This is a genomic window from Bradyrhizobium sp. WYCCWR 13022, from assembly GCF_030435535.1.
Taxonomy (GTDB): Bacteria; Pseudomonadota; Alphaproteobacteria; order Rhizobiales; family Xanthobacteraceae; genus Bradyrhizobium.
The window spans coordinates 113,044-164,027 of the sequence record NZ_JAUIZJ010000019.1; the positions used below are offsets into that span (position 1 = coordinate 113,044).

Here is a 50,984-nt window from a genome sequence, read left to right on the forward strand (position 1 = left end):
TTTTCGTCGCGAGTGCCGGCCTAACATGGCTGCCGGAACCCCGAACCAGAACGCGTCGAGTGAGACCGTGACCGCCGAATTATTCCCCTCGCGAGCGGCCTCTGCGTCGCGGTCAATTGTCGCGATAATGCCGAATCTCCAAGCGGTTGACGCCCCCGTTCGCCGGTTTGATAATGCACTTTGCGTAAGTTAAGGTCGCCGCGGCGCAAGCTGGGAACGGCGCCTTTTTGGCTGGACCGCGCTGATTATGAAAATTCGCTTCCTTTTTCTTCTGCCGTTGCTTGTCGCGTTTATCCCGGCCGCCCCGTCGCATGCGGCCGGTGACCGCTTCGCGCTGGTGATCGGCAACGCCAAATATCCCGATGCCGACAGCCCGCTGAAGGAGCCGATCAACGACGCCCGCGACGTCGCCGACGAGCTCAAGCGCGACGGCTTCACGGTGGAGACCGGCGAGAACCTGACCGGCGACGGCATGCGCCGCGCCTTCGACAAGCTCTATGGCAAGATCAAGCCGGGCTCGGTGGCGCTGATATTCTACAGCGGGTTCGGCATCCAGTCGGCACGGCAGAGCTACATGATCCCGGTCGATGCGCAGATCTGGACCGAGTCCGACGTCCGCCGCGACGGTTTCAGCATCGAGGCCATCCTCGGCGAGCTCAACACGCGCGGTGCCGGCGTCAAGATCGCGCTGATCGATGCCAGCAGACGCAACCCGTTCGAGCGCCGGTTCCGCAGCTTCTCGGCAGGCCTGACGCCGGTCATTGCGCCGAACGGCACGCTGGTGATGTATTCGGCCGCCCTGGCGTCAGTGGTGTCGGATGCCGGCGGCGACCACAGCCTGTTCGTGCAGGAATTGCTCAAGGAAATCCGCGTCCCCGACCTGATGGCGGAGGAAACGCTGAACCGCACCAAGATGGGCGTCACCCGCGCCTCGCGCGGCGAGCAGGTGCCGTGGATCTCGTCCTCGCTCGCCGAGGATTTCTCGTTCATCCCGGGTGCGACCGGATCGCGCCCGACGGCGATGACGCCGCCGCCGGCGTCCCCCGCACCACCGCCTCCCGTTGCCAACAATCCGCCTCCGGCTCCGCCAGCCCCGCCGCCCGCACCCGTGGCTGCGAACAATCCGCCGGCGCCGCCCGCACCCCCGTCACCACCGCCGCCGTCACCGAAGCCGCAGGTGGACGCCGCACTGCCTCCGCCGCCACCGCCGGTGAAGCCGGCCGAGACGGCTCCGGCGCCGAACGCCGATGGCGGTCCGAGCGCGGCCGCGCTGGCGGAAGATCCCACCATCAAGGGCCTCACGGCCAAGATCGCCGCCAACCCTGACGACGTGAATGCGCTGTACCGGCGCGGCCAGGTCTATGCCAGCAAGGGGGCCTACCGCCTCGCCATCAAGGATTTCGACGACACGCTGCGGATCAATTCGAAGGACGTCGAAGCGCTGAACAACCGCTGCTGGACCCGTACCGTGGTCGGCGACCTCCAGGGCGCATTGAAAGACTGCAACGAGGCGCTGCGGCTGCGCCCGAATTTCGTCGATGCACTGGACAGCCGTGGGCTGGTGAACCTCAAATCCGGGGCGGTGAAGAACGCCATCGCCGATTTCGACGCCGCGCTGAAGATCAACCCCCGCCTGACCTCCTCCCTCTATGGACGGGGCGTGGCCAAGCAGCGCAACGGCTCCGCCCAGGAGGGCGCACTCGACATCGCAAACGCCAAGGCGATGGACCCGAACATCGTACAGGAATTCGCAAGTTACGGAGTGCGTTGATATTTTTTGATTTGAGGCGGGCGGCGCCTCGAACCCCAGGCCTCCCCGCCAAGACTAACTGAACGGATGCCGCAGACGGCCCTGTCGTGGGCCTGTTGCAGGAAATTTGGAACCGCGCGGGCTTGCGCAGGAGGGACAGATGATGAGACTGGCTGCAAAAGGACTGACCGCGATCCTGTCCGTCGTCACCCTCGGTGCCGCGCTGTCGCTGACACTCTCACCCGCCCTGGCCGGCGACGACGGCAACAGCAAGAACGTCACCGAGGACGAGATCGTCCGCGCCCTGGCGCCGCCGCCGAAAAAGCCGCTGACCCGCGGCCTCTCGATCGGCCCGCAGGCGGATCCCGTCCCGAACGCGGCGGAAACCAAGTTGATCCAGTCGGTCCGCGGCCGCGCCACGCGCTCGCTGTCGTCGACCGAGCGCGAGGAGATCGCCACCGCCGCCAAGGACAAGCCGAACATCGATCTGGAAATCACCTTCGACTACAACTCGGCCGACATCAGCGCCAAGTCGCTGCCTTCGGTGCAGGCGCTCGGCCGCGCGCTGACCAACCCCGACCTGAAGGGCTCGACCTTCGTGGTCGCGGGCCACACCGATGCCGCCGGCGGCGAGAGCTACAATCAGGAACTGTCGGAACGTCGCGCGGATTCGATCAAGCGCTACCTCGTCGAGAAGTACAGCATCGCCGCGGCCGACCTCGTCACCGTCGGCTACGGCAAGAGCAAGCTGAAGGATCCGAGCCAGCCGATGGCGGAGGTGAACCGCCGCGTGCAGGTCGTGAACATGGAAAACAAGACCACCGCATCGAAATGACCACGACGTAATCCTTTGCAGTGACCAGTCGTGATGTGGTGTAAAGTCTCAAGCCCGGCGCGCGTCCTGCAGCCCTGCGGGACGCCGCTTCGTTTCAGGGAAACCTTTCCGATAACCACACGCCAGGCCAGGATGATCCGGCGATGAACATCTCCGAATATCTCAAGCCTGCGGGTACCGTGGCGTTCATCATCGCGCTCGGCGTCGGCTATTACTGGTTCGAGCATCGGCATCGTCCCGAGGCGAAGGACACGCCGGGCGAGGCGCTCGTCATCGTGGCGAAGTCGACCAATGCCTGCTTCTCCGACCTGGTGCGGGTGACCGGCTTCTTCGTGCCGCGGCGCGAGGCCGTGGTCATGGCCGACCAGGAAGGATCGAGGGTCACCGACGTCTTCGTCACCGAAGGCGCTGTCGTCACCGACAACCAGGAGTTGGCGCGGCTGACGCCGCCGCCACAGATCCCGGGGCAGCCGCAACGGCCGGGCAACCAGGGCCCGATCTCGCTGAAGGCATCCGCACCGGGCCTCATCACGGAAGTCCGCACCATCGTCGGCGCACCCGCATCGCCGCAGGCGGGGCCGATGTTCCGCATTGCCGTCAACGGCGAGATCGAGCTGGATGCGCAGGTCCCGGCCGTGCATATGCCGAAGCTCAGCCCCGGCGCGACGGTGCGGATCAGCCGCGACGACGCCGCCGATTTGATCGGCAGGGTCCGGCTCGTCGCCCCCGAGATCGACCGCGCCACTCAGCTCGGGCACGTCCGCATCAGCGTGACCAACAATCCCTCACTTAAGGTCGGCATGTTCGCCCGCGCCTCCATCGACGCCAAGCGAAGCTGCGGCGTCGCGGTGCCGAAGACCGCGATCGACCACCTCACCGTCCAGGTGGTCAAGAGCAACACCATCGAGACACGAAGGGTACGCGTCGGGCTGACATCCGACAGCCAAACGGAAATCCTCGAGGGCGTCGACGTCGGAGAAATCGTCGTCGCCGACGCCGGATCATCGCTGCATGACGGCGACCAGATCAAGACCATGTTCGCCGATGAACTCGATCGCACGCGGGTACGCTGATGGCTCTCAATATCTCGGCATGGTCGATCCGCAATCCGCTGCCATCGGTGGTCTTTTCGATCATCCTGTTGATCCTCGGCTGGACCTCATTCACCAAGCTCGCGATCACGCGATTGCCCTCGGCCGATATTCCGGTGATCTCGGTCGCGGTCTCGCAGTTCGGCGCCGCACCGGCCGAGCTCGAATCGCAGGTCACCAAGACGGTTGAAGACGCCGTCTCCGGCGTCGAGGGCGTGCGGCACATCACCTCCTCGATCACCGACGGCGTGTCGGTCACCACCATCCAGTTCGCGCTGGAGACCAATACCGACCGCGCCCTCAACGACGTCAAGGACGCAGTGACACGCGTGCGCTCGAACCTGCCGCAGAACGTCACCGAGCCGCTGATCCAGCGCGTCGACGTGATCGGCCTGCCGATCGTCACCTATGCCGCAATCTCGCCCGGCAAGACGCCGGAGCAACTCTCTTATTTCGTCGACGACGTGGTCAAGCGCGCGCTGCAGGGCGTGCGCGGCGTCGCCCAGGTCGAGCGCATCGGCGGCGTCGAGCGCGAGATCCTGGTCTCGCTCGATCCCGATCGCCTGCAGGCGATGGGGCTGACCGCCGTCAATGTCAGCCAGAGCCTGCGCGGCACCAACGTCGACGTCGCCGGCGGACGCGCCGAAATCGGCAAGAACGACCAGGCGATCCGGACGCTGGCCGGCGCCAAGACGCTGAGCGACCTCGCCGGCACCATGGTCCCGCTGTTCGGCGGCGGCGAGGTCAGGCTCGACGATCTCGGCACCGTGACCGACACCATCGCCGACCGCCGCACCTTCGCCCGCTTCAACGGCGAGCCGGTGGTCGCGCTCGGCATCAAGCGATCCAAGGGCGCCAGCGACGTGAAGGTCGCCGAAGCCGTGCAGAAGCGCATCGACGCGCTCAAGGCCGCCTATCCCGACGTCGATCTCAAGCTGATCGACACCTCCGTCGAATACACCAACGGCAACTACGAAGCGGCGATCTCGACCCTGTTCGAGGGCGCCATCCTCGCCGTCGTCATCGTGCTGCTGTTCCTGCGCGACCTGCGCGCCACGATCATCGCCGCAGTCTCGCTGCCGCTGTCGATCTTCCCGGCCTTCTGGGCGATGGACATCCTCGGCTTCTCGCTCAACCTCGTCAGCTTCCTCGCCATCACGCTGTCGACGGGTATCCTGGTCGACGACGCCATCGTCGAGATCGAGAACATCGTGCGGCACATGAACATGGGCAAATCGCCTTATCGTGCCGCGCTGGAAGCCGCCGACGAAATCGGCCTCGCCGTGATCGCGATCTCGCTGACGATCATCGCGATCTTCGCGCCCGCGAGCTTCATGTCGGGCATCGCCGGGCAGTTCTTCAAGCAGTTCGGCATCACCGTCTCGGTGCAGGTGTTCTTCTCGCTGCTCGCGGCCCGCTTCGTGACGCCGATGCTGGCGGCCTACTTCCTCAAGCATCACGCCCACGAAGAGCCGCCTCCCGGACGCATCCTGCGGACCTATCACGGCCTCGTCTCGTGGTCGGTGAAGCACTATTTCATCACCGTGCTGATCGGCTTCGGCATCTTCGCGGCCTCGATCTGGAGCATCACGCTGCTGCCGCAGGGCTTCCTGCCGGCGCAGGACAGCGCCCGCTCGCTGCTCGCCCTCGAACTGCCGCCGGGCACGCAGCTCGCCTACACCGAGAAGGTCACCGAGGACATCGTCGCACGCCTGCGCAAGCGGCCCGAGGTGAAGAGCATCTTCGTCGACGGCGGGCGCGTTCCGCCGGGCACCCAGGAAGTCCGGCGCGCCGCCCTGATCATCAACTACACGCCCAAGAACGACCGCAAGATCACCCAGCGCGAGCTCGAATTCTCGATCAGCCAGGAGCTGGAGAACGTTCCCGACATCCGCTTCTGGTTCCTCGACGAGAACGGCCTGCGCGCGATCTCCCTGGTGGTGACCGGCGTCGATGCCAACATCGTCAACAACGTCGCCAGCGAGCTCGCGACGCAGATGAAGCGGATTTCGACGATCTCCAACGTGATCTCGGAAACCTCGCTGGAACGTCCCGAACTGCGCATCGAGCCGCGCGCCGATCTCGCCGCACGACTCGGCGTCTCGACCGAAAGCCTGTCGCAGACCATCCGCGTCGCCACCATCGGCGACGTCGGTCCGGCGCTCGCCAAGTTCGACGTCGGCGACCGCCTCGTGCCGATCCGGGTGCAGCTCGAGGATGCCGCGCGCGGCAATCTCAAGACACTCGAGCAGTTGCGCCTGCCGCTCGGCGAGCACGGCGAGAAGGGCGGCGTGCCGCTCTCCGTCATCGCCGACGTCAAGCTCGACCAGGGCCCGACCAGCATCAACCGCTACGACCGCGAGCGGCAGGCCACCGTCGCCGCCGACCTCGTCGGCTCCGCCGCGCTCGGTGACGCCACCAAGAAGATCTACGACCTGCCCGTCATGAAGAGCCTGCCGAAGGGCGTGAAGGTCTCCCCCTCCGGCGACGCCGAGAGCCTCAACGAGCTCTCCGACGGCTTTGCCACGGCGATCACGGCCGGCCTGATGATGGTCTATGCGGTGCTGGTGCTGCTGTTCGGCACCTTCCTGCAGCCGATCACCATCCTGTTCTCGCTGCCGCTCTCGATCGGCGGTGCGATCGCGGCGCTGCTCGTCACCGGCAAGCAGCTCACCACGCCGGTGTGGATCGGCATCCTGATGCTGATGGGCATCGTCACCAAGAACGCGATCATGCTGGTTGAGTTCGCCATCGAATCCATCAACTCCGGCAAGCCGCGCGACGAGGCGATGATCGACGCCGGCATGAAACGCGCCCGTCCGATCGTCATGACCACGATCGCGATGGCGGCCGGCATGATGCCGAGCGCCCTTGCCGTCGGCGCGGGCGGCGAGTTCCGCTCGCCGATGGCGCTCGCGGTGATCGGCGGCCTGATCTTCTCGACCATCCTGTCGCTGGTGTTCGTGCCCGCGATGTTCATGGTGATGGACGATCTCGGCGCCCTGATCTGGCGCTTCGGCAAGCGGCTGATCGTGCACAGTGCGGATGCAGAGACGGACGGTCGTCACGACGCCGCGGATGCTGCGCCGGCACCGAAGAGCATCGTGCACCCTGCGGCGGAGTAGATTTCCTCCGCCTTGTCTCAAACAAGTGCACGAGCAGCGATAGTCGCGGCAAAGCGAACCTCCTTGCCGCGATCCGCCACCCCTACTCGTTCCGCGCGATCGCCGTCAGCTTGGTCATGTTCCGCAGCAAAATCCGGCCGCGCTGCAGATCGAGGATCGCTTCCTTGCGCCAGGCCTGAAGCTGGCGGTTGACGCTCTCGCGGGCGGCGCCGACGAAGACGCCGAGCTGTTCCTGCGAGATATGCACCTCGGAGCCGAAGTCGGCGGCGAGCGCGCAGAGCCGCCGCGCCAGCCGCACCGGCAGCGGCTGCAACATGGATTCCTCCATGCGCTCGCTCTGCCAGCGGATGCGCTGGCACAACAGCGCGATGATCTTGATCGCGACCTTGGGCTCGCGCTCGAGGAAGGCGAGGAAGTCTTCGCGCCGCAACACGAACAATTCGCTGGTTTCGCCGGCCGTCGCATCGGCAGTGCGGCTCTGGCCGTCGAGCACGGCGACCTCGCCGAACAGATCGCCCGGCCCCATGAAGTTCAGCGTCAACCGGCTGCCGTCGGAGGCGCCGGTCTCGATACGAACCTGGCCGCGGCGCACGCCGAACAGCGCGTCGCCCGGGTCGCCCTTCTGGAACAGCACCTCGCCATTCGCCAGATGCTGGGTGTGGCAGAGGGTGGACAGCCGCTGGAGTTCGTCCGCTCCGAGATCGGCGAACATGGCATTCATTTTCAGAATGACCGCAAATTCGGCCTGCTTGCTCATTTCAACGTCCTTGTGAATTTCTTGGTTAGTTTCTTTGGCAAATCGCTTGGAAGCATCAACGTCAGAATCGCGTAAAACCGCGCCGGAGAAGTGTGTCATAAGTCACATAACTTTGCAGCACCTCCCGACTATTTTTAGCGGCTTGGAGCGGCTTCCCGTCCCGGGATAAACTCTGGCGCAAAAGGACGGGTCGTCCGCCGGATTCGACGCCGCTCGTCCGTCGTTGGAAAGTCGACATGAGAGCCGTGAAATTCGCCGGCGCAGCCTTGGCCGCCGTCATCGTCGTGATCGTCCTCCTGCTGGTGATCGGGATCCCCTCGGGGTTGCTGACGACGACGATTGCCTCGCGCGTCGAGCAGGCGACCGGCTATCGCCTGTCGATCGACGGAACCGCCAAGATCAGCCTGTGGCCGACGCTGAACGTCACGCTGAACGACCTCACGCTGAGCGATCCCCGGGATCGCAGCGGCATCACGCGCGTGACGATCGACCGCGTGCAGGCCGACATGTCGCTCGCAAGCGCGTGGTCGGGCCATCCCGACATCAGCGAGATCGTCGTCACCCATCCCGTGCTGTACCAGCCGCTGCTGCGTGAGCGCTTGCCGAACGCCGATGCATCGCCCAAGCCCCCGGCCCCCGACATGGGCGGCGCGACCATCGCCCGCGTCAAGATCACCAACGGCGAAGTCGCATTCGCGCGCGTGCGCGACCGCATCGACAGCCGCATCAGCGCCATCAATGCCGACGCCGTCACGGGCCGCGACCGCAGGATTGCGATCGCCGGAACCGCACGCGTCGGCGAGCATCCGACCAGGTTCGACATCAAGGCGACCGCGCCGGCGCCGCCAATCGAGCGACAGACCATCCCGGTCGATTTCGCCATCGACATGCCCGACGTGCTGAAGTCGCAGCTCGCCGGCCATGCCGAGATGCGCCTCAACGGCGCGGTCGTGATGATCAACGGCGTCAACGGCACGCTCGGCGACGGCGCCTTCAACGGCTGGGCCTCGGTCGACATCGCGAGCAAACCGCTGGTGAAGGTCGATCTCGACTTCCGGCGGCTCGCGATTCCCCTGGCGAAATCGCCTGAGGGCGCGACCGGCCAGCCCTGGAGCGACGCGCCGATCGACGTGTCCGGGCTCAACTATGTCGACGCGCAGATCAGGATCTCGGCCGGCGAAGCCGTGATCGGCGAGGCGCGTCTTGCGCCGCTGGCGCTCGATGCAAAGCTCGCCGGCGGCATCCTGAAGGCAGGCACTGCGAATCTCGGCGCCTATGGCGGCCAGGTCTCGGGCGAGGTGATCCTGGATGCGACCAGCGGCGCGCCGAGCTTTGCGATGCATTCCGACCTCGTCGGCGTGCGCGCGCTGCCGCTGCTGCAAGGCCTTGCCGAATTCGACCGGATCGACGGCAAGCTGCAGGCCAAGCTCGCGCTGCGCAGCGCCGGCGCCAGTCAACGCGCGCTGATGGCGAACATGCAGGGCACGGCCTTCGTCAATTTCCAGGACGGCGCCATCCGCGGCATCAATGTCGCGCAGATGATCCGCTCGCTGACGTCGGGCACGCTGTCGGGCTGGCAGGACAGCCAGAACTCCGGCCAGGAGCTGAGCAAGGAGCAGAGCACGGACCTGTCACAGCTCTCGGCCTCGTTCCGCATCGACAAGGGCCAGGCGGTGACGACCGACCTCAACCTGATCGGGCCGCTGGTGCGCGTCACCGGCGCGGGCACCATCGCACTCGACACCAAGATGATGGGCTTTCGCGTCGAGCCGAAGCTGGTGATGACGACCGAAGGCCAGGGCCGCGCCTCCGAGCCGGTCGGCTTCGGCATTCCCGTGATGATCACCGGCGCTTGGTCGCAGCCGCGGATCTACCCCGACATGGCCGGGATGCTCGACAATCCCGATGCCGCCTATGCCAAGCTGCGCGAGATGGGCAAGGGCCTGTTCGGGCCCGACGGCGCCGGGCTCGGCGGCATCCTGAACAGTTTCGGTCTCGGTCCCCCGAGCGGCGGCAACGCCAATCCGCAAGCCCAGCAGCCAGGGCAAGGACAAGCACAAGGGCAGAACAACCTGCTCGGCGGCCAGCTCGGCGAGGCGATCGGCAATCTGATCCAGCAGGGGCTCTCGAGCGGCGCCGGCAACGGAACCGGCCGAAGCCGCAGCCTTCCCGGCGCGCCGACCACACCGGCGCCGCAGGCTTCGCCCGCCGCTCCGATCCAGGACCCGCCCGAGGCGCAACAGGACAGCCAGCCGATGAACGACGTGATGCGGCAACTGTTCAATCGGTGATTGGCGAACCAGGGCGTCGCGCTCCGCGCGCAGCCGGAGACCCCCGCCTCGCCGATTTCTTCATCCGAACGGAGGAGGACATCTGCCGGCTGCGACAATTCACCGCCCTGCTGGCCGTCCGGGCGTTGTCCCGCGGGTAACCACACGCGCCCCTTGCCGGCTCCCTGCCGGTCCAAGGGTCCAAATTGTGGTAGAAAGCCGTGGGGCCCGTACGGCCCTTAGCGTCGGTCGCGGCGCGAGAGGATCCGGATGACGGGAGCGAAAGACAAGACCTGGTTTCTGCGCGAGGGCCTGTTCGCCAAATATGTCGCCTCCCTCGTCGGCCTCGTCGTGTTCGTGCTCGCCGTCAACGGCGCGATGGAGACCTGGATCTCCTATCGCGCCACCAAGACACAGCTGACCGACGGGCTCGAGGACAAGGCGCAAAGCGCGGCCCGGCGCATCGAACAGTCCGTCTCCGAGCTCGAGCGCCAGATCAGCTGGGTGACGACCGCCAGCCGGGACACGCTGGAGAAGCGTCGCACCGACTACACCCAGCTGCTGCAGCAGGTCTCCGTCGTCTCGCAGCTGTTCCAGCTCAACGGCGACGGCCGCGAGGTGCTGCGCGTCTCGCGCCAGTCGATCACGACCGGCAGCAATGCCGACCTCGCCCGCGACATTCGCTTCACCGAAGCGGTCGCCCGCGGCGTCAGCTATGCGCCTCCCTATTTCTCGGACCGCACCCCGTACATGTCGATCTCGGTGGCGCATTCCGGCTTCAATGCCGGCGTCACGGTGGCCGAGATCGATCTCAGCTTCCTCTCCGAGTTCCTGTCCGATGCGCAGGTCGGCAAGGCCGCCTTCGCCTATGTGGTCGACCCGCGCGGCCGCGTGCTGGCGACCTCGTCGAAGGGGCCAGATGTCGGCACGGATCTGTCGAAGCTGCCGCAGGTCGCGGCGGCGATCGCGCCCGGCCGCGAGGGCGACACGTCGGGCACCGACTTCAACGGCCATGCGGTGCTGTCGGCCGCGAGCACTGTGCCGAAGCTCGGCTGGAGCGTGTTGTTCGAGCAGCCGGCCACGCAGGCGCTGACGCCGATCCGCGACCAGCTGGTGCGCATCGCGCTCCTGATCGGCATGGGCCTTCTGGTCGCGATCCTCGCCGGCACGCTGCTGGCGCGCCGCATGATCATCCCGATCACGGCGCTGCGCGACGGCGCGCACAAGCTGGGCGAAGGCGATTTCAGCCACCGCATCGACGTGCACACCTCCGACGAGCTGGAGGAGCTCGCCGGCCAGTTCAACCGCATGGCCGGCCAGCTCCAGGAGACCTATACGAACCTCGAAACGAAGGTCCAGGAGCGCACCCGCGATCTCGCCCAGTCGATCAACGAGCTGAAGGTGCTGGAAGAGGTCGGCCGCGCGGTCTCGTCCTCGCTCGACCTCAACGCCGTGCTGCCGACGATCGCCGCCCGCGCGCTGGAGATCAGCCGCGCCGATGCGGTGCTGATCTACGGCCATGACGCCGCGCGGCGCAGCTTCAACCTAGTCGAGGCTGACGGCATCGACAAATCGGCCGGCGGCGCCCATGTCACCATCGGCGAAGGCGAGAACATCCTGAGCGATGCCGCGCGGAGCGGCGAGCCGATCGCGCTGCCCGACCTCGACCACGCCGCCGAGCAGCCGCTGCGCGACGTCGCGGTCGATGCCGGCTTCCATGCGGTGCTGGTGGTGCCGCTGGTCGACCAGCAGGGCACGCTCGGCGCGCTGGTGGTGCTGCGCCGGGCCAGCGGCGCGTTCGAACCCAGCCTCACCGGCCTGATGCGCACCTTCGCCAACCAGGCCGTGCTGGCGATGCGCAATGCGCGCCTGTTCACCGAGGTCGACCACAAGAGCCACGCGCTGGAGACCGCGAACGAGACCGTGCGCGCCCAGGCCGACAAGCTCACCCAGCAGACCGAGCAGCTCAAGGACTGGAACAAGTCGCTCGAAGAGCGCGTCGCGACGCAGCTCAGCGAGATCGAGCGCATCCGCAAGCTCGAGCGCTTCCTGGCGCCGCAGGTGGCGCAGCTGATCGCCTCCTCGGACAGCCCGGAGGGCCTGCTCACCAGCCAGCGCCGCGAGGTGACCGTGGTGTTCTGCGACCTGCGCGGCTTCACCGCGTTCACGGAAGCGACCGAGCCGGAAGAGGCGATGAACGTGCTGCGCGAATATCACGCTGCGCTCGGCAAGCTGATCTTCAAATACGAGGGCACGCTCGACAAGTATGCCGGCGACGGCGTGATGATCCTGTTCAACGCGCCGATCCAGTTCGAGGACCACACCGCACGCGCCGTGAAGATGGCGGTGGAGATGCGCGACACCATCGGTCCCTTGACCGAGCGCTGGCGCAACCGCGGGCACAGCCTCGGCTTCGGCATCGGCATCGCGCTCGGCTATGCCACGCTCGGCCAGGTCGGCTTCGAGCAGCGGCTGGAATATGCCGCGATCGGCAGCGTCACCAACCTCGCCTCCCGCCTGTGCAGCGAGGCCCACGCCAACCAGATCGTGGTGAGCCGCCGCGTCTACGGCATGGTCGAGCCTTGGGTCGAGGCCCGCGCCCTAGACGATCTCCAGCTCAAGGGATTCAATCACCCGGTGCTGGCGATGGAGATCCTGTCGTGGCGAGACCAAGTCGACAATGTCGTCGATGCGGCGGCCGCCCGGCGCAGAGGCTGACATCAATCACAAAACGCGAAAACAACCCCATGCACAGTAGACAGGCCGCTGGGGAGCTTCGTGATTTTCCCAGTTTGCTGATTTTCAGAAATTTTCTTTGACGCGTCGGGCAAAACACTGGCATGATGGCATCATCGGACGTTTGCGCCTGATCTCACCAAGCTCTGACGTGTTGCCTGTCGGGTCGGTCGATCCGCTCAGGCAACAGCGCTGTCGTTGATCTCACGGATCGCGCTGACGAGACGGACCACTGTGGCTTCGTCGAACTGGTGTTCGGGCCCCGTCGGCGCAATCGCGGTGAAGGGCGGTTCGTACAGCAAGGACGACCGCGTCGATGCCTGCCATTGAGATGGGTACATTGCGATTCGAGAATTCACGTCGGCCCGAGCCTCAAATCACGTCCCCCGCTTCGGCCCCATCGCCTCGAACCCTGCCTTCTGCTCGTCGCTCAGGTCCGCTTCGAAATCGTCGAGCGCGTCGGCGACGCCGCCCACCGCCTGCTGCATCGTCTCGAGGCGCGTCTTCACGGCGGCGAGGCGGGCTTGCGGGGTCGCTTCCGCCTTCATCGGGCACGAGCTCAGCGTCTCCATCGTGCGCAGCGTGGTGCCCTGGAGCACGTCGAGCCGGGCGCGTCCGGTGTCGTCGAGCTTCAGCGTGACGGCAATGTCGTCGGCGGGCCATTGCTGCTGCACGAGCTGCTCGTAGCGGCGCTGGGCCTGCACGTCGTAGCGGGGATCGTAGTCGGGATCGCAGGCGGCGGTCGCCTGCGCGTCCTTGGGCTGGGCCGAAGCCAGCGCCGCCTGGCGCTCCCTCGCCAGCGAATCGAGCTTCGCTTTCTGGCCGTCATCGAGGAGGTCGACGAATTTTGCCAGCGGCTGCGTCAGCGCGTCGGTGGCCTTGATCATCGCATCCAGGCGCGCCTGCATCACGCCGAGGCGCTCTGCCGCAATCATCGGCGCCTGCGCCGGGCACGAGGCGCGGATGGTGTCGCGCGCCGTCGTCCAGGCGGACGCGAGCTCATCGAGCGCCGCGCGCTGCATCTCGTTCGGCTGCACCGTTGCGGCGATGCGGTCGACCGGCAAGCCGCCGGTGTCACTGCTGTCGCAGACCGTCTCCGCCGACGGGACTCGCCGCCCACGGCGGCCCTGCGGCGCGGTGTAGGCGGCAAGCTCGGGCGCCGCATAGGGCGCGAAGATCGCGGCGTAGATATCGCCATAGCCGTAGAGCGAGAGGCTGGTCGTATCGCCAAGGATGATTGCGGTGGTGAGATCGTCATGCGCGAACGGCCAGAACACCGGCCCGATCCAGCCATAGCTGCCATCAGGGTGGCGCCACCAGCCCTGCGGACGGCGGCCGCCGTGCCAGCCCGACAGCGCAGCCTGCGCCGTCATCGCCGCACGGACGACATAGGGATTGGCGGGCTGACCGCGCTCGCTGCCGCGCGGATCCTGCGATCTCAGCGCGGCGGAGCGATAACGATAGCGACCGCCGCGCACCGCCATGCGGGCATGGCGCAGGCGCGACAGGCCGATGATGTGACCGACGGCGAAGCGCGCAACGCCGAGCGGCCCGCCGCGCAGCCCGAACTGGGCTTGCGCGGTGTTGGGCACCAGCACCGTCACAGCGACAAGGGCCGCGCCGGCAAGCGCCAGCCCCGAGCGCGATCTCGACAAGACCACTGACCTGACCACCGAGCCGATCACCGAGCCAAACACTTCTTGGCCCTCCTCCAGCGCCAAGCGCGCATCACGTCGCAGGGAGAAGACGCGCCGGGGAACCAAATGTTCCGCGGCGAGACGGCCAAAGCGTCGCAGATCCGTGGGGCGGCATCGCGGCAGGCGCGGCGCTTTACCTCGCCCCGCTTGCGGGGGGGAGGCGAAGCAAGCCTTACTGCGCCCTTTGCGGCACCACGACGGTCTGGCCGGGATAGATCAGATTTGGATTGCGGATCTTTTCGCGGTTGGCGTTGAAGATCACCGCATAGCGGGCGCCGTCGCCATAGGCGAGGCGGCTCAGCGCCCAGAGGCTGTCGCCGCGGTTGATCACCCGGCTGCCACCGGCTTCCGCCGTCGTCGTGCTGAGGAGGTCTGCGGGCGAGGCCGCTGCGACGGCCGCGGCAGGCGCCCTCGCCATGGACCTGGGTTTGGACGTGCCCATCATCCGGGGCCGGGCCGCGGCCCTCTCCGGCACCGCAGCCGGGCGCGGCGAAGGCAGCGACGCGACGACTTCGGGTTTGTCGTCGCGCTTCGCCTCGGGCTTCGCAACCGCCGCGACACGCGGAGGCGGCGGCGCGGCTTCGGCGATCGTCACCGGCATGGTCCGGCTGGACTGCGTGACGGTGCCATCGGGCGCCCTGGCGCGCAGCGCCAGCTCATAGCTGCCGGCCGGAAGCTTCGGCGGAGTCATCACGAACTGGCCCGACGCATCGGCCACCACGCTGTCGAGCGGCTGGCCGTCGCGCAGCAGCTCCACCTTCGCGCCAGGTGCGGCCTGCCCCGCAATGACGGCCGCCTCGCCATGATCGTCGACGCGGGCGACGTCGAAACGTGGGCCGGTGTCAGCGACAGGCGGCTGCGGCTTGGCCGGCGCGACATCGGCCAGCGCCGCGACCTGCTTCTGGGTTTCCGCCAGCGCGCCTGCCTTCGGCGCCTCGGCCGGTGCGGGCGAGGCAGATGGCGAGGCTGGCGCAACCGCGGCGAGCTTGGGTTCGTCGGCCTTCTGTTCGCTCTTGGACTCGGTCTTGGACTCGGTCTTGGATTCCGCCTTGGACTCTGCTTTGGGCTCGACCTTGGCTTCGGCTTTGGCCTGGGCCTTGGGCTCGGCCTTCACCTCAGGCTTGCTCTCGGGCTTCGCGACCGCGGCCACCTCGGTGCGCGTCCCGCCCGACAGCATGTGGCGGAGCTCGCCCGGGCCGATCACCAGCACGGCGCCGACCACCGCGAGCAGACAGAAGGCGCAGAATGCAATGAAGGCCTTGGATGCGGTGATCATCAGTCCTCAAACCCTGATCGAAACTCTGGGTCAAAAATCAACCCCGGCAAAGTGCGCCGTTTTGGCTGCGGCAGCAAGACGGTCGAAGGGATGAACCGGGCTGGTCCTTCCCGCGTCAAACGAGCGAAGCCGCCTCGAGCCCGTTCTTGAAGCCCGTTCTTGCCGTCCATTCTTGAAGCCCATTCTAGTAGTCCATTCTGGTAGCCCATTCCTGCAGTCCATTCCTGGCGGCCATTTTCAGGAATTCACCATGACCGCATTTTGCCGCGCTGCGCCATGGCTGGCGCTTGCCCTGACGCTCGCCGCCGCCCCCGCGCTTGCCGCCTCCGGCCCGCCGCCGGGGTTCGTCCTCACCGACGATGCCGACCTCGCCTTCACTTCGCCCGACGGCGCCACCAGGCTCGAGCAATACATGAAGGATAGCGGCGATTGGGACGTCAAATGGCAGGTCTGGGCCCGCCGCGGCGAGCAGATGACGGAGCTGAAGCCGGAGCAGGGCTATGGCGCCGGCTTCCGCTTCACCAGCGATTCGCAATGGCTGGTGCGGATGCAGAAGACCGGCTCGGGCGAGCAGGATCTGTATCTCTACCATGTCGAGAACGGCGTCTTCGTCAACGCCACCAGGAAATCGCTCAGCGATCTCGCCTGGGCCTATTTCTACGGCCGCCCGGAGACGAAGCACTTCGCCAGGCTCGACTTCCACATCACGGCCAATCTCCTGAAGGGGACCGAAGAGGCTTATCGCTGGCTCAGCGTGAACTGGCCCGACAACCGCTATCTCGTGATCGGCCTCGCCGGCGAATACGACAAGCATCCCAAGAACACCGTCATGAAGGGGCTGGGCGGCTGGCGGTGCCGCTATGACCTCCGGACCGGGAAATTCGACGTGCCTGAGATCTTCGCCAAGCAGAATGCCCAAGCCCTGACATGGGAAGTGAAGCGGGAATGAACGGCATTAGGTAGCAAACTCACCAAGCCAAGGCTGGCGGCGATCCTGCCGGTTTTGCTACCTTCTCCTCATGAAATTCGGTCCGAAAGCGCGATGGACGAGGGATGATACGCGCCTAGCGGCCCAGACTTTGGCCGCCTTCGTCAGCATCGGTGCCTTGGCAGGATACGGCTCTGGAGATGGGTTCGTGTGGGGTGCCGTTGGTGGATTTGGGCTTTGGGGCCTGATCCTGATTTGCGCTGTCGCTAAACTCGCCTTTGAAAAGATGGCGGCCATGAATGAGTTTGTGCTTAACGGGCTGGGGATCAAGGCCCTGCGCTCGACACAAGACTCTGATTCTGATAAAAAATAGTGGTGGACCGGTTGGGGATCGGACCCAAGCGTCGCGGGTGGAAATCCAGCTAGCGGCACCAAGCCCCGGCCCGTCCGCAGAAGCTAAAGGTCACGCGCCAACGCGACCGATAGCCTCCGGCGGGTACTCGATAGCTTTATGTTGTCATGTACCACCCACCTTTCGACCCCGCCTCAACGGGATGCCATTCTTGGTTAGAGACGACCTACCGGGGCCTTCCGGCCCCGGATTTCGCTAATTCACTCCAGATCTACGTCGCCAGCGCTGGAAAGCAGGTCTGGGCCGCGAGACACGCCCCACGCTGCTAGGCCGTAACCGCCCAATTCGCGCTGATTGTTGAATGCTTTCGAACCGGACAAGTAGGACGACAGCGCCTTGACCGGCTCTCGGCCTCCTACGGGAATCCCTGCGCTTTCAACAGCAACCAGTAATTCGCTGGCTGGGGCGCGGGCGCCTTTCTTTTCGAGATATTTTGCAGCCGCTGCCTCAATCCGCGCAGTCTTGGTCGTGAGAGATCGGCGCTGGTCGTCATGAAGGCGCTCAACAACCTCGCTGGGCCCAGCTACCTTGCCAGCTATCTTAAACGTGACGGTTGGCGTTCCCTCGTAAAGGGAAACTACCTGCTTCGCGAGCTGGAGCTTCTGAAACGCCTCCGTCTTGGAGAGTTCAGCCTCCCATCGCTCGACTTCCGCCTTGGCGGCTCGCAACATCTCAGAATCGGCCATCACGAATCCCTCAGATTCTGGAACTCTTTTCTGCCATTCTGAGTAGAAAGTCAACTAGCCGTCTCAGAGAGCTCAGAATGTGAACAGACTATCGGGCAACAAAAAAGCCCCGGCCGGCTGGCTGGGGCTACCTCTAGATCAAAACTCGCTCACATTTGTACCTTATCTCCCCAGTTCGCCGGCTGGCTCGGGCGATAAAGTTTCCGGCCGAACCGCGGGTTCTGTCTAACTTTCGTGTGCTCATCGACCAGACGATTATGTCGCTCCGCCCACTCCCACCAGATCGGACCTAGCCTCTCATGGGTCCCGAGGTCATTCACCGTCACCCCCTTCGCCATTTCCACAGATTGCTCACAGAAACTTTTGTAAGCTCCGTTTGCTAACCGATTAATGCAATCAACCAAGGCGTCGAAACCAAGGGTTGGCTCGCTACCCTCGATGCCCTGCATCATATTTTGATACTGAATCCAGAAGGCTTGTGCCGTTGGTCGTGCATCGAACTGCATGCCTTCAATCGCAAGGTCTTTAAGTAAAGCGTCGCCCTCATATTCTCTGATAATCGCCCTCTGCAGATCTATTTGGCGATCACAGGCGGGCCAGAGGTGCTGGATTACGAAATCCACAAGGCTGAAATAGACCTCTCTACTGGGGGCGCCAGCAGCCGGGTCATGCGAGTACGCGTATGAATCAAATGGCGATAAATGACGCGAAATCGGATTGAAGTAGCGGAGCGCGACAAGCACTGCGCTGCACACCAGCGCAATTAAGCATGTGGCGCCGATGCCAGCGAGAACTACGGCTGCCCAACCATAGTTGGCTATTGTCGGGACGTTATTGAACAACCAAGTCAGGGCCGCCCACAGCGCGCCCAACGCGGTGCCCCCGAACCAGTACCCGAATCTATCAACCCATCTATCGATGGTTGGGAAATGCCGCTTAAACCAACTTCGCATGCGGCAACCCTATCACCACGCGCTGGATCGGCGAGCCCCGGCCGCCACTTTCCGCAACATTCCGAACCTTTCTGGCATCAGATAGCGCTCGCAACGCAGCAATTGGCTTGGTGAGTTTGCCACCTGATGCCGGGAATGAAGGCGTCCCTCGAGCCGCGTCGCATTCCGAGTTCCCCAGGCGCTGCGCCAACTCCCTGATTTCGTTCCGATTCATAGTTCCCTAACCGTTACTGGTAACGGGGTCTTTTCCGTTTTGCTGCATCTTGGATCCCACGGGAGGACTGGGATGGGCGCATCGATACGATGGACCGCGCGACTGCGCGCGCTGCTTCGCCGTTGGCGGGGCGCACCGCTGACGTGGCTGATCGTCGGCGGCTTCGTGTTGATGGCAGCGATGGCCATCGGCACCGGGCTGACCGTCGACCGCTTCCGCCAGAACGCGATCGCGAGCGGCCGTGACGGCCTGGAAAGCTCCGTCCGTCTGCTCGCCCGCCATTTCGACCGCGAGTTCGAGGATTTTGCGGTGCTCCAGAAGAGCATCATCGCGGAACTCGAAAGCCATGGCATCGATTCCCCCGACGTCTTCCGCAGCGAGATGGCGACGCTCGCCGTGCACGAGGTGCTGCGCGCCAAGGCCAGCGGCTGGTCCGACGTCGCCGGCGCCAACGTGTTCGACTCGAACGGCGTGCTGATCAACTCGTCGAAGCGCTGGCCCGTTGCCGACATCTCGGTGTCGGATCGCGGCTATTTCATCAGGCTCAAGACCGATCCGGCCGCGCAGGAAGAGGTCGAGGTCGTGCCGGGCCGGTTTGGCGTCGGACCGGCGATCGTGTTCGCCCGTCGCGTCTCCGGACCGCATGGCGAGTTCCTCGGCGTGGTATCGCGGGCGATTACGCCGGAGCAGCTCGAATCCTTCTTCGCCTCGACCGGCCTCGGCGAGGATTCCTCGATCGCGATGCACCACCAGAACGGCCAGCTGCTGGCGCGGATCCCGCATGTCGACGACATGATCGGGCAGAACTACCGCACCGGCTCGCCCGAGCAGAGGGCCGTGTTCGAGCGCAGCTTCGTCACGACCGAACTCGCCAGCCCGATCGACGGCAAGGACCGCATCGTCGCCTCGCGCATGCTGACCGGCGAGCCGCTGGTCGTGGTCGCCACCAAATCGCTGGACGCGACGCTCGCCACCTGGCGCACCCAAACCAGGTTCTTCATCATTGTCGCCGTGCTGTCGATCGGCCTGCTCGTGCTCACGCTGTTCCTGATCTTCCGCCAGGTGACGTACCGGCTCTCGCTGGAGAAGCAGCGGCTCGACACCGCGATGAACACGATGACGCAGGGCCTGTTGATGTTCGACCAGGACGAGCGGCTCATCGTCTGCAACAGGCGCTACATCGACATGTACCGGCTCTCGACCGCGGTGGTGAAGCCGGGCGCCCATTTCCGCGACGTGATCCAGCATCGCGCCGACACCGGCTCGTTCGACGGCGACGTCGATTCCTATTGCGACGCCATCCTGGACAGCGTCGGGCGCATCCAGAGCAACATCGTCGAGACCTCCGACGGCCGCCTGATCGAGATCAAGAACCAGCCGGGCGCGGCCGGCGGCTGGCTCGCCACCCATGACGACGTCACCGAGCGCATCCGCGCCGACGAGCGCATCGCGCACATGGCCCATTATGATGCCCTCACCGACCTGCCCAACCGCGTGCTGATGCGCGGCCATCTGGAGCGCCGCGTCGCCGAGCTCGGCCACGGCAAGCCGTTTGCGATCCTCTATATCGACGTCGACGAGTTCAAGGGCGTCAACGATTCGCTGGGACACGAGGTCGGCGACGAATTGCTGCGCCAGGTCGCGAGCCGCCTGCGCGCCTGCGTCAGCGGCAACGACCTGGTGGCGCGTCTCGGGGGCGACGAGTTCGCGATCGTCAAGGCCGGCACCTGCGACCAGGCCGAGCTGTCCGTGCTGGCGGAACGGATCCTGGCGTCGCTGCGCACGCCCGTCGACTGCAAGGGCCAGGATATCACGACCGATGCCAGCATCGGCATCGCGATCGCGCCCGATCACGGCGACAATCTCGAAGACCTGCTCAAGCGCGCCGATCTGGCGATGTACGCCGCGAAGACCGAGGGCCGCGGCACCTTCCGCATCTTCGTGAGCGAATACGACGCCAGGGCGCGGCAGCGCCGCCAGCTCGAGCTCGATCTGCGCCAGGCGCTCGCCCGCGGCGAGTTCGAGGTGCACTACCAGCCGCTGGTCGATCTCTCCGCCAATATCGTCTCCGGCTGCGAGGCGCTGTTGCGCTGGCGCCATCCCGAGCGCGGCATGGTCTCGCCCGCGGACTTCATTCCGGTTGCCGAGGACACCGGCCTGATCGGCGAGATCGGCGAATGGGTGCTGAAGCAGGCCTGCACCGAAGCGGCCTCCTGGCCCGGCGACATCCACATCGCGGTCAACGTCTCGCCGGTGCAGTTCCGCTCCAAGACGCTGGCACTGAAGGTTGCCTCGGCGCTCGCCGAGTCGGGCCTGGCGCCGGGACGGCTCGAGCTCGAGATCACCGAAACCGTGCTGATCCGCGACGACGAGGAGGCGCTGACCATCCTGCAGCAGCTGCGCGAGCTCGGCGTGCGCATCGCGCTCGACGATTTCGGCACCGGCTATTCGTCGCTGAGCTATCTGCACCGTTTCCCGTTCGACAAGATCAAGATCGACCGCAGCTTCATCAGCGACATCGGCGAGCCCGCGGATTCCTCGCCGATCGTCCAGGCCGTGGTGCACATGGCCGCCGCCCGCCACATGGCGACGACGGCGGAAGGCGTCGAGACGGAAGCCCAGCGCGAGGTGCTGCGCCGGCTCGGGTGCAGCCAGATGCAGGGCTGGCTGTTCAGCCCTGCAGTGCCGGCGGCGAAGCTGAAGCAATTGCTGTCGAAGCAGGCCGCGGCGGCTTGAACCGCCCACGCCATTTCGGAAAAAGATAGTCTCGCTTCTGGTGCCCGCGGACTTTGGGGTCGGGATCATGCTTGGCGCGTCCCGCCCGTCCGTGCGCGTCACGATATGGACCAGAGCGACGAGCGCTGGCCGCAAAAACATATCGGCTGACGCTACAATCCTAAAACGTAATGATGGCTTCCATATCGTGAAAAGCGAAACGTTTCCGAGTGTGACGCGGCCGCTACATTATGACGCACCGTCACGTGCTAACCATCGATCCAGCCGCTGATCCGCGACGACTTGATCTCTTTCCGAAATCGCCGACTGGGAGCACGCGAATGAAAAATTACTTGAAGACGTATGTTGCGAGCGCCGTTGCGTTGCTGGCCGTCAGTGCCGCGCCGGCCACGGCGGCGGACATGGCGATGAAGGCGCCGCCAATGGTTGCGCAGCTCCCGAGCTGGACCGGGTTCTACATCGGCATCAACGGCGGCGGCGCCTGGGGCACCACCGGTACGAGCGCGAGCGACGTCGGTCCGGATGGCTTCTTCGCATTCGCCAACATCCCGGCGGTGGTCGCCGGCGCCACGCGGAGCTTCGACAACTCGGGCGGCTTGGCGGGCGGTCAGATCGGTTATCTCTTCCAGTCGGGCAAGGGCATCTTCGGCATCGAGGCGAGCTTCGACTGGGCCAATTTCAATGGTTCGACGAGCAACGGCCCGACCGTGTACCCGGTGACGCCGGGCTCGACTTTCGCGTGGAATCTGCACGCCAGCTCGGACTTCCTTGCCACCTTCACCGGTCGCGTCGGCTACGATATGGGATCCTGGTACCCGTACGTCACCGGCGGCGCGGCGGTCGCTCACCTCAAATACTCGGCCAATTTCATCGACACGTTCTATCCGACCAACGTGACGAACTCGTTCAGCAAGGACGCGGTCGGCTGGGTCGTCGGCCTCGGCGCAGAATGGCGTGTGGCGGACCACTGGATGCTGCGCGGCGAATATCTCTACATGGACTTCGACAGCTTTGGCGGCAACGGCACCATCGCCTGTACGCCCGGCGTCGGCGCTTGCGGCGCGAACACCACGACCTTCAATTACAGTGCGAAGTTCAGGGAGAACGTCGGTCGCCTCGCGCTCAGCTATCGCTTCTGACGCATCGCTTCCACTGCTGGCGATTGAATCCTGGGCCGTTGCCAGCAACGGCCCAGGATTTTTATTGCGTGTGATCAGGGCTCGTCGGTATCGCCGACCAATTCGCGAAGCTGCTCGATGTCGACAATCGAGCCTTCGAACGTCGAGACGACGGGCTCGAGCGATTCATCGTCGCTGAGCAGCCTGTCGACCGTGCTCACGGCATCCAGCGCACTGCGCGCGACGACAGTCAGCGATCCAGCTTTGACGAGGAAGGGCAATCGCTACTCCGGCGGCCGCTTTTGCATCGGGAATTTCTCCAGGGCATCGTGCCCCCGCGAACCATAACCCGCCTCGATCAAGCCGCAACACATTGTTTTCGCGGAAGTATTTTACTCATGACCCGATTTTTGCAAATCATGGGGAACTTTAGCCAAATGAGTAAATTGAGTAGTTCACTCACCCCGTTATAGCGAGAAAGGGCTATGCAGGACCTCCGCGGAGATCGTCTCCAGATCATGCTCACCCCGGAAGAGCTTTCGCTCGTCGACGATTTCAGATTCAGACACCGCATGCCGACCCGGGCGGCCGCAATTCGGGAATTGCTGAGGCTGGGACTCGCTGCAAAACCGATCCGGGCCGACGGCAGCCGCTCCAGCCATTACGGCCTGTTCGACCGCGGGCCGGATGGACACAAGCCCGGCGGCGACCGCAGTCAGGAGCCGGAGTGAACGAGGAAACGTGATCTTGCATTCGCGCAGCGTTTCCATATCTCAACGGCATGATGAAGCTCACACGCATTCAGGACCACGCCATTCAGGCGCTCATGGCCGGCATCGTCGGCGCCGAGACGTTCGATCACGTCTTCGCGGGCATTCGCTTCGATGAAGTCGAGGGCACGATGCTCTACGCCTTCGCCAGGAACGAGGACGTCGCATCCGACATCGAGGACAGCTACTCGCCGCTCATCGCCGCCGTCGCTTCGCGTGTGCTGAACAAGCAGGTCGACGTCGTCGTCGTGATGCCGAAAGTCCTGCAATGACGTTCTGAAATAACGTCTTGACGCAACTCACCGGCTGCATGGTCCCGGGCGTGACCTCGCGATGAAACCACGCTACCCTCTTGTCACAAGAACAAGAGGAAACGCCAATCGTGTACGACTACATTATCGTGGGCGGCGGCTCGGCGGGGTCCGTGCTGGCCCACCGGCTCTCCGCCAAGAGCGCCAACAAGGTCCTGCTGTGCGAAGCCGGACAGGACACACCACCCGGCAACGAGCCGGCCGAGATCAGGGACAGCTATCCGGGCACCGCCTATTTCGATCCGCGCTTCCACTGGACCGAGCTCAAGGTCACGACCCAGGTCGTCAGCCACAACAATCCGAACGAAAGCCGTCCGCCCTTGCGCAAATACGAGCAGGCACGCGTGCTCGGCGGCGGCTCCTCGATCAACGGCCAGATGGCCAACCGCGGCGCACCGACGGACTACGATGAATGGCAGGCGCGCGGCGCCGAGGGCTGGTCGTGGGCCGACGTGCTGCCCTTCTTCAAGAAGGTGGAACGCGACCTCGATTTCGACGGGCCGTATCACGGCAAGGACGGCCGCATTCCCGTGCGCAGAATTCCCAGGGAGCACTGGACGAAGCATTCCCAGGCGTTCGCCGATGCCTTCCAGCAGGCCGGCCATCGATATCTGCCCGACCAGAACGGCGAGTTCGTCGACGGCTTTTTTCCGGTGACCCATTCCAACCAGGCCGAGCAGCGCGTTTCGGCCGCGATGGGTTATCTCGATCGCGACACCCGCAAGCGCGCCAACCTCACGATCTCCACCAACACGCAGGTGAGGGAGCTGCTGTTCGAAGGCACGCAATGCGTCGGCGTGAAGGCTGTGATCGACGGACGCGAGCAGGAATTCCGGGGGCGCGAGATCATCCTCTCCGCCGGCGCGATCCATTCGCCCGCGCATCTGTTGCGCGCCGGTATCGGCCCGGTCGGCCATCTCAAGGATCTGGGCATTCCGGTCTTGATGGGGCTCGCAGGCGTCGGCCAGCGTCTGATGGATCATCCCTCGATCTCGCTGTCGTCCTTCGTCCGTCGCGGCGCGCGCATGACCGACAATGAGCATACGCGGCGGCACATGCAGCTTGGCCTGCGTTACTCGTCAGGCCTCGAAGGCGTGCCGAAGGGGGACATGTTCGTCGTGTTGCTCTCCAAATCGGCCTGGCATGCCGTCGGCGCGCAGATCGGCTCGCTGCTCACCTTCGTCAACAAGACCTATTCCGAGACCGGACAGGTCAAGCTCGCCTCGCGCGATCCCACGACCGAGCCGGTCGTCGAGTTCAACCTGTTGTCCGACCGGCGCGACCTCGAGCGGCTGATGAGCGGCTTCCGCAAGATGGCGGCCATCCAGATGAGCGACATCGTGAAGAAGGTGACGGACAAGCCGTTCCCGGCCGCCTACACCGACAAGGTGCGCAAGATCGGCGTGGTCAACACCCGGAACAAGATCCTGACCAAGATCGCCGCGACGCTGATGGATGGACCGGCGGCGCTGCGCCACTATCTGATCGACAATTTCGTGGTCGAAGGTTTCACCTTCGACGATGTCATCAACAACGACGAGGCGCTGGAAGCCTTCGTGCGCAAGGCCACCATCGGCGTGTGGCACGCCTCCTGCTCGTGCCGCATGGGCCGGGCCGACGATCCGATGGCGGTGGTGGACACGGAGGGCCGCGTCAAAGGCATTCAGGGCCTGCGCGTCGTCGACGCCTCGATCTTCCCGGTGGTGCCGTGCGCCAACACCAATTTTCCGGTGCTGATGTCGGCGGAGAAGATCGCGGCATCGATGGTGCAATGATCGCGGCGGACGAGGTCCGGAAACCGATGGCAAGTCCAATCCGGACCTCAAACCGCGGACTTGCGACTCGGGCAAAGCCGGCGATGGGATGGCGTGACGGCCCGATAGGGCGAAAGCTTACATCCGAGGCTTGGCCGCATGCACTTCGACAATCTCGGCGTCAGGATGGCTGACGATGGTTGCGAACATGATGCCGCTGATGATGAGCGACCAGGCGGTGTCCCAATAAATCCAAAACACTTTCCAGCCTCCGTTTTGCCAGCCTCCGCTGCGACGTCCTCCGCCAGCAAGACCGGGCTAACGGCAGGAGGAGGCGGCCGTTCCTTGGCGATCCCACAGGCAGGCCTGCGCTAGTGCAGGAGCAGACGAAGCTTAGCGCTATCAGGCGTTGGTCGGCGAGACCTTGCGACCGGTTTGACCGTGTGGCGCTTTGCCACGACAGCCGCATCTCCAAAACCCTGTGAACGAGTTCATAGAGCGGTCGCATTTTGCGGTGCACGATGGTCGGCGCGCCTTGGGCGCATCGAACCTTCGACCCACGGATTGGCCCGATGCGGAAGCAACTCGTCGCCTGGACCATCCTGACCTCGGCTCTGGTCGCCGTCGCCGTGTGGACCGTGCTCGGCCCGCCCGATCACGCGGCCGGCCCGCATCTGCCTTCGCGCGACCTGACGGCGTCGATGCGGTAACGATCAATCCAATTTCGGCATCGATCAATCCCATCTGAAATTTGGTGCCCGACGGCACGAGCCGCTATCCTTCGCCGCAAAACGACAACGCCACACCGGCAGGAGGACGTCCTTGACCAGACCGACACGCCTCGCATCGCGCGCCGCGATCGCCACCACTCTCTTCACCGCTCTCGTCACCTCTGTTGCCCTCGTTTCCGGAGTCCGTGCGGGCATGGCCGAAACCTTCGCCTATGTCGGCAATGCCGACTCCAACGACATCAGCGTGTTCAAGATCGCCGACAACGGTGAGATGACGCCGGTGCAGACCGCCGCCTTCACCGGCGTCGACAAGCCCGGCGCCTCGACGCCGCTCGCGATCACGCCCGACCATCGCGTGCTGATTGCCGGCGTCCGCTCGCAGCCGTTCCAGGCGGTGAGCTTTGCGATCGATCCCAAGACCGGCCAGCTCAGCCCTATCGGCAACGGGCCGCTCGCCGACAGCATGGCCAACATCGCAGTCGACCGCGGCGGCAAGGTGTTGTTCAGCGCCTCCTATGGCGGCAACAAGGTCGCGCTGAATCCGCTTTCACCGAACGGCGTCGTCGCCGAGCCGAAGCAGGTGATCCCGACCGGGCTCAACGCGCACGCCTTCCTGCCCTCGCCCGACAACCGTTTCGTGTTCGCGACCAATCTCGGCTCGGACCAGGTGCTGAGCTTCGCGTTCGATGCCGCCGCGGGCACGCTGACGCCGAACGATCCGCCCGCGATCAAGACGCCGGAGAAATCCGGGCCGCGGCACTTCGTCTTCCATCCCAACGGCAAGTTCGTCTATCTCGTCCACGAGCTGAACGGCGACGTCGCGGCGTACAGCTATGAGGCCAGAAGCGGGGCCTGGGGCGAGATCCAGCGCACCACGGCACTGCCTGAAGGCTTCACCGGCAAGCCCTGGGCCGCCGACATCCACATCACCCCGGACGGCCGCTTTCTCTATGCCTCCGAGCGCACCACCAACACGCTCACGGCCTACAAGGTGGATGCGACCAGCGGCAAGCTGACCACGATCGGCAGCGTGCCGACCGAGAAGCAGCCGCGCGGCTTCAACATCGATCCGACCAGCCGCTACCTCGCCGCGGTCGGCGAACTCTCCGACGGCATGACGGTCTATGCCATCGACCAGACCAGCGGCGCGCTGGCGAAGCTGAAATCCTACGCCACCGGCAAGAAGCCGAACTGGGTGGAGTTTTTGACGCTGAAGTGAGGGATTGGGGCGGTTGACCTAAGTAAACATCCGGAATTTCGCGGGGGCGGCCTTGGCGTCATATCACTGCCGATGGACCGTCATATTGTCTTCAAGTGCCCCCAGACCGGCATGAACGTGCAGCATCGGCTTGGCGACGAGCCTGCCGATCGCACGCACGTGCCGGTATCCTGTCCGGCCTGCACGCGCCTGCATCTGATCGATCGGTTGAGCGGCAAGCTGCTCGGCGAGCGCCGGACCTGACGGATCGCTACGGCCTCGCGGCCACCTGCGCCGAGACGTCTTCGACGTGATGCAGCAGATAGACCAAATGGCCGGCGGCATCGTGGATCGGCGAGTTGATCGGCTGCCAATGGCGCTCGACGAAAGTACCGCTCGGATCCCGAATGTCGTAGCGCTGGACCTTCATGGCGTGGGCGCGCCCGGTCTCGCCGACGATCCTCAGGCTGCTGTAGAGATTGCTGACACCGTCGGCGAGCGGATCGTCGGGATTGTCGGGAAAGATCTCGAACAGCGACCGGCCGACCACGTCGGACCGGCTGATCAAGGTTGCCGCCGCATAGGCGTCGTTGACGTCGACGATCGACAGGCCGGGCCCCGGGTCCAGCAGCATGTAGGGATGCGGCGAGCCGTCGAACTCGGGCTTGAATTGCCGCCGGATCGCTGCCGCGTCGGCGTGCTGGCGCCGGTGTTGTTCCAAGGGCGTCGTGTCGGCACCTGATGCAGCCGAGTTCAGCAGCGCCAGTTGACGCTTCGCTGAAGCCAGCAGGGCGCGCACGGTGTGCTGGACTGTTGCGTCGGTCGCTTCATTGAGCAACCGCTCGAAATGAACGATGTTCTGCTCGCAAACGAACCTTTGCATCCCACCCGACCATGAGCTGTGGAGCCGCGATGCCGCGCTACTCCGGATTGTAGCTCCATATAGCCGGTTCCGGCAGATGAGAAGACCGTGATTGCCGCACCGACCTCGCCGAGTTCGGCGCGCGGCCTGGCCGGCGGCGAACCCGATTTCCATTCCCGCGACTAATCAAGGACTTGCCGCAGCAGCGCGCGGCGGCACGGCGATCCTGCCTCGGGACAACGCTGCCGTAGTCCGCACCGCTGCCATCTGCTATCGATTGGAGGCGTAGCCCCGTGGAATTTCCGATGCGTCATTTGCCCCGTACCGTCGTCCGAAGCCTGTGTCCCGCAGCCGTCGCCGGAGTGCTCGTCTTCGGCGCATGTCCGGCCGGAGCTGCCGATGACGACGCGCCGAAGGGGCCTGCGGTCACGGTGCTGAAGGCGGCAAAGTCCTGCTTCTCCGACATTGTCGAGGCCACCGGCTCGATCATCGCGCGCGAGGAAACCTCGGTGCGGCCCGAACGTCCGGGGCTGAAGGTGACGGAAGTGCTGGCGGAGGCGGGCGAGACCACGACGGCCGGCCAGGTTCTGGCGCGGCTGGCGCTGCCCGAAGGCGGCACGCTTCAGGTCACCGCGCCCGTGGCGGGCGTCATTGCGACTTCGACCGCGCAGATCGGCGCGCCTGCCTCGGCCAAGGGCGAGGCGCTGTTCACCATCGTGGCGCGCAGCGAATACGACCTCGTCGGCCTGGTCGCGACCAATGACGTCAGGAAGCTCGCGGTCAACCAGCCGGTCACCGTGCGCATTGCCGGTGCCGGCGATATCGACGGCAAGGTGCGCCGCATCGGTCCGACCGTCGAGCCGAACATCCAGCAGGGCATGGTCTATATCGGCATCTCCTCGCAGAAGCGGTTGCTGCTGAATGCGAGCGGCCGCGCGCTGATCAAGACCGGGCAGAGCTGCAACGTCGCGGTGCCGCTGACCGCCGTGCAATATTCATCCGCAGGCACCGTGGTGCAGGTGATCCGCCGCAATCGCGTCGAGACCAAGCGCGTCGAGATCGGCTTGATGTCGGGCGGCAATATCGAGGTGCGCGACGGCCTCAACGAAGGCGATATCGTCGTCGCCCGCGCCGGCGCGCTCTTGCGCGAGGGCGATCCGGTGCGCCCGGTGATGGCCGCGGAAGCGGCGAAGTAGGTCTCTCGTGTCCCGGACGCGCTGCAGCCGAGTAACGCTGCCGCGCAGCGCCGCGACCCATCTCTCCCGAACGAGAGGCTCAAAGGAATGGGCCCCGGCTCAGCGTCGCGCATCAAGCGCCGCGTCCGGGGGCACGAGACTTGGCAATCCTTCGGAAAAACTAGCCGCCGGCCCGGTCGAAGTGCACGTCTTCGAGCAGCGAGGACGACACCGTCGGCACCTGGTCGCCTTCGGAGGCGCGGGCGATGGCGACGCGGGTCTTGTTGAAGACGCTCTCGGCACTGCCCTGCGCATTGAGATTGTTGAGGAGCTCGCCGACCAGCGTCGAATGCTCGCCCTTGCCGTCGTCGACGACCTTGCCGGGCGAAGCCGAGGAGAGGATCAGCGCGTTGTCGGGCGTGCCGATCGGCGCGAGACCGTGCGAATAGGAGCGGAAGCGACGCTCATAGGGATTGCGACGCGACGCATCGACCACGACGAGCTTGGCCTTGGCGCCCCGCTCCTTCATCATCTCGAGCACGCCCTCGATCGAAACGCCCTGACGGCGAACGTCGCTCTCCTTCCAGATCACGGCATCGACCGGCAGCATGTAGCTCTCGCGGCCGGCCTGCACGCCGTAGCCGCCGAAGAACAGCATGACGACGGTGTCGTGCTTGATCCGGGACTTCAGGCGGTTGACGGCGCGGACCATGTCGTCCCTGCTCGCGTCTTCCACCATGTCGACGTCAAAACCGTTCTTGCGCAGCGACGACGACAGCGCGCGTGCGTCGTTGATCGACTGCGTCAGCGGCGCATTGGCGTCGGGATAATGACCATTGCCGATGACGAGCGCGAGACGCGAGGTCTGGCCGACCGAGCCCGTGACCTGGTCGGTCGAAACGGCCCTGGCGGCGTCGAGCGCGCGCATGTTGAGGGCAGCATGGGCGCCGATCGCCAGCGACACCGTGCCGATGAGGGCTGCGGCGAGGGCAATCGAGCGTCTGGAAATGTCGAGCTGCCTTACATTCATCTCGGTTCATTCCTGTCAGTGCCAAAGGCCTGCCAAGCGCGCGCACACTGTTTGAGTAGCGCGATGGCGTCTCTAGGTTTGAGGGATTGGCCGGGGAGTGCCCCCGAATTGCGCGCAATTTGCGGCGCCGCACCAAACAAACCCTTAACCTGAGATCACCGGCCGGGCAATAGATCGTCAAAAATTTGATCTAAGCCGATGAATTTATTAGTTAATTTCCATGTCCAGATTTCTCCTTTTTTGGTATTCCCGTAGGCTTCCGGGGAGCGATCAAGCAGCTTCCGTGCCGGGTTTTTATGTGACCTTAGTCACGTTTTTATTTCCCACGAATCCGGGTAGCTTTTTCAACGACTTGCAGGGGGTGGGTCCTCGCCTGGCCCCTGCGAAAGTCCCCCGCGACCAGGTATTTCATGAGCCTTCATTATTTCGCAGGTGCCGCGTGCCGGGCGCTGACGGCGCGGAAAGACGGCCCCTCGCTTTACGACGTCTGCGATCCCGTCTTGTCCGGTCCGTCCAGCGGCGATCCGCATCTGGCCAAGTTCTACAAGACCGCGCTCGGCAATCCCGCGCTGCGGGTGCTGCTGCGCCGGGCCGGCCTCCCCGAGCTGCGCGACGAGGCCAAGCTCGCCCGGCTGCGCGCGGCTTTGGTCCGTGCTCGCGATGACGCAGAACCCGACTGGGCCGCGGTCGGCGCACCCATCGCCGAACTCGTCGACACCATCGCGCTCGACCATCCCAAACCGCCGCCGGCGATGTTCACCGGCTCCGCGCCGTCGCAGGCACAGATCGACGGCGTCATCCGCGACTGCGCACAGCATCTGATCGGCTCCTATCGCAAGAACGGCTTCCTGCCGACCTATGCGGCCTTCAACCTGATCGGCGATCCTGACGTCCGCGGGCGCGAGCTGATCATGGCGCTCACGGGATTGAATGCGCGCGGCTACAAGAACTCCTCGCTGCTGTTCAACCTCGCCCGCGTCTTCATCGCGCGCTCGCCCGCGCGCGCCGTGGTCAATCCGCCCTGGCGCGGGATTGCCGAGCCGATGTGGGAGCCGGTGCAGATCCGCCATCGCTCGGCCTATTACGACGCGTTCTTCATCGAGGCGCTGCTGAGTTACGTCGAGACCGGGCTGGCTTCGCTTGAAGACAAGACAGCGGCGGAGCGCGCGATCGCCGACATGGTCGATTTCTGCGTCAACATCAGCCGCGAAGAGGTCGAGGGCAGCGGCGGCGCGCGCTTCAACGTCATCACCGCGCTGGCGCCGGCGCCGCATCCGCGCTTCTCGCGCTATTTCGCCCAGATCAAGCAGGACCTCGGCTTCGGCGTCTACGTGCCCGACTGCGACACCACGGCCTGCTCGATCTCGGCGGCGACGCAGGCCGGCTGCACCGATCCGATCATCGACCAGCCGCTGCTGGATTTCTATGCGGGCTACCAGGTGCATGCCGGCGTCAACGAGCCGCGCGTCACGGTGCCGCTCAACGACCACATCGACTACGAAGGCGGCGTTGCGACCTGGATCGACAACCTCAAAGGCGAGCGCCCGTACGGCAACGATCTCGATCCGACGCTCAACCTCGACATTCTCGAGGTGAGCTTTCGCAATCTGGCGCGCTGGAAAATTCTGGAGACGCCGGCGCGGCTCGCGACCGTGCACCGCATCATCGGCTTCCAGAAGCGGCTGGCGGCGAGCGGCGCCTTCGCCAATCCGCGCTCGCACATCTACTATCTGCCCGAGCTCTACAGCGCCTATTTCGGGCGTTGCTATGCGGCCTTCCTCGCGCTGCCGCTCAGCGCGCAGGCCGCGATCGATCCCTCCGGCGATTTCGATTTCATCCGCCATCGCGTGCTGTCCTACGTCAAGGGTGAGCTGATGGCGGCGGAGATGAACGTGTTCGACGCCGCGCTGGCGCTGATCGCGCTCGGCCACCTCGGCGCCGACCCGCGCGCCTTCGCGCCGGCGCTGAACGTGATCGTCGCGGCCATCGGCGAAGGCGGCCGCCGCGGCCCGTTCCGCGCCTATGAATGGAACAAGATGAAGACCCCGACGCGGATCCTGGTCGGCGGGCCGGAGGTGACGTCGGCGTTCGTACTGATGGGGCTGGCGGTGGCGAAGCGGGCGATGGCGCGGGGGTGAGATTGGCTCTCGTGCCCCGACGCAGCGCAGCGCCGCTTCGGCGGTGCGCTGCACGAGCGGTGTTCGACCAATGACGGGAAGTTGAAAGCCTGCGTGTTCGGCATATGCTGGCCGAGAGGCCAAAAGCCGACCACAATTGCGCGCCTCTATCGAGATTTCATTACACGCGGACCGGCATGTTGCGAAAATTCCTGATTGCGCTGTCTCTGCTCGGTCTGCCGTCGCTGGTGCAGGCCGCCGACATCACCGGCACCGCGAAGATCCGCGACGGCGATTCCGTCATGATCGGCAACACGCGGATCCGGCTCGGCGGCATCGACGCGCCCCAGGTCGATCAGCTCTGCCTCAACACCAAGAGCGAGCGCTGGACCTGCGGCGTCGCCGCGCGCGACGAGCTCGCCAAGTACACCGAAGGCAAAAACTGGGTCTGTCATGCCCGCTCGGTCGACCGGCGCGGCCGCACCGTGGCGCGTTGCGAGGTGGGCGGCGAGGACATCCAGAAATGGCTGGTGCGCAGCGGCTGGGCGCTGGCCTTTGTCCGCCTCTCGAAGGACTACGAGGCGGACGAAGCCGCCGCGCGTGCGGCAAAGGCCGGCATGTGGCAGGGTGCCTTCATCGCCCCCTGGGACTGGCGCGTGCGCAACAAGAAGACCGCGATCCTCGGCGCCACCAAGCCGCCCGCGGGCGCCCATGCGGTACTGCTCGCCTCGGCCTCCGGGCCGGTCGCGCCCTCGCCGGACTGCACCATCAAGGGCAACGTCAACTCGTCCGGGGAGTGCATCTACCACACCCGGACCAGCCGCTGGTACACCCAGATCAAGATGAAGATCAGCAAGGGCACCCGCTGGTTCTGTTCGGTCGAGGAAGCGGAGGCCGCCGGCTGCCGCGAGACCAAGAGATAGAGCATGGTCCGGACCCGAAGGGCCGCGTTGGCGCAAAGTGTGGCGCAGTTTTCCGACAAGACCATGCTCAAAACAAAAAGCCGCCCCAGACCTGCGTTTTGTGCGCTTTTCTCAGGCCTCGCCGCCGCGTAAAAGTGTTGCTACAGCGACCCACCAGACAGTCTTCACGACACAAGGAAGATAGCAATGACCGTTCGCGCGGGCCGGGAATTTCTGGCCATCCCCGGGCCCACCACGATGCCCGACGCGGTGCTGCAGGCGATGCATCGTCCGGCGATCGACATTTACTCCAACGAGATGCTCGACCTGACCGAGAGCCTGCTCCGCGACATCTCGAAACTGTTTTCGACCAGGGGCAAGTCCTACATCTACATCGCCAACGGCCACGGCGCCTGGGAAGCCGCGCTGAGCAACGTGCTGTCGCGCGGCGACAAGGTGCTGGTGCTGGAGAGCGGACGCTTTGCGATCGGCTGGGGCAATGCAGCAGCCTTGATGGGCGCCGAGGTCGAGGTGCTCAAGGGCGACTGGCGCCGCGCGGTGCGGCCGCATGAGGTCGAGGAGCGGCTGCGCCGCGACACCGAGCACAGGATCAAGGCCGTCGTCGTCGTCCAGATCGACACCGCCTCGGGCGTGCAGAACGACATCGAGGCGATCGGCAAGGCGATCAAGGCGGCCGGCCATCCCGCGCTCTACATGGTCGACACCGTCGCCTCGCTCGGCTGCATGCCGTTCGAGATGGACAAATGGGGCGTCGACGTCGCGATGTCCGGCTCGCAGAAGGGCCTGATGACACCGCCCGGTCTCGGCTTCGTGGCCGCCAGCGCGCGCGCGCAGGAAGTCCACAGGAAGGCGAACATGTCGACGCCCTATTGGAGCTGGAGCGAGCGCGAGGGCACCGAGAATTATCGCAAATATGCCGGTACGGCGCCGGTGCATCTCTTGTTCGCGCTGCGCAAGGCGATCGACATGCTGCACGAGGAAGGGCTGGAGAATGCGTTCCGCCGCCACGCGTTGCTCGGCGAAGCCACGCGCCGCGCGGTCGGTGCATGGACGGAGGGCCAGGTGCTCGGCTTCAACGTCGCCGAAGCCAGCGAGCGCTCCAACACCGTGACCACGGTGACCATGACCACCGGCCACGATCCCGCGTTGCTGCAACGCTATTGCAAGGAAAAATGCGGCGTCGTGCTCGGCACCGGCATCGGCGACCTCTCGGGACAAGCCTTCCGCATCGCCCATATGGGCCATGTCAACGCGCCGATGCTGCTCGGCACGCTCGGCGTCATCGAGGTCGGCCTCAACGCGCTCAAGATCCCGCACGGCAAGGGCGGGCTCGAGGCGGCGGTCTCGTATCTCGGCGAGCAAGTCGGGGCGTAGGGCACTCAGGCATCGGCCCGCCCCCGCGGGCCGGGCCGATGCCGTTATTTTAACCGATATGCGGCTACCTGCGCCTTCAGCTCGTTCAGCGATGCCAGCGGCTCGTTGGGGTCGACGCGATATTCCCCGCTTCTCAGCCATTGCAGCACCTTCGCATCCACCACGGGCGAATGGTGGATGACGTCGCCGTAATTGCTCAAGTCGTGCGTCACCGCCTTGATCGCGCGGAAATCGTGCAGGCGTACGTTGGGAAGCCGCGTCAGGCGTCGCGCAATCCGTGCGGTGAGATCCATGACGATCTTCAGCGTCTCCGGCGAGGCATCGCGCATCGCGACGAATTGCAGGATCGAGTAGGGCGGGAAGTAGATGTCGAAGGTCACGTCCGGATGGCGCGTGATCAGGCCGACGGCATCCTGCTCGAAATGCCCGATCATGGCGTCACGGTCATAGCCTTCGCCGAGGAAGCGGCTGCGCGAGGGCGCGGTGATGTAGGCGAAGGACGCCAGCGCTTGCTCCGTATTGTAGTTGCGCGTGATGTCGAAATCCCGCGGCAGCGCGTAGATGTCGTCGGCGTTGGCCAGCGCGAACTTGACGGGAAGATACGGCGCCGCCCGCGTCAGCAGTTCGCGCAGCGGCGGGGTGGATCGCAGCAGCGCGAACAGCGACTCCTTCGCCATGGCCGCGCTGAACAGATAGGACGCGATACCCTTGGCCGTCCGGCGATAGAGATCGACGGACAGATAGGGATCGGCCTCGATGTCGGCGGCATCGACGAAGATGAAATCGTCCACCTCCCAGATCACGCGCCGGGCGCCGCGTTCGATCGCCTGCTCCAGCACGAAGCTCTGCTGGCGCGAATTGGACCCGGTCATGGCCAGCTTGAGCGAGTGCACGCCGAGCACGCGATCGATGTCGCTCTGGCGAAAGTGGATCGCGAGCGAGGTGCCCATGAAGGCGGTGTCGAACGACTGGCTGCGGATCAGCCCGGCGTTCTGCACGCGCGTGTCGTCGGAATAAAAGGCCTGCTTCGAGGAACGAAACAGTTGCAGCGGATCGACGGCGTAGGTGAGCACGGCCGCGCCCAGGACGCAGGCGACGCTCGCGAGCAGAAGTCGCTTCAGATGTGAGAAGGTGCCGCGCATCAGAACCGGAAATAGATGAATTCGCTGTGGCTCTGGATGCCCAGAATGCCGAAGGCGAGAACCAGCGACGCACCATAGAGCACCAGCGGCCGCATGCGCCCTGCCCGCATATCTTCGCCGACCCGGCGGTTGCCGTGGTCATAGCCCATGATGCTCTGCGTGTTCGGCGCCAGCCACACCAGCGCGGCATAGATCGCAACCAGCACCAATGCCGCGATCTCCTCGCGGCCGAAGACGACGTTGGAGGGATCAGCCATGGCGCGGAGCACCCGCAGCGCCCATTCGACGCTGGGGGCGCGAAAGAACACCCAGGCGACGACGACTGCGAGGAACGTCAACGCTCCGCCTGCAACGCGCCCCGGAAACGCAAGCGCCGATGGGCCCTTCGGCAGCAGCGCATTGAAGGCATGATTGACGCAGAGATAGGCGCCGTGCAGCGCGCCCCACACCACGAAGGTCCACGCCGCGCCGTGCCAGAGCCCGCCGAGCAGCATCGTGATCATCAGGTTGACGTAGCGCAGCAGGCGGCCGCGCCTGTTTCCCCCGAGCGGGATGTAGAGATAGTCACGCAGGAACTGCGACAGCGTCATGTGCCAGCGGCGCCAGAACTCGACGATGCTGGTCGCCTTGTAGGGCGAGTTGAAGTTGACCGGCAGGAAGATGCCGAACGTCAGCGATATCCCGATCGCCATGTCGGAGTAACCCGAGAAGTCGAAATAGAGCTGGAACGTGTAGGCGAGCGCGCCAAGCCAGGCCTGGTCGAAGCTCGGCGAGCGCGCTTCGAAAGCGAGCGAGACCAGCGGCTGGATGCCGTCGGCAAGGCAGGTCTTCTTGAACAGGCCGATCGCAAAGATGATCACGCCGCACAGGATCAGGTGCGCGTCGGGATATTTCGTATCCTTCCGCTCGAATTGCGGGATCATGTCCTTGTGGTGGAGGATCGGTCCCGCGATCAGATGCGGAAAATACGTCACGAACAGCGCATAATGCGGCAGCGCATAAGCCGCGACCTGCCCACGATAGGCATCCACCAGGAAGGCAATCTGGGTGAACGTGTAGAAGGAGATGCCGACCGGCAGCAGGATGTGGATTGCAAAGTGCGTGCCGGCCAGCGCGTTGACGTTTTCGGTGACGAAACCGGCATATTTGAAAATGCCGAGCACGATGAGATCGCCGATAACACCGAGAGCAAGTGCCGCTTTTCGTCGTGATGGGCCAAGCTTCGCCACGATGAGAAGATGACCGATGCCGTAGTTGAAGGCGATCGAGATCAGCAGCAGGGCCACGAACTGCCAGTTGCCGATGGCGTAGAAGGCAAGCGAGGTCAGCGCCAGCCAGATCACCGGGGCGAGATTGCTGCGCCGGCCCAGCCCAAAATAGCCGGCCAGCACGATCGGCAGGAACAGCAGGATGAACGGGTAGGAATTGAACAGCATCAGGCTGGACCGGCGGCGGGATGATCGCCCCTCAAAGCACACAAGCGCCCCGCCAACAACCCGGCGGCCGGGCGCATCCTTGGCGCAGCGCTGGCAATTCGCGGAATCGGGACGATATAAGGTGGAACACGCAGTTGAATGAGGATCGAGTGACCCAGGCCAAGACACCTTCCCTGCCGCCCGTCGCCCCGCGCCGGCCGCATTCCTTCACCCACCACGGCATCACCGTTGCCGACGACTATGCCTGGCTCAAGGACGCGAAATGGCAGGAGGTGCTGCGCGACCCCGGAGTGCTCGACCCTGACATCCGCAAATATCTGGACGAGGAGAATGGCTACACCGAGAGCCTGCTCGGCCACACCGCTCAGCTGCAGAAGACGCTGGTGCGCGAAATGCGCGGACGCATCAAGGAGGACGATTCCAGCGTGCCGTCGCCGGACGGACCGTTCGCCTATTTCCGTCGATTTCGCGAGGGCGGACAGCACGAGTTGTTCGGCCGCATGCCGCGCGACGGCGGCAACGAGCATATCGTGCTCGACGGCGACGCGCTCGCCAAGGACCACAAATACTTCAAGTTCGGCGGCAGCCGCCACTCCGACGACCACAAGCTGCAGGCCTGGAGCGCCGACACCAAGGGCTCGGAATATTTCACGATCCGCGTCCGCGACTGGGCGAGCGGCAACGATCTCGACGACCTCGTCGAGGAGACCGACGGCGGCGTGGTCTGGAGCAAGGACGGCAAGAGCTTCTTCTATGTGAAGCTCGACGACAATCATCGGCCCATGCAGGTGTGGCGGCACAAGCTTGGCACCAAACAGGCTGACGATACGCTCGTGTACGAGGAGCAGGATTCCGGCTGGTTCACCCATCTGCATGAGAGCACCAGCGGCCGCTTCTGCGTGATCGCCGGCGGCGACCATGAAACGAGCGAGCAGCGGCTGATCGATCTGGCCAACCCCGAGGCGCCGCCGCGCCTGGTCGCGGCGCGCGAGGAAGGCGTGCAGTATTCGCTCGCCGACCGCGGCGACGAGCTGTTCATTCTCACCAACGTCGACGACGCCATCGACTTCAAGATCGTCACGGCGCCGCTTGGCGCCCCCGAACGCAAGAACTGGCGCGATCTGATCCCCTATCGTCCCGGCATCTACATCATCGACCTCGACCTCTACGCCGGCCATCTGGTGCGGCTGGAGCGCGCCAACGCACTGCCGTCGATCGTGATCCGCGATCTCGCCACCAGGAACGAGCATGCGATCGCCTTCGACGAGGCCGCCTATTCGCTCGACACGATGGGCTCCTACGAATTCGAAACGACGAATCTGCGCTTCGCCTATTCGTCGATGACGACGCCGTCGGAAGTCTACGACTACGACATGGCAAAGCGGACGCGCGTGCTTCGCAAGCGCCAGGAGATCCCGTCCGGCCACAATGCGGCCGACTACGTCACCACCCGCATCATGGCGAAGGCGCAGGACGGCGCCGAAGTGCCGGTCTCGATCCTCCATCGCCGCGGCTTGAAGCTCGACGGCGCGGCGCCGCTGCTGCTCTATGGTTACGGCTCCTACGGCATGGCGATGCCGGCCTCGTTCAATGCCAACCGCCTGTCGCTGGTCGACCGCGGCTTCGTCTACGCCATCGCGCATATCCGCGGCGGCGCCGACAAGGGCTGGGGCTGGTATCTCGACGGCAAGCGCGAGAAGAAGACCAACTCGTTCGACGATTTCGCCGCCAGCGCCCGCGCGCTGATCGACGCGAAGTACACCAGCGCCAAGCGCATCGTCGGCCATGGCGGCTCGGCCGGCGGCATGCTGATGGGCGCTGTCGCCAACCGCGCGGGCGAATTGTTCGCCGGCATCGTCGCCGAGGTGCCGTTCGTCGACGTGCTCAACACCATGCTCGACGACACGCTGCCGCTGACGCCGCCGGAATGGCCCGAATGGGGCAACCCGATCGAGAGCGAGAAGGATTTTCGCACCATCCTGTCCTACTCGCCCTATGACAATGTCGCGGCAAAGGACTATCCGGCGATTCTCGCGATGGGCGGACTGACTGATCCCCGGGTCACTTACTGGGAGCCCGCCAAATGGATCGCCCGCCTGCGCGCCACCATGACCGGCGGCGGTCCGGTCCTGCTGCGCACCAACATGGGCGCCGGCCACGGTGGCGCGTCGGGGCGCTTCGACCGGCTCGACGAAGTCGCGATCGTCTACGCGTTCGCGCTGTGGGCGACCGGGATGGCGGAGGTGTAGCCGCGTTACCTTCCGTTCTTCTTGCGCCATTCCGCGAAGTCGGAGAGCGTCTGCGGATCGGTCGCGGGATAGAGGCCGAAAATGCCGCGGCCCTTGCCGACTTCCTCGGTGACGAAATCCTCGAACGCGGTCATCTCGAACGTTTCATTGGCGATCTCGTCGGCGAGATGCGCGGGGATCACGATGACGCCGTCGGCATCGCCGAGGATGACGTCGCCGGGAAACACCGGCGCGTCGCCGCAGCCGATGGGGACGTTGATCTCGATCGCCTGGTGCAGCGTCAGATTGGTCGGCGCCGAGGGGCGATGGTGGTAGGCGGGAATGCCGAGCCTGGCGATCTCCGCGGAATCACGAAAGCCGCCATCGGTCACGACGCCGGCGACGCCGCGCTTCATCAACCGCGTCACCAGGATCGCGCCGGCCGAGGCTGCGCGCGCATCCTTGCGGCTGTCCATCACCAGCACGCTGCCTGCCGGACAATCCTCGACCGCCTTGCGCTGCGGATGAGAGCGATCCTTGAACACGTCGATGGTGTTGAGGTCTTCGCGCGCCGGCATGTAGCGCAGCGTGAAGGCCTCGCCGACCATTGTCGGCTGATCGGCACCGACGGGGTGCACATCCTGGACCATCTGGATGCGCAGGCCGCGCTTGAACAGCGCGGTCGCGACGGTGGCCGTGGAGACGGATTTGAGCTTGTTGCGGGTGGCTTCGGAAAGTTTTGACATATGCGTCCTTTAGTAAATCGACGGCTCGCCGATCGGCGCGCCGAAATCAGTCTCGAGGAAGTCGAAGTCGCAGCCGTCATTGGCCTGCTTGATGTGCTTGGTGAACATCCAGCCATAGCCGCGCTCGAAGCGGCGCTCGGGCTGCTTCCAGGCGGCGCGGCGCTTGTCGAGCTCGGCCTCTGACACATCGAGATTGATGGTGCGCGCGCCGACGTCGAGCGTGATGCGGTCGCCGTTCTGCACCAGCGCCAGCGGTCCGCCGATGTAGGATTCCGGCGAGACGTGCAGGATGCAGGCGCCGTAGCTGGTGCCGCTCATGCGCGCGTCAGAGATACGCACCATGTCGCGCACGCCCCGCTTCACGAGCTTGGTCGGGATCGGCAGCATGCCCCATTCCGGCATGCCCGGGCCGCCCTGCGGCCCTGCATTACGCAGGATGAGAATGTGGTCCTCGGTCACGTCGAGATCGGGATCGTCGACAGCCTTCTTCATCGACGGATAATCGTCGAACACCAGCGCAGGCCCGGTGTGCTTGAGGAAGCGCGGCGCGCAGGCGGACGGCTTGATGACGCAGCCGTCGGGCGCGAGGTTGCCCTTGAGCACGGCAAGCGCACCCTCCTTGTAGATGGGATTGGCGACGGAACGGATCACGTCGGCATTATGCACCTCGGCGCCGTCGATGTTCTCGCCAAGTGTCTTGCCTGACACCGTGATGCAGTCGAGATGCAGATGCTGCTTGATCTCGCCCATCAGCGCCGGCAGACCGCCGGCATAGAAGAAATCCTCCATCAGATAGGCGTCGCCGCTCGGACGGACGTTGGCAATGACAGGCACCTTGCGGCTCGCAATCTCGAAATCATCGAGGCCGATGTCCTGGCCGGCGCGGCGGGCCTGCGCGATCAGATGGATGATCGCGTTGGTCGAGCAGCCCATCGCCATTGCGACCGCAATCGCATTCTCGAACGCCTTGCGGGTCTGGATCGTCTTCGGCGTCAGATCCTCCCACACCATCTCGACGATGCGGCGGCCGCATTCACTGGCCATGCGGATGTGGTTGGCATCCGCGGCGGGAATCGAGGAGGCGCCTGGCAGCGTCATGCCGATCGCCTCGGCGATCGCGGTCATGGTCGAGGCCGTGCCCATGGTCATGCAGGTGCCGTAGCTGCGGGCGATGCCTGCTTCGATATCGAGCCAGTCCTTGTCGGAGATCTTTCCGGCGCGGCGCTCGTCCCAATATTTCCAGCCATCGGAGCCGGAGCCGAGCGTCTTGCCTTTCCAGTTGCCGCGCAGCATCGGCCCCGCCGGCAGATAGATCGCCGGGATGTTCATCGAGGTCGCGCCCAGCAGCAGCGCCGGCGTGGTCTTGTCGCAGCCGCCCATCAGCACCACGCCGTCGACGGGATGGCTGCGCAGCAGCTCCTCGGCTTCCATCGCCAGGAGATTGCGATAGAGCATGGTGGTCGGCTTGAGCAGCGATTCCGACAGCGACAGCGCCGGCAGTTCGACCGGCAGGCCGCCGGCCATCAGGATGCCGCGCTTGACGTCGTCGACGCGCGACTTGAAGTGCATGTGACACGGCTGCGCCTCCGACCAGGTGTTGATGATCGCGATGCACGGCCGATCCTTCCACTCCTCCGGCGCATAGCCCATCTGCATGGCACGGGAACGGTGGCCGAACGAACGGAGGTCGTCGGGCGCGAACCAGCGCGCGCTGCGGAGCTGGTCGGGTGTCTTCTTCCTGGTCATGGTCCTCGTCCGTCGGGGAATCTGCCCTGCTCTTCTCACAGGCCGTCGCCCCCTCGCAAGGCGGCCGGCGGCCCGCAACGTGGGCCCAGCTATGCACTTGGAGGTGCATAGGCTACGGTGCGATGCAACATCAAAAACGGCTCATGCCGACCGGCCCCGAAGTGCTTGCAGGGCGGGCACGATCCGCGCAACAATTTCGTATTTGGAGCTTTGATTTTGGTCGCAGGGACGCATCCCCATCCGACCCGGAGGTTTTTAACGTGGCCAACATCCTGATTGTGGATGACGACCCGGCCGTGCAGTTGACAATCCGGCTGCTGCTGGAGCGGGCCGGCCATCGCGTGACGGTCGCCGGCGACGGCAGCAAGGGGCTCGCCCTGTTCGAGAGCAACCGGTTCGACCTTTTGTTCCTCGACATCTTCATGCCCGGCATGGACGGGCTGGAAACGATGCGTCATGTCCGGGCCCTGCAACCGGCCATTCCGATCGTCGTCATCTCGGGCCGCTCGATCACGCCGGATGACTTTGCCGAGCCCGATTTCCTCAAGATGGCAACCAAGCTCGGCGCGGTCGCGAGCCTGCAAAAGCCGTTCCGAGCCGATGCGCTGCTGGCGATGGTCGACCGCTGCCTGACATCGGCGCAATCATCACCCCCTCCTCACATCGACACCGGCACCGGCGGCCGGTGACGGGACCATCGATGTCGCGTAGAACATTCGGGTCCATTCTCGACGCGGCGCAAAGGGCGACATGACGCTCGCAACCCGGCTGGCCATCGCGATGATTCTGCTGGTCGCGGTTGCGGTCTCCGCGGTCGGATGGCTGAGCCATTACAGCCTGGAACGGGCGTTCCTGCCGCGCGTGCTCGACCGCATCGAAACCCAGTCGGGGCTGCTCGCTTCCCAGCTCGAAGCCCAGACCAGTGGTGCGCGGTCCGCCATCGTGACGTTCCGCGCCAATGCGGCCGTGCGCGGCGTGATCGATGCCCATTTCAACAACGGCATCGACCCGGTTGATCATCTGGCCGAAAAGACCTGGCGCGAGCGGCTGCTGACGCGCCTCGTGGCCGATGTCGAAGCCAACCCGACCTACGCAAAATTTCGCGTCATCGCGGCCAACGGCACCGAATATCTGCGCGTCGATCGCTCCGGCCCGAATGGATCGGTCCGCATCGTTCCCGACGAGGCCCTGCAAGCCAAGGACGATCGCTTCTTCTTCCAGGACGCGATCAAGCTCCACGAAGGCCAGATTTATGTCTCTCCGGTCGATCTGAACGTCGACAACGGCACCATTCAGATGCCCTACGTGCCGACGCTGCGCGTGGCAGCACCGCTGTACGGGTCCGATCACCGCCTGTTCGGGATCGTCGTCGTCAACGTCGACATGCGCCAGGTGTTGGATCGCATCCGCATCACGGCCCGACAGGGAGAGCAGGTCTACGTCGTCGGCCGCAATGGCGACTATATCGTGCACCCGGACCGGACCCGCGAGTTCGGCTCGCAATTGGGCACACCGACGCGCTGGCAGGACGACTTCCCCTATTTCGCAGGCGTCACCGGATCGACGCAAGGCGCAACCCATGTCGTGCCTGAACGCAACGGCAAGCCGAGCGGCGCCGGGATCGCGCCCGCGATCCTCGCCGAGGGGCAATGGGTCGGCATCATCCGGGTCGTGCCCAATGCCGTGTTCATGGCCCCCGCCGTGATCATCGAACACACGAGCCTCATGATCGGCGTCATCGCGGTGCTGGTAGCGGCCGCGCTTGCCCTGATGCTGGCGCGATCGCTGACCCGGCCGATCGGGCGGCTCACCAGAGCCGTCGAGGCGATCGGGCGCGGCAAGCCCGCCGCGATTCCGATCGACGCCGGCGGCGAGACCGGCATGCTGGCGCGAGCCTTTGCCCACATGGTCGAGGAGACCAAGGCCAAGACCTCGGCGCTGGAGCATGAGATCGAGGAGCGGCGCCGCAGCGAGGCCGCCCGCGACCAGCTCGCCGTGCGCGAGCGCCTGTTCAGCGCAGCGGTGGAATCTTCCGACGATTCGATCGTCATGCAGACGCTCGACGGCATCATCATCGGGTGGAACACGGCGGCCGAACGCCTCTACGGCTATTCGTCGGAGGAGGCGGTCGGACAGCCGACCTCGATCCTCCTGCCGGCCGATCGCAGCGACGAGGGCAAGGACTATCTGCGGCGGATCGCGCAGGGCGAACGGATCGAGCACTTCGAAACCGTCCGCGTCCGCAGGGACGGCACACCGGTCGAGATCTCGGTGAGCCTGTCGCCGATCCGGGGCCCTGCCGGCGAGATCATCGGCGCCTCGGGCACGGCACGGCTGCTGACCGATGCGCGACGGACCGAGCGCGCGCTACGCCAGCAGCTCGAGGAGCGGCGGCAGCTGTTCGACGCCTCCGAAGACCTGATCATGATCATGAACTCGCGGGGCCATATCGTGCAGATCAGCCCGAGCAGCGAGACCGTTCTCGGCTATGCGCCCGAGGAAATGATCGGCCGCAGCGGCGTCGATTTCATCCACCACTCGCATCTCGATCAATCCCGCGAGGAAATGCGCGCGCTCCGGCGCGGCGAACACCCCAAGCTCGCCGACACGCGCTGCCTGCACAAGGACGGCAGCGAGGTCTGGCTCTCCTGGCTCGGCAACTGGTCGAACCAGGCCAAGCGCTACTTCTTCGTCGGGCGCGACATGACCGAGGCGAGGCGCGCAGCCGAGTCCTTGCGCGACAGCGAGCAGCTTGCGCGCAACATCGTCGAGACCGCGCTCGACGCCTTCGTCCAGACCGACGCCCACAGCACCATCCTGAATTGGAGCTCGCGAGCCGAGGAGCTGTTCGGCTGGCGGCGCGACGAGGCGCTCGGCAAGAACGCCGTCGACCTGATCGTCGCGGAGAGCGAGCGCGAGAGGGTCAAGGCCGGCCTCGCCCGCTTCCTCGATTCCGCCGAAGGCCATACCCTCAACCGCCGCCGCGAACTGATGGTCCGCCGCCGCGACGGCAAGGAATTCAGGGCCGAACTCAGCGTCACGGCGCTGCGGCGCCGCGAGGGCATCCTGTTCAACGTGTTCTACCGCGACCTCACCGACAAGATCGCCTCCGAGGAGCGCATCCGCCACGCCGAGAAGATGGAGGCGGTGGGCCAGCTCACCGGCGGCGTGGCGCACGATTTCAACAACATCCTCACCGTCATCACCGGCACGATCGAGATCCTGGCGGACGCGGTGGCGAAGGATCCGGGGCTTGCCGCGATCACGAAGATGATCGACGAGGCCGCCGGCCGCGGCGCCGAGCTGACCCAGCATCTGCTCGCCTTTGCCCGCAAGCAGCCGCTCCAGCCGCGCGAGATCGACATCAACTCGCTGATCATCGACACCGCAAAACTGCTGCGGCCGACGCTGGGTGAGCAGATCCAGATCGAATCCGTGTTCGAGGACGAGAGCTGCGTCGCGATCGTCGATCCGAACCAGCTCACCACGGCCATCCTCAACCTCGCACTCAACGCGCGCGACGCGATGCCCGGCGGCGGCAAGCTGATCGTCGAGACGGGCGCCGCCTATCTCGACGAGGTCTATGCCAGCGTCAACGACGTCAGGCCCGGACACTACGTGCTGATCGCGGTGAGCGACACCGGCACCGGCATTCCGTCCCATATGCTGGCGCGCGTGTTCGACCCCTTCTTCACCTCGAAGGGCCCCGGCAAGGGCACCGGCCTCGGGCTCTCGATGGTCTACGGCTTCATCAAGCAGTCCGCGGGACACATCAAGATCTACAGCGAGGAAGGCCACGGCACCACGATCAAGATGTACCTGCCGCCGGGCAAGACGCCGACGGCCGTGAGCGATGGCGTGACGCCTGCGACGGTCGAGGGCGGGCACGAGACCATCCTCGTGGTCGAGGACGACCGGCTCGTGCGCGACTACGTGCTCGCGCAGCTGCACTCGCTCGGCTACGTCACCCTGCAAGCCGCCAATGCCGCCGAAGCGCTTGCGATCGTGGCGAGCGGCGCGCGGTTCGACCTGCTGTTCACCGACGTGATCATGCCCGGCAAGATGAACGGACGACAGCTTGCCGACGAGGTGGTGAAGACGCGCCCCGACCTCAAGGTGGTCTACACCTCAGGCTATACCGAGAACGCGATCATCCACCACGGCCGGCTGGATTTAGGCGTGCTGCTGCTGGCCAAGCCCTATCGCAAGTCCGATCTGGCGCGGATCATTCGCAGGGCTCTGAGCAGCTGAATTCTGGGTGTCATCCCGGACGCGCGTAGCGCGATCCGGAACGACGAAAGGGCGGCGATTCAACAGCGCCTTACGACGCGCGCTGGGCCGCGGTCATCACGATGCGGATCAGATCGGCGGCGTTGCGGGCGCCGAGCTTCTTCATGATGTTGGCGCGGTGATCCTCGATGGTGCGGGGGCTGATGCCGAGCGTGCGGCCGGCCTCCTTGTTGGAGGCACCGGCAGCAAACTGCTCCAGCACCTCGCGCTCGCGTCGGGTCAGCGGCTCGCGTCCGGGGAAATGCAGCGAACCGAACTTCGGCGATGCACTCTCTGCCTGCCTGCGTGCATAAGCGCCGATCGCCTCATCCAGCCGGCCGACGATCTCGCTGCCGCGAAACGGCTTCTCGATGAAGTCGAGCGCGCCGCTCTTGATGGCCCCCACTGCCATCGCGATATCGCCCTGCCCGGAGATCATGAAGATGGGGGCCGGATAGTCCTCGCCTTGCAGCTCCTTCAGGATGTCGAGACCCGACTTTCCGGGAATGTGCACGTCGAGGAGGATCGCAGCCGGCGTGCGGTTTCGTGCAACGGAAAGCAGTGCTGCGCCGTCGGCGAAACAGATCACCTCATAGCCCGCCGCCTTCAACACCATCGACAGGGTGTCGCGAACAGCGGGGTCGTCATCGACCACGAAGATCTCACCACGGGAGGTTTGTTCGACCATGTGCCACGTCCATTCGCCAACCCACGTCGGCATTCAAGGACTCGCGTCCGCGCCTGACATTACGGCTTTCGGCGCAGATTCGGCCCACCCGCATTTGTACGGGACATGAACTTAACGCACAAGTAGCGCCGAGGTGCCTTATTGCGGGGGACGGAGAATATCCATGCTAAATTACGCTGGCACACCCCCGCTCGCCGCGATGGCCGAAACCGACAGCCGTCAGTTGATCGCAGCCGAACTTCGCTCACTGATCGCGCGCATGGAGATCAGTCTGCGTCTGATCGACGCGGCGATGGAGCCTGAAGACGATGGCTCTATCGTGAGTGCCGATCTGGGTTCCACCGAGATCGTCGTGCTCGACGACGTCACGCCTCGCTTCACCGCGGCGAGAGCCGCCCTCAACGCCTGCCGGGCGGAGCTCGGCCAGGCCCTTCAGAATCTGTCGGAATCCGGCAGTCCCGCATAGGCCGCGATCGGCCCGGCTGATTTGCCGCAGCTGATCGCAGGCCAGCGCCGCGCCTCAGGCGCGGTGCCGTTCCACGATCGCGTCGGTGGCGACGCCGCCCCAGGTATGGATCGTCGGCAGTCCCATCGCGGTCTTGCCGAGATTGGCGAGACTGATGCGCAGCGCCGCGAGATCCAGCGGCTTCGGCAGGCTCTGAAGCTCGATCCCGACCGAGCGGGCGAAGTTGCGGGCGGCGCTGCGGCGCTTGCCGTCCATGCCGCTGATCACGATCACCGAGCCCGAGAATTTCGCGGCCGCCATCTCGCGCAGCACGTCGATGCCGTCGCCGTCCTCCAGCACGAGATCGAGCGTCACGCAGTCGAAGCGCGCAGCGCGCAGCTTTTCGATCGCCTCGGCGACCGACGGCGCAACGGCGACCTCGTGGCCGGCCTGCCTGGCGGCGACCGTGATCAGGCTGCGCTGGGTGGCGTCGTCATCGACCACCAGGAGCTGAAGCGCGCGCCGCTCGGCGACGTCGGGCAGATTTGACGGGATGGGGGAGAGAGAGCTTCTTGGCATGGCCGGACCCTGAAATTGCGACCGTCAATCGATACACGGTCCGCGCTTAGGCGACGTAAAGCTACGCCTGCGAATTCGGTCGGATGTTTTCAGAAAATGTGAAGCAACGCGTCAGGGAAAGGCAGCCCGAAACGCGCGGCGATCACGCCACCGCGTCCTGGCCATTGGCTGCGCCGCGCTTCTTGCGGTTCTTGCCGCGCAGGAACTGGATGTCCATCTCGGCGCCGTTGACGCGCACCAGCTCGCAGCGGCGGTAGGCAAGGCCCGTGGACGACAGCAGCAGGAAGAACTCCTTCAGGTTCAAGCCCTGGATCGAGCCCTCCACCGTGAGGATGGCGTCGGTATCGGAAATCGCATTGAGGGTGCAGTCGCGCCGCCAGGTGCCGTCGATGGCCATGATGCAGACATCATAGCCCCGACTGAACGTGACGCGCTCCGTGCCCTTGCCATCCTCGGCCATGTCTATCGTCCTGCCATCGCCATGCGCGGCGCCGCAGCCGCGTCGGCAGCCGGCTTGGCCGCAGCCGCACGCGGATCGTTCGGCTTGTAGAGGCCGCGGCGATCGGTGATCGGCCTGAACGTATCGGTCAGTCCGACCACGGTCTCCGCCGCGCCGAGCACCAGGAAGCCGTCGGGCTCGATCTGGCGGGCGAGGCGGTTGAAGATGTTGATCTTGGTTTCCTGATCGAAATAGATCAACACGTTGCGGCAGAAGATGACGTCGAACGTGCCGAGGTGGGAGAAGTCCTGCAGCAGATTGAGCTGCCGGTGCTGGATCATCGCGCGCAGCTCGGGATGGACCTGCCAGGTCTCGCCGGTCTGCTTGAAATATTTCATCAGCATCTGGATCGGCAGACCGCGCTGCACCTCGAACTGGCTGTAGACGCCGGCCTTGGCCTTCTCGAGCACCTCCTGCGAGAGGTCGGTCGCGATGATCTCGACACGCCATCCGGTGAGCGCCGCACTCATCTCCTTCAGGGTCATTGCCAGCGAATAGGGCTCCTGCCCGGTCGAGCCCGCGGCGCACCAGATCCGCACGCTGCGGCGAGCGGCACGGGCCTTGAGAACCTCCGGCATGATGGTGTCGCGGAAGTGATCGAACGGGACCTTGTCGCGGAAGAAGAAGGTCTCGTTGGTGGTCATGGCTTCGATCACGCTGGTGATCAGCGCGCTCGATCCGCCTTGCAGCTTCTGCACCAGCTCGGGGATGCCGGAGAGCCCGGCCTTTCGCGCCAGCGGCAGCAGGCGGCTTTCGATCAGATATTGCTTGTCGGCGGACAGGTCGAGACCGGAGCGCTCTTTCAGCAACTTACGCAGATACTCGTAATCGGGCGCGTTCACAGGATACCTCTTGACGCTACTGGCAGGTGTATTTTCAGGCTGCGGTCTCTTCTTCGCGCGCGACCAGCCCGACCTCCTGGAACTTCGCCAACACGATTTCCTTGTCGAAAGGCTTCATGATGTACTCGTTGGCACCGCCGCCCATCGCCTTGGTGATGTGGTCGATGCCGTTCTCGGTGGTGCAGAACACCACCTTGGGCTCATCGCCGCCGGGCATACGGCGCAGCGTGCCCAGGAACTGGAAGCCGTCCATCACGGGCATGTTCCAATCGAGCAGGATGGCTTCCGGCATGGCCTTCTTGCAGTGGACCAGCGCCTCGACGCCGTCTTCCGCTTCGATGACCTGGAAGCCCAGCGCCTCGACGATGCGACGCGCGACCTTGCGAACGATGCTGGAATCGTCAACCACCAAACAGGTCTTCATCTTGGATCTCCGGCTCGAATGTCTTTGTGAAAGTTCAGGCGGCCATTTGCACGTCGGTCTTGAGCTCGAGGACGCGATCGACGTCGAGGACGACCATGAGCTGGCCGTCGAGACGGTGGACGCCGCCGGCGAGCTTGGCCATGCGGGGGTCGAGGTTGACCGGGTTCTCTTCCTTGCTGTCCTCGGGCAGGCGCAGCACCTCGCCGATCTGGTCGATCAGGAGGCCATAGGATTCGCCGCGCAGGTCGACGCCGACCGCCATCGGCGTCTTGCCGTCCTCGTCCCTGGGCAGGCCGAGACGGGCGCGCATGTCGACCACGGTGACGATGCGGCCGCGCAGGTTCAAGACGCCCGAGATCTCGCGCGAGGACAAGGGAACGCGGGTAACGCGCTCGGGCATGAACACGTCCTGGACGCGGGAGATCGGCAGGCCGAACAGCTGGCCGCCGATCATCGCGGTGACGTACTCGACCATGGCGCCTTCGGTGGACTGGGTCTTCTTGCTCATTGCAATCTCTCCTGATCCCGGTCCTTACGCCGCCGCCCGGCTCAGCTCGGAGGCGCCGGCGGCGCCCGCGGTCTGCTCCTTCAGCGCCGCGATCAGACCGGGACGGTCGAACTTGGCGACATAGTCGTGGAAGCCGGCCTGACGGCCGCGCTCGATCGCCGCCGGCGACACCAGCGCGGACAGGCCGATGATCGGCATCGCGCCCAGATTGCTGTCGGAACGAATGGTCTCGGCGAACTCGAACCCGTTCATGTCGGGCATCTCGATGTCGGTCAGGACCACGTCGAAGTTCTGCGCGCGCAAGGCAGCCAGGCCCTCCTGCGCGGTCGGCGCGGTGCGGACGCGGTAGCCGGCCGCTTTCAGCACCGGCGCCAGCATGTTGCGGAAGAACGCGCTGTCGTCAACCAGCAGCACCGACTGCGAGTGCATCGACGGCTTCATCTCCTTGCGGGTGAACCAGTCGGCGAACGCCATGGGCAGGAAGTGGCCGACGTCGATCACCTCGGTCGCCTGGCCCTTGATCACGGCCGAGCCGAGGATGCCGCTAGCCGAGCCGCCGACCTCGATGTTGAGGCGCTCCTCGACGATGTCGATGATCTCGTC

At 65.1% G+C, this 50,984-nt stretch carries 45 protein-coding genes; 24 read left to right on the forward strand and 21 right to left on the reverse strand.

The features are described 5' to 3' along the window. Positions 1 to 247: 247 nt before the first annotated feature. The 4 genes from QY049_RS25930 (at position 248) to QY049_RS25945 (ending at position 6,801) form a co-directional block, all read left to right on the forward strand. Positions 248 to 1,771, forward strand: a complete 1,524-nt coding sequence (locus QY049_RS25930; protein WP_258764631.1) for a caspase family protein — start codon at positions 248 to 250, stop codon at positions 1,769 to 1,771. Positions 1,772 to 1,913: 142 nt separating this feature from the next. Further along, the gene (locus QY049_RS25935) at positions 1,914 to 2,585 is read left to right on the forward strand and encodes an OmpA family protein (protein WP_258767104.1); all 672 of its coding nucleotides are present in this window, start codon (positions 1,914 to 1,916) and stop codon (positions 2,583 to 2,585) included. A 143-nt stretch (positions 2,586 to 2,728) separates the two neighbouring features. Then, positions 2,729 to 3,658 carry an efflux RND transporter periplasmic adaptor subunit gene (locus tag QY049_RS25940; protein ID WP_194479041.1) on the forward strand — a complete coding sequence of 310 codons (930 nt, stop codon included), beginning with the start codon at positions 2,729 to 2,731 and terminating at the stop codon, positions 3,656 to 3,658. Continuing rightward, positions 3,658 to 6,801: an efflux RND transporter permease subunit gene (locus tag QY049_RS25945; protein ID WP_301270095.1), complete on the forward strand. Its 3,144-nt coding sequence runs from the start codon at positions 3,658 to 3,660 to the stop codon at positions 6,799 to 6,801. Before QY049_RS25940 ends, QY049_RS25945 begins: the two co-directional genes overlap by 1 nt. An 82-nt stretch (positions 6,802 to 6,883) precedes the next feature. On the opposite strand, the gene QY049_RS25950 is transcribed toward QY049_RS25945, so the two are convergent. Then, positions 6,884 to 7,558: a Crp/Fnr family transcriptional regulator gene (locus tag QY049_RS25950; RefSeq protein ID WP_194479039.1), complete on the reverse strand. Its 675-nt coding sequence runs from the start codon at positions 7,556 to 7,558 to the stop codon at positions 6,884 to 6,886. A gap of 236 nt (positions 7,559 to 7,794) precedes the next feature. Here QY049_RS25950 and QY049_RS25955 point away from each other — a divergent pair, with 236 nt between their 5' ends. Both QY049_RS25955 and QY049_RS25960 read left to right on the forward strand, forming a co-directional pair. After that, on the forward strand, positions 7,795 to 9,849 hold the full coding sequence (locus QY049_RS25955; RefSeq protein ID WP_258764626.1) for an AsmA family protein: 2,055 nt from the start codon (positions 7,795 to 7,797) through the stop codon (positions 9,847 to 9,849). 249 nt (positions 9,850 to 10,098) lie between these two features. Next, the gene (locus QY049_RS25960; protein ID WP_258764625.1) at positions 10,099 to 12,546 is read left to right on the forward strand and encodes an adenylate/guanylate cyclase domain-containing protein; all 2,448 of its coding nucleotides are present in this window, start codon (positions 10,099 to 10,101) and stop codon (positions 12,544 to 12,546) included. Positions 12,547 to 12,743: 197 nt separating this feature from the next. On the opposite strand, the gene QY049_RS25965 is transcribed toward QY049_RS25960, so the two are convergent. The 3 genes from QY049_RS25965 to QY049_RS25975 all read right to left on the reverse strand — a co-directional run bounded on the left by QY049_RS25965 (position 12,744) and on the right by QY049_RS25975 (position 15,537). Beyond that, a complete protein-coding gene (locus QY049_RS25965; RefSeq protein WP_258764623.1) occupies positions 12,744 to 12,866 on the reverse strand; it encodes a hypothetical protein in 123 nt (40 codons plus the stop codon). Positions 12,867 to 12,941: 75 nt separating this feature from the next. Continuing rightward, on the reverse strand, positions 12,942 to 14,237 hold the full coding sequence (locus QY049_RS25970) for a Spy/CpxP family protein refolding chaperone (protein WP_301270098.1): 1,296 nt from the start codon (positions 14,235 to 14,237) through the stop codon (positions 12,942 to 12,944). A 196-nt stretch (positions 14,238 to 14,433) separates the two neighbouring features. Beyond that, positions 14,434 to 15,537: a LysM peptidoglycan-binding domain-containing protein gene (locus QY049_RS25975; protein WP_258764621.1), complete on the reverse strand. Its 1,104-nt coding sequence runs from the start codon at positions 15,535 to 15,537 to the stop codon at positions 14,434 to 14,436. Positions 15,538 to 15,787: 250 nt separating this feature from the next. Between QY049_RS25975 and QY049_RS25980 the strand changes: the two genes are divergently transcribed. Both QY049_RS25980 and QY049_RS25985 read left to right on the forward strand, forming a co-directional pair. Beyond that, a complete protein-coding gene (locus QY049_RS25980; RefSeq protein ID WP_258764618.1) occupies positions 15,788 to 16,486 on the forward strand; it encodes a hypothetical protein in 699 nt (232 codons plus the stop codon). Between the two features lie 130 nt (positions 16,487 to 16,616). Continuing rightward, positions 16,617 to 16,838 carry a hypothetical protein gene (locus tag QY049_RS25985; protein WP_258764617.1) on the forward strand — a complete coding sequence of 74 codons (222 nt, stop codon included), beginning with the start codon at positions 16,617 to 16,619 and terminating at the stop codon, positions 16,836 to 16,838. A 239-nt stretch (positions 16,839 to 17,077) separates the two neighbouring features. On the opposite strand, the gene QY049_RS25990 is transcribed toward QY049_RS25985, so the two are convergent. Continuing rightward, positions 17,078 to 17,563, reverse strand: coding sequence for a hypothetical protein (locus QY049_RS25990; protein ID WP_258764616.1), 486 nt, complete (start codon positions 17,561 to 17,563; stop codon positions 17,078 to 17,080). A gap of 149 nt (positions 17,564 to 17,712) precedes the next feature. Beyond that, the gene (locus QY049_RS25995; RefSeq protein WP_258764615.1) at positions 17,713 to 18,435 is read right to left on the reverse strand and encodes a hypothetical protein; all 723 of its coding nucleotides are present in this window, start codon (positions 18,433 to 18,435) and stop codon (positions 17,713 to 17,715) included. A gap of 367 nt (positions 18,436 to 18,802) precedes the next feature. Between QY049_RS25995 and QY049_RS26000 the strand changes: the two genes are divergently transcribed. Both QY049_RS26000 and QY049_RS26005 read left to right on the forward strand, forming a co-directional pair. After that, positions 18,803 to 21,466, forward strand: a complete 2,664-nt coding sequence (locus QY049_RS26000; RefSeq protein ID WP_258764614.1) for an EAL domain-containing protein — start codon at positions 18,803 to 18,805, stop codon at positions 21,464 to 21,466. A 320-nt stretch (positions 21,467 to 21,786) separates the two neighbouring features. Continuing rightward, complete coding sequence (locus QY049_RS26005; protein ID WP_258764613.1) at positions 21,787 to 22,605, forward strand: outer membrane protein; 819 nt, start codon at positions 21,787 to 21,789, stop codon at positions 22,603 to 22,605. 74 nt (positions 22,606 to 22,679) lie between these two features. On the opposite strand, the gene QY049_RS26010 is transcribed toward QY049_RS26005, so the two are convergent. Then, positions 22,680 to 22,865: a hypothetical protein gene (locus QY049_RS26010; protein WP_194479032.1), complete on the reverse strand. Its 186-nt coding sequence runs from the start codon at positions 22,863 to 22,865 to the stop codon at positions 22,680 to 22,682. Positions 22,866 to 23,069: 204 nt separating this feature from the next. Between QY049_RS26010 and QY049_RS26015 the strand changes: the two genes are divergently transcribed. The 3 genes from QY049_RS26015 (at position 23,070) to QY049_RS26025 (ending at position 25,440) form a co-directional block, all read left to right on the forward strand. Then, entirely contained in the window at positions 23,070 to 23,315 is a 246-nt protein-coding gene (locus tag QY049_RS26015) for a hypothetical protein (RefSeq protein WP_194479031.1), read from the forward strand. 50 nt (positions 23,316 to 23,365) lie between these two features. Beyond that, entirely contained in the window at positions 23,366 to 23,626 is a 261-nt protein-coding gene (locus QY049_RS26020; protein ID WP_194479030.1) for a hypothetical protein, read from the forward strand. 110 nt (positions 23,627 to 23,736) lie between these two features. Continuing rightward, positions 23,737 to 25,440: a GMC family oxidoreductase gene (locus tag QY049_RS26025; protein WP_258764612.1), complete on the forward strand. Its 1,704-nt coding sequence runs from the start codon at positions 23,737 to 23,739 to the stop codon at positions 25,438 to 25,440. A gap of 117 nt (positions 25,441 to 25,557) precedes the next feature. Here the strand turns inward: QY049_RS26025 and QY049_RS26030 are convergent, their stop codons facing one another. After that, a complete protein-coding gene (locus QY049_RS26030) occupies positions 25,558 to 25,680 on the reverse strand; it encodes a hypothetical protein (RefSeq protein ID WP_256442496.1) in 123 nt (40 codons plus the stop codon). Positions 25,681 to 25,991: 311 nt separating this feature from the next. On the opposite strand from QY049_RS26030, the gene QY049_RS26035 reads away from it, so the two are divergent. The 3 genes from QY049_RS26035 to QY049_RS26045 all read left to right on the forward strand — a co-directional run bounded on the left by QY049_RS26035 (position 25,992) and on the right by QY049_RS26045 (position 27,612). Beyond that, complete coding sequence (locus QY049_RS26035) at positions 25,992 to 26,129, forward strand: hypothetical protein (RefSeq protein WP_258764610.1); 138 nt, start codon at positions 25,992 to 25,994, stop codon at positions 26,127 to 26,129. A 148-nt stretch (positions 26,130 to 26,277) separates the two neighbouring features. Beyond that, on the forward strand, positions 26,278 to 27,369 hold the full coding sequence (locus QY049_RS26040) for a beta-propeller fold lactonase family protein (RefSeq protein ID WP_258767103.1): 1,092 nt from the start codon (positions 26,278 to 26,280) through the stop codon (positions 27,367 to 27,369). 111 nt (positions 27,370 to 27,480) lie between these two features. Beyond that, positions 27,481 to 27,612 (forward strand): hypothetical protein, encoded by a 132-nt coding sequence (locus QY049_RS26045; protein WP_258767128.1) that lies wholly within the window; start codon positions 27,481 to 27,483, stop codon positions 27,610 to 27,612. 7 nt (positions 27,613 to 27,619) lie between these two features. Here the strand turns inward: QY049_RS26045 and QY049_RS26050 are convergent, their stop codons facing one another. Beyond that, on the reverse strand, positions 27,620 to 28,231 hold the full coding sequence (locus QY049_RS26050) for a PAS domain-containing protein (RefSeq protein ID WP_258764609.1): 612 nt from the start codon (positions 28,229 to 28,231) through the stop codon (positions 27,620 to 27,622). A gap of 284 nt (positions 28,232 to 28,515) precedes the next feature. On the opposite strand from QY049_RS26050, the gene QY049_RS26055 reads away from it, so the two are divergent. Continuing rightward, positions 28,516 to 29,406, forward strand: coding sequence for an efflux RND transporter periplasmic adaptor subunit (locus QY049_RS26055; protein WP_258764607.1), 891 nt, complete (start codon positions 28,516 to 28,518; stop codon positions 29,404 to 29,406). A 160-nt stretch (positions 29,407 to 29,566) separates the two neighbouring features. On the opposite strand, the gene QY049_RS26060 is transcribed toward QY049_RS26055, so the two are convergent. After that, positions 29,567 to 30,415, reverse strand: a complete 849-nt coding sequence (locus QY049_RS26060) for a caspase family protein (RefSeq protein WP_258764606.1) — start codon at positions 30,413 to 30,415, stop codon at positions 29,567 to 29,569. Positions 30,416 to 30,825: 410 nt separating this feature from the next. On the opposite strand from QY049_RS26060, the gene QY049_RS26065 reads away from it, so the two are divergent. From QY049_RS26065 to QY049_RS26075, 3 genes are all read left to right on the forward strand, one after another. Next, positions 30,826 to 32,553, forward strand: coding sequence for a hypothetical protein (locus QY049_RS26065; RefSeq protein ID WP_258764605.1), 1,728 nt, complete (start codon positions 30,826 to 30,828; stop codon positions 32,551 to 32,553). 176 nt (positions 32,554 to 32,729) lie between these two features. Next, a complete protein-coding gene (locus tag QY049_RS26070; RefSeq protein WP_194479022.1) occupies positions 32,730 to 33,455 on the forward strand; it encodes a thermonuclease family protein in 726 nt (241 codons plus the stop codon). A gap of 186 nt (positions 33,456 to 33,641) precedes the next feature. After that, complete coding sequence (locus tag QY049_RS26075; protein ID WP_258764604.1) at positions 33,642 to 34,829, forward strand: alanine--glyoxylate aminotransferase family protein; 1,188 nt, start codon at positions 33,642 to 33,644, stop codon at positions 34,827 to 34,829. Positions 34,830 to 34,873: 44 nt separating this feature from the next. Here QY049_RS26075 and QY049_RS26080 read toward each other — a convergent pair whose 3' ends face one another. After that, a complete protein-coding gene (locus tag QY049_RS26080) occupies positions 34,874 to 35,971 on the reverse strand; it encodes a hypothetical protein (RefSeq protein ID WP_258764602.1) in 1,098 nt (365 codons plus the stop codon). Next, positions 35,971 to 37,407, reverse strand: a complete 1,437-nt coding sequence (locus QY049_RS26085) for an MBOAT family protein (protein ID WP_258764601.1) — start codon at positions 37,405 to 37,407, stop codon at positions 35,971 to 35,973. The genes QY049_RS26080 and QY049_RS26085 overlap by 1 nt, the downstream gene beginning before the upstream one ends. Before the next feature lie 149 nt (positions 37,408 to 37,556). On the opposite strand from QY049_RS26085, the gene QY049_RS26090 reads away from it, so the two are divergent. Beyond that, positions 37,557 to 39,656, forward strand: a complete 2,100-nt coding sequence (locus QY049_RS26090) for a S9 family peptidase (protein WP_258767102.1) — start codon at positions 37,557 to 37,559, stop codon at positions 39,654 to 39,656. 5 nt (positions 39,657 to 39,661) lie between these two features. Here QY049_RS26090 and QY049_RS26095 read toward each other — a convergent pair whose 3' ends face one another. Continuing rightward, positions 39,662 to 40,381, reverse strand: a complete 720-nt coding sequence (locus QY049_RS26095; RefSeq protein ID WP_258764600.1) for a ribonuclease activity regulator RraA — start codon at positions 40,379 to 40,381, stop codon at positions 39,662 to 39,664. Positions 40,382 to 40,390: 9 nt separating this feature from the next. Next, positions 40,391 to 42,127, reverse strand: coding sequence for an L-arabinonate dehydratase (gene araD, locus QY049_RS26100; RefSeq protein ID WP_258764599.1), 1,737 nt, complete (start codon positions 42,125 to 42,127; stop codon positions 40,391 to 40,393). Positions 42,128 to 42,387: 260 nt separating this feature from the next. Between araD and QY049_RS26105 the strand changes: the two genes are divergently transcribed. Together QY049_RS26105 and QY049_RS26110 are read left to right on the forward strand one after the other, a co-directional pair. Then, on the forward strand, positions 42,388 to 42,816 hold the full coding sequence (locus QY049_RS26105) for a response regulator (protein WP_258764598.1): 429 nt from the start codon (positions 42,388 to 42,390) through the stop codon (positions 42,814 to 42,816). A 61-nt stretch (positions 42,817 to 42,877) separates the two neighbouring features. After that, positions 42,878 to 46,378 carry a PAS domain S-box protein gene (locus QY049_RS26110; protein ID WP_258764597.1) on the forward strand — a complete coding sequence of 1,167 codons (3,501 nt, stop codon included), beginning with the start codon at positions 42,878 to 42,880 and terminating at the stop codon, positions 46,376 to 46,378. A 70-nt stretch (positions 46,379 to 46,448) separates the two neighbouring features. Here QY049_RS26110 and QY049_RS26115 read toward each other — a convergent pair whose 3' ends face one another. After that, complete coding sequence (locus tag QY049_RS26115; protein ID WP_194482558.1) at positions 46,449 to 47,084, reverse strand: response regulator transcription factor; 636 nt, start codon at positions 47,082 to 47,084, stop codon at positions 46,449 to 46,451. 163 nt (positions 47,085 to 47,247) lie between these two features. On the opposite strand from QY049_RS26115, the gene QY049_RS26120 reads away from it, so the two are divergent. Then, the gene (locus tag QY049_RS26120; protein ID WP_194479014.1) at positions 47,248 to 47,550 is read left to right on the forward strand and encodes a hypothetical protein; all 303 of its coding nucleotides are present in this window, start codon (positions 47,248 to 47,250) and stop codon (positions 47,548 to 47,550) included. Positions 47,551 to 47,604: 54 nt separating this feature from the next. Here QY049_RS26120 and QY049_RS26125 read toward each other — a convergent pair whose 3' ends face one another. From QY049_RS26125 to QY049_RS26150, 6 genes are all read right to left on the reverse strand, one after another. Continuing rightward, positions 47,605 to 48,108 carry a response regulator gene (locus tag QY049_RS26125; RefSeq protein ID WP_194479013.1) on the reverse strand — a complete coding sequence of 168 codons (504 nt, stop codon included), beginning with the start codon at positions 48,106 to 48,108 and terminating at the stop codon, positions 47,605 to 47,607. A gap of 142 nt (positions 48,109 to 48,250) precedes the next feature. Further along, positions 48,251 to 48,568, reverse strand: coding sequence for a PilZ domain-containing protein (locus QY049_RS26130; RefSeq protein ID WP_194479012.1), 318 nt, complete (start codon positions 48,566 to 48,568; stop codon positions 48,251 to 48,253). Positions 48,569 to 48,570: 2 nt separating this feature from the next. Further along, the gene (locus QY049_RS26135) at positions 48,571 to 49,449 is read right to left on the reverse strand and encodes a protein-glutamate O-methyltransferase CheR (protein ID WP_194479011.1); all 879 of its coding nucleotides are present in this window, start codon (positions 49,447 to 49,449) and stop codon (positions 48,571 to 48,573) included. Positions 49,450 to 49,483: 34 nt separating this feature from the next. Then, positions 49,484 to 49,873, reverse strand: coding sequence for a PleD family two-component system response regulator (locus QY049_RS26140; protein WP_188106496.1), 390 nt, complete (start codon positions 49,871 to 49,873; stop codon positions 49,484 to 49,486). A 34-nt stretch (positions 49,874 to 49,907) separates the two neighbouring features. Then, positions 49,908 to 50,381, reverse strand: coding sequence for a chemotaxis protein CheW (locus QY049_RS26145; protein WP_194479010.1), 474 nt, complete (start codon positions 50,379 to 50,381; stop codon positions 49,908 to 49,910). Between the two features lie 24 nt (positions 50,382 to 50,405). After that, positions 50,406 to 50,984: response regulator (locus QY049_RS26150; protein ID WP_301270084.1), on the reverse strand; the 579-nt coding region annotated here is incomplete at its 5' end.

Bases quoted from the DNA above. Each gene is read 5' to 3' on its own strand.
- QY049_RS25930 (WP_258764631.1), top strand. From the start codon at position 248: ATGAAAATTCGCTTCCTTTTTCTTCTGCCGTTGCTTGTCGCGTTTATC.
- QY049_RS25935 (WP_258767104.1), top strand. From the start codon at position 1,914: ATGAGACTGGCTGCAAAAGGACTGACCGCGATCCTGTCCGTCGTCACC.
- QY049_RS25940 (WP_194479041.1), top strand. From the start codon at position 2,729: ATGAACATCTCCGAATATCTCAAGCCTGCGGGTACCGTGGCGTTCATC.
- QY049_RS25945 (WP_301270095.1), top strand. From the start codon at position 3,658: ATGGCTCTCAATATCTCGGCATGGTCGATCCGCAATCCGCTGCCATCG.
- QY049_RS25950 (WP_194479039.1), bottom strand. From the start codon at position 7,558: ATGAGCAAGCAGGCCGAATTTGCGGTCATTCTGAAAATGAATGCCATG.
- QY049_RS25955 (WP_258764626.1), top strand. From the start codon at position 7,795: ATGAGAGCCGTGAAATTCGCCGGCGCAGCCTTGGCCGCCGTCATCGTC.
- QY049_RS25960 (WP_258764625.1), top strand. From the start codon at position 10,099: ATGACGGGAGCGAAAGACAAGACCTGGTTTCTGCGCGAGGGCCTGTTC.
- QY049_RS25975 (WP_258764621.1), bottom strand. From the start codon at position 15,537: ATGATCACCGCATCCAAGGCCTTCATTGCATTCTGCGCCTTCTGTCTG.
- QY049_RS25980 (WP_258764618.1), top strand. From the start codon at position 15,788: ATGACCGCATTTTGCCGCGCTGCGCCATGGCTGGCGCTTGCCCTGACG.
- QY049_RS25990 (WP_258764616.1), bottom strand. From the start codon at position 17,563: ATGGCCGATTCTGAGATGTTGCGAGCCGCCAAGGCGGAAGTCGAGCGA.
- QY049_RS26000 (WP_258764614.1), top strand. From the start codon at position 18,803: ATGGGCGCATCGATACGATGGACCGCGCGACTGCGCGCGCTGCTTCGC.
- QY049_RS26005 (WP_258764613.1), top strand. From the start codon at position 21,787: ATGAAAAATTACTTGAAGACGTATGTTGCGAGCGCCGTTGCGTTGCTG.
- QY049_RS26015 (WP_194479031.1), top strand. From the start codon at position 23,070: ATGCAGGACCTCCGCGGAGATCGTCTCCAGATCATGCTCACCCCGGAA.
- QY049_RS26020 (WP_194479030.1), top strand. From the start codon at position 23,366: ATGATGAAGCTCACACGCATTCAGGACCACGCCATTCAGGCGCTCATG.
- QY049_RS26035 (WP_258764610.1), top strand. From the start codon at position 25,992: ATGCGGAAGCAACTCGTCGCCTGGACCATCCTGACCTCGGCTCTGGTC.
- QY049_RS26045 (WP_258767128.1), top strand. From the start codon at position 27,481: ATGAACGTGCAGCATCGGCTTGGCGACGAGCCTGCCGATCGCACGCAC.
- QY049_RS26050 (WP_258764609.1), bottom strand. From the start codon at position 28,231: ATGCAAAGGTTCGTTTGCGAGCAGAACATCGTTCATTTCGAGCGGTTG.
- QY049_RS26055 (WP_258764607.1), top strand. From the start codon at position 28,516: ATGCGTCATTTGCCCCGTACCGTCGTCCGAAGCCTGTGTCCCGCAGCC.
- QY049_RS26060 (WP_258764606.1), bottom strand. From the start codon at position 30,415: ATGAATGTAAGGCAGCTCGACATTTCCAGACGCTCGATTGCCCTCGCC.
- QY049_RS26065 (WP_258764605.1), top strand. From the start codon at position 30,826: ATGAGCCTTCATTATTTCGCAGGTGCCGCGTGCCGGGCGCTGACGGCG.
- QY049_RS26070 (WP_194479022.1), top strand. From the start codon at position 32,730: ATGTTGCGAAAATTCCTGATTGCGCTGTCTCTGCTCGGTCTGCCGTCG.
- QY049_RS26075 (WP_258764604.1), top strand. From the start codon at position 33,642: ATGACCGTTCGCGCGGGCCGGGAATTTCTGGCCATCCCCGGGCCCACC.
- QY049_RS26080 (WP_258764602.1), bottom strand. From the start codon at position 35,971: ATGCGCGGCACCTTCTCACATCTGAAGCGACTTCTGCTCGCGAGCGTC.
- QY049_RS26085 (WP_258764601.1), bottom strand. From the start codon at position 37,407: ATGCTGTTCAATTCCTACCCGTTCATCCTGCTGTTCCTGCCGATCGTG.
- QY049_RS26095 (WP_258764600.1), bottom strand. From the start codon at position 40,381: ATGTCAAAACTTTCCGAAGCCACCCGCAACAAGCTCAAATCCGTCTCC.
- araD (WP_258764599.1), bottom strand. From the start codon at position 42,127: ATGACCAGGAAGAAGACACCCGACCAGCTCCGCAGCGCGCGCTGGTTC.
- QY049_RS26110 (WP_258764597.1), top strand. From the start codon at position 42,878: ATGACGCTCGCAACCCGGCTGGCCATCGCGATGATTCTGCTGGTCGCG.
- QY049_RS26115 (WP_194482558.1), bottom strand. From the start codon at position 47,084: ATGGTCGAACAAACCTCCCGTGGTGAGATCTTCGTGGTCGATGACGAC.
- QY049_RS26120 (WP_194479014.1), top strand. From the start codon at position 47,248: ATGCTAAATTACGCTGGCACACCCCCGCTCGCCGCGATGGCCGAAACC.
- QY049_RS26125 (WP_194479013.1), bottom strand. From the start codon at position 48,108: ATGCCAAGAAGCTCTCTCTCCCCCATCCCGTCAAATCTGCCCGACGTC.
- QY049_RS26130 (WP_194479012.1), bottom strand. From the start codon at position 48,568: ATGGCCGAGGATGGCAAGGGCACGGAGCGCGTCACGTTCAGTCGGGGC.
- QY049_RS26140 (WP_188106496.1), bottom strand. From the start codon at position 49,873: ATGAAGACCTGTTTGGTGGTTGACGATTCCAGCATCGTTCGCAAGGTC.
- QY049_RS26145 (WP_194479010.1), bottom strand. From the start codon at position 50,381: ATGAGCAAGAAGACCCAGTCCACCGAAGGCGCCATGGTCGAGTACGTC.